Here is a 57,671-nt window from a genome sequence, read left to right as displayed (position 1 = left end):
GCGGCATACTCGGTTATCTCGCACTGCCGGTAGCGCCGCTACCGCAGGTGGATTTTCCGACCATACAGGTGACGACACAGCTTCCAGGCGCCAACCCTGACACGATGGCCTCGCTGGTTACAGCGCCGCTGGAACGACAGCTGGGGCAGATACCCTCACTCGCATCGATGGTTTCATCCAGCGCTTTCGGCATCAGTCAGGTAACGCTGCAATTCGATCTTGACCGGGATATTGACGGGGCGTCGCAGGATGTGCAGGCCGCCATCAATGCTGCCGGTTCGTTGCTGCCGCGGACACTGCCCTACCCTCCGACCTATGCCAAGGTGAATCCGGCCGATACACCCATCATCACGCTTGCACTGCGTTCCACCAGTTATTCCATCCGCAATTTGAGTGATTTCGCCGATACGATGATGGCGCAGCGGCTGAGCGAAGTGACCGGCGTCGGCAATGTCAACATTCAGGGCGGCGTAAGACCGGCCGTGCGTATCCAGGCGGACCTGCCACGGCTTGCCTCCTACGGCATTGCGCTGGAAGACATCCGTACCGCGATCACCAATGCCAGTGTGGCCGGTGCCAAGGGTGCACTGGATGGCACGCACCAATCTTACACGATTTCGGCGAACGACCAGATCGTCGATCCCCAGACCTATAACTCCATCATCGTCACCTACAAGAACGGCTCGCCCGTCCTGTTGAAAGACGTAGCGACAGTGGTTGAAGGGCTGGAAAACGCCCGTGTCGGCGCGTGGTATCAGGGACAACCGGCGGTGGTCATTGATGTGATGCGCCAGCCGGGTGCCAATGTCATTGATACGGTCAGCCGCGTCCTGCAGCAGTTGCCGCGCCTCAAACAGGCACTGCCTGCGGGCGTAACGCTGGATGTGGTGAATGACCGGACGGACACGATCCGCGCCTCCATTCACGATGTGCAATTGACACTGGCGATCAGTATCGCGCTGGTCATTCTTGTCGTCTTCATCTTCCTGCGCACCATGCGTGCCACGATCATTGCCGGTGTGGCCCTGCCGCTGTCGCTCGTTGCGACCTTCGGGGTCATGTGGTTTGCCGGGTTCAGTCTCGATAATCTGTCGCTGATGGCGTTGACCATCGGCACAGGCTTTGTGGTTGATGATGCCATTGTCATGATCGAGAACATTGTCCGCCATATCGAAGATGGCGAAGGGCCACTTGAAGCGGCACTCAAGGGCGCGGGCGAAATCGGTTTTACCATCGTCTCGCTGACTGTCTCGCTGATTGCCGTCTTCATTCCCCTGCTGTTCATGACCGGCATTGTCGGCCGCATGTTCCGTGAGTTCGCTCTGACACTGACAATTGCTGTTGTGGTGTCGGCCATCGTTTCACTGACCCTGACGCCGATGATGTGCGCACGAATCCTGCATGGGCGGGATGAAGGTGAGCGTCGCGGCATACTGCACCGTATCGATCAGGGAATGGACAGGGTGATCGAGGGCTACAGACGCAGCCTGCTCTGGGCGCTCGACCGCAGTGCGCTCATGCTGCTTTTAACCGCCATAACGCTTGCGGCAACGATCGCACTTTACGTTGTCATCCCCAAAGGCTTTCTTCCGTCGCAGGATACGGGTCTGATTACAGCCATTATCGAGACCGAGCCGACCACTTCGTTCGAAGCCATCAAGCGGACACAGGCTGTCGTTACCGACCGGATACAGCATGACAAGGATATTGCGGGCGCCGTCTCGGTTGTCGGCACCAGCACGACAAACCTGACACCCAATACCGGCACGCTTAGTCTGGTCCTGAAGCCGCAGGACCAACGGTCGGATTCGGCAATACAGATCATCGAGCGGCTGCGCGGCGAGACCTCTGATATTCCGGGTGTGCAGGTTACGTTCCAGAGCGTGCAGGATATCCGTATCAGCACCCGCTCCAGCCGTGCACCGTATCAATATACGCTGACCGGTACCGACACTGCGACGGTTGTTGACTGGGCCCAGAAACTGGCCAAACAGCTGCAGCAGGATCCCGTCCTGATCAATGTCGCCTCGGAAATCGAGATGGGCGGCGGGCGGATTTTCGTCAATGTCGATCGCGAAACCGCGTCCCGGCTTGGCGTGTCCATGCAGGCAGTCAGTGACACACTCAACGACGCATTCGGTCAGCGCCAGATTGGCACCATCTACGGACAGGCCAACCAGTATCGCATCATTCTCGAAGCGGCACCGCAATATCAGAGTGACCCAAAATCATTGGACAAACTTTATGTCAGCGGTTCTGGCGGCACGCAGGTTCAGTTGAGTGCTTTCGCCACAGCCTCTTTCACAACCGCGCCACTTGTCATCGGTCACGACGAGCAATTTCCGGCCGTGACTATCAGCTTTGACCTTGCCGCAGGCTCGTCGCTCAGTCACGCCGTGACCGCGATCAAATCGGCGGAAAACGCCATTGCGATGCCTGCCTCGATCCGTGGGCAATATTCCGGTGATGCGGCCGAATTCTCCAGCTCGCTGGCTGGCGAGCCATGGCTGATCCTCGCGGCAATCATCACCATCTACATTGTGCTTGGTGTGCTCTATGAAAGCGCCATTCACCCCATCACCATTCTTTCAACCCTGCCGTCGGCGGGTGTCGGAGCCCTGCTTGCGCTGATGCTGTTCGGCCAGGACCTGTCGATCATCGCGCTGATCGGCATCGTACTGCTGATGGGTATCGTGAAAAAGAACGCGATCATGATGATCGATTTCGCTCTCGAAGCGGAACGAACCGAACGGCTTGACCCGCGTGAGGCAATTGTCAAAGCCTCGATCCTGCGTTTCCGTCCGATCATGATGACAACGCTGGCCGCGTTGTTCGGCGCATTGCCACTGGCGCTGGCACAGGGAACAGGTTCGGAACTGCGCACGCCGCTCGGCATCAGCATTATCGGCGGCCTGGTGCTCAGCCAGCTTCTGACACTTTACACGACGCCGGTTATCTATCTCGGATTTGAGCGGCTGCGCAGCCGGATTGTCGGCCGCCCCACAGGCACGCCCGCGCCGGAAACGGGCGACGAAATATGAACATTTCCGACCCGTTCATCCGCAGACCAGTAGGAACCACGCTGCTGGCTTTGGGATTGCTGATGCTCGGTATCGTCGCCTATGGCTTTCTGCCGGTTGCCAGCCTGCCTTCGGTTGACCTGCCGACAATCCGCGTCTCGGCCAGCCGGCCCGGAGCGGACCCGGCCACCATGGCGGCAAGCGTTGCCGCACCACTCGAACGGCGCTTGGGCTCCATTGCCGGCGTGACGGAACTGACATCTGTCAGTTCTCTGGGCTCAACAAACATCACCGTTCAGTTTGACCTGTCGCGCGATGTTGACGGCGCTGCGCAGGACGTACAGGCGGCACTCAATGCAGCGGCAACGGACCTGCCGTCTGATCTGCCAAGCCTGCCAAACTTCCGCAAGGTCAACCCGGCTGCAGCTCCGGTGCTTATTCTCGCGCTGACCTCCGATACCGTATCTCCGAGTGCTGTTTATGATGCGGCCGACACGGTCATCGTCCAGCGCATTTCTCAAGTCGACGGCGTCGGCGAAGTGACGGCCAGTGGTGCTGACCAGCCCGCCGTCCGTGTCCGTTTGAACCCTGACCGGCTTGCGGCTATGGGCCTGTCGCTCGATAGCGTGCGAACCGCGATCACCAACGCCAATGTAGCCGAACCGGTCGGCTCGATCGACGGCGCCGACTTTGCCTTTTCACTCGGCATCAATGCGCAATTGAAGACGCCGGAAGATTACGGCCGCATCATCATTCACACGGGTGATGGAACAGCGGTGCGCCTTTCCGATGTTGCCACCGTGGAACAGGGCGTGCGCAACAGCCGCTCCGACGCCTGGTATGACGGCAAATCGTCCGTCTTGCTTATGATCACCAAACAGGCGAACGCCAATGTGATCGCAACCGTGGATGCTGTGAAAGCGCTTCTGCCGGAGGTGAAGCGGCTTGTACCGGCCGGTATCGACATCGCTGTACTGTCCGATCGAACGACTACCATCCACGCCAGCGTCAATGACATGCAGTGGACGCTGCTGGCAACGATCTGCCTCGTCATGGCGGTGGTGATGGTTTTCCTGCGGCGCGCCACACCGACCATCGCAGCAGGCGTCACGGTACCGCTGTCGCTGGCGGGCACCTTTGCGGCGATGTGGGCCTGGGGACTTTCCATCGACAATCTCTCCCTGATGGCGCTGGCCGTATCTGTCGGTTTTGTGGTGGACGATGCCATCGTCATGATCGAGAATATCTATGCCAATCTCGAAGAGGGGATGAAGCCAATGCGCGCTGCACTGGAAGGTGCGCGCCAGATCGGTTTCACTGTTGTTTCCATCAGCCTGTCATTGTTGGCAGCATTTATTCCCCTCTTTTTCATGGGCGGTATTGTCGGCCGGTTCTTTCAGACATTCTCGCTGACACTGGCTTTCACCATCGCCGTTTCGACCGTTGTGTCATTGACCGTCACGCCGATGATCTGTGGCCACAGGCTGAAACCGCACGATCCCGAAGCCCGCCCCGGATTGTTCGGGCGTATTGTCGAAGGTTCGCTCGACGCGGTGATCAGCTTTTACGCCAGAACACTGAAAAGCGTGCTCTATCACCGGGTGCTTGCGGTGACCGTTATTCTCGCCTGCGTTGCCATCACAGCGTTTCTTTATGTGAAAATCCCCAAGGGGTTTTTCCCGCAGGACGATACGGGCTTCATTATGGGTGGCACACAGGCATCGACGGATATTTCCTACCCGGCAATGGTCATCCTGCAGCGGCAGGCGGCCGCCATTGCCAAGGCAGACCCGGCCGTTGCTGGTGTCGGGTCCTCCGTCGGAGGCGGATTTTCCAGTGGTGCCAATCGCGGACAGCTGCTGATTTCGCTGAAACCCGAGAAAGAACGTGACCCGACGGCCGTGGTCATCGACCGCATGCGCAAATCGCTCTCCGCCGTCGCGGGACTCACGACTTTCCTTTTCTCACCCGGCGATATCCGTGCCGGAGGACGCTCCACCCAATCGCAATACCAATTCACTCTGTGGGATGCGAACTTCGATGAGCTGGTGGCATGGGCACCGAAGGTGCTCGATCGCCTGAAGCTCGAACCCGGCCTGACCGACGTTGTCGCGGATCGCCAGCCAAGCGGCCTGCAGGCGACGGTATCAATCGACCGCACCGCGGCTGCCCGGCTGGGTGTTGCCATTGGTAGCATCGACAGCGCGCTCAACAATGCCTTCTCGCAGCGTCAGGTCTCGACCATCTATTCGGCGCGCAACCAATATCGCGTCGTGATCGAAGCCGACAATGGATATGCGCTTGACCCTGAGCAGATCACCAATCTGCATGTTGCGGGTGCGGGCGGCGTGCAGGTGCCACTCAGCAGCGTTGCCAGGATCGAACGCACTCTGGCTCCACTTACCGTGAACCATCAGGGCCAGTTTCCCTCGGTAACGATCTCCTACAATCTGGCGCTTGGGACCACGCTGGAGGATGCCAACAGTGCAGTACAGGCGGCGGTCCTTGGCATGCACCTGCCTGATGCGCTGCACGCGGAATTTGCCGGCGACGCGGCCACATTGACCCAATCGTCGGGCAGCCAGCCCCTGCTCATTCTTGCAGCGCTGCTGACCGTCTATATCGTGCTGGGCATTCTCTATGAAAGCCTCGCCCATCCGCTGACCATCATTTCCACCCTGCCATCGGCCGGGCTTGGCGCACTGCTGGCGCTGATGGTCACTGGCACAGAGCTGACCCTGATCGCCTTTGTCGGGATTATCCTGCTGATCGGCATTGTGAAGAAGAACGGTATCATGATGGTGGACTTCGCATTGCAGGGTGAACGCAGGTTCGGCCTGTCACCGGAAGATGCGATCTATCAAGCCTGCCTCAAGCGCTTCCGGCCAATCCTGATGACCACGCTTGCAGCGATCATGGGCGCGATTCCACTGATCATCGCCACGGGTCCCGGTACGGAGTTGCGGCGTCCATTGGGGATCACCATTGTCGGCGGGCTGATCGTTTCGCAGATACTGACGCTTTACACGACGCCGGTCATCTATCTGATGCTGGCGCGGCTGCATCAACGCTGGTCGACAAAGCCGGTGGAACCAGCGCGCACAATTGCCGGGGAAACGACCGTTTAGGCCAGTTCGAAGCGGATTGTCTGGGCACCTTCCCAAAGCGTCAGTTTGCCAAGCTTGGCAAGGTTCTCGATGCCCGACGTGATCGTGATGAAATGATTGCCCGCAAGCTGCCCGACCTTTGAGGCGAAATGCACGCCGCCATAGGCAAGCAGGATTTCCGTTTCACTGATGCCACCGGGATAAAGAATAATCTGACCGGGCGCGGGATAGCTGGTGTGGTTTTCGTAGCCAACGTTGAAATCATAATCGCCGAGCGGCATCCAGACCGCCTCGCCGCTCCAGCGGACATGCACGGCCTTGCTCTCGAACGGCAGCCGTCCGAGAAATGACGCGCACGTTTTCGGCGCCTCTGCGGTTTCGAGCCGGGCCTCGAACGTAAATGGTCCGGCGCTTATCTTCAGCTTCGTCATATCAGCCCCTGCTACCACTTCTGATGTACATGCGGCTTGATGGACTTTTCGTAAAGTGCGGTAATTTTTGCCAGTGTTTCAACCGGCAGGGCAGTAATATCACCGGCGCTGGCATTGCCGTTTGCCTGTGCCTCATTGCGCGCGCCGGGAATAACGACGGAAACCGCCTTCTGTTCCAGAATCCAGCGCAGTGCGAACTGCACCATGGAAACACCCTGAGGCACCAGCGGCTTCAACTCTTCGACAGCGGCAAGCGCTACGTCGAACGGCACACCGGCAAAGGTTTCGCCCACATCGAAGGCCTCGCCATTGCGGTTGAAATTGCGATGATCCTCCTTGGCGAACACGGTCTGCGCATTGAGCTTGCCGGTGAGCAGACCCGAGGCTAGCGGCACGCGTACGATGACGCCGACATTCTTCTTGGCGGCTTCCTGCAGGAAGAGATCATGCGGACGCTGGCGGAAGATATTGTAGATGATCTGGATGGTGGCAACGCCGGGATATTCGATTGCCTTCAACGCTTCCTCGACCTTTTCGACCGACACTCCGTAATGGCGGATCTTGCCCTTAGCCTTCAGGGCGTCGAGCGCTTCAAACACATCAGGACGATAATAAACTTCTGTCGGCGGACAATGCAGTTGCACGAGATCCAGTGTTTCGACTTCGAGGTTCTTCAGGCTGCGGTCAACAAACGCTTCCAGATTCTGTGCATTGTAGCCATCGGCCACATGCGGATTGAGCCTGCGGCCAGCTTTGGTCGCAACTGTCGGGCGCGTACCACCACGTGCTTTCAGCACATCGGCAATGATGCGTTCCGAACGGCCATCGCCATAGACATCAGCGGTGTCGATGAAGGTAACACCTGCATCCAGAGCGGCATTCAACGCCTTCTTGCCATCATCTTCGGAAACGTCACCCCAGGAGCCGCCGATCTGCCACGCACCGAAGCCAATTTCTGAAATCTCGTAGCCAGTGCGTCCCAAAATTCTGGTTTTCATAACAATGTTTCCCTGTCGCGGCGGCCGAACTGGCGGCATAGTGGAATCGGATATTATCTGTTCCTCTATGCGGCCTTGTGACAGAGATCAACGCGTACCGTCTCAGGCTGCACATTTCATAGAATTTTAATAAATTGAAACGCTGAATGAATGACCCGTTCTGTGCGTGTTCAGCTTGAAAAGCATAGCTTCGCGTCAGTTAAACGGGGTATCTGTCATGCTTGTACAGCGTCTTGGCATCATCTTTTGCATTTTCCTGGCCTTTGCCGTGTCCTTCGGCAGCTTTGTAAACTACACCGCAAAGTCGGGACGCTTTGCGCATCTGGCCTATCAGGGCAAGGTCGTGCCCGATATCAACAGGAACTAGGCTGTAAGACTGGAAATTTTACCGTTTGCACTTTTCCGCCTTGTCCAGACGCTGCAGCAAATCGACAAACTGCGAGGACATCTCCTTGTCGGCCGGAGAGGGCTCAGAAGACTGTACAGCTTTGCGAAACTCCTGCCGTGCAAGCTGTGCGCGAACAATTGTTGCCACGGGCGGACGTGATAGTCTTTGTTTTACAGTCATGAACGTCCCATCCATTTCTGGAGCAAGATCGTATTCACCCGCATCTGAGCCGGTGAATATTGAACCTTCAAACGGTATGCTTTCCTGCACCTGCCCTGCCGGCTTTCTCAAAACGTATCGTTGAGACATAACGGGCCGGGGCAACATTCGTTTCAAATTTTACGCTCCCATGGTCAACAAAACCTAAAGAGCCTTAGCAACGCGCCCTGAGACCAGAAAATCTGGGTTCAATCGATATTTTTCTGTTCCGACCGGAACCCGAACGGCGTCCCCGCGTTTTCCTGAAAACCCCAAAAGGATGCGCCATGCTGATCCGTGTCGGATATGAAATTGCTATCAAATGCAACGAACCAACCCCTATGACGACATACCTCAATCTGGAGTCGGACAGGCTGTCCGACATTGTTTGCGAGCGCGGTCCGACGGCATTACCTGCCGCCAAGCTTGAAAACTTCAAAGATCTTTTCGGGAATAATTGTCTGCGGCTGCTGGCCCCGGCCGGCAACCTGTCATTGAAATATGATGCTGTCGTCGAAGATGACGGCTTGCCTGATCCTGTGGATCAAAATGCGCAGGAACACACCGTGGATAAGCTGCCGACCGAGTGTCTGGCATTTCTTTCAGCCAGCCGTTATTGCGAAACCGATGAGCTCAGCAATCTCGCGTGGAGCCTGTTCGGGCATGTCAAACCCGGCTGGAGCCGCGTTCAGGCCATCTGCGATTATGTCAATCAAAGGCTGACCTTTAGCTATGGCTTTGCCCGCTCCACCCGCACTGCGGCGCAGGCGCACGAAGAACGTGTCGGCGTGTGCCGCGACTTTGCACATCTGGCAGTTGCCTTCTGCCGCTGCATGAATATCCCGGCGCGATACGTCAACGGCTACATGGGTGATATCGGCATTCCGGCTGACGCAGCACCAATGGATTTCAACGCCTGGTTCGAGGTCTATCTCGGTGGAAAATGGCATACATTCGACGCCCGTCACAACCAGCGCCGCATCGGCCGTATTGTGGTGGCGCGCGGCAGAGATGCTGCCGATATCCCGCTGATCCATACTTTTGGTCCGCATGAACTGACCAATTTCAAGGTCTGGACATTCGAGGAGACCGATCCATCCTTTTCAAGCCAACGCTTTGAAAAGATTTCACTTATGACCCCATGGTTCAGCCAGAGATGGTCGCGTCTCTCGCGAAACATACAAGCGCGCACGGATTCTGAATCCGCTCTGTAAATGATCGAATCGGCTGCCCCTCAATATTGGCAGCCGGCTCATGTTGCATGGGCGATATTGCCACATTCTCCCCGTTGGCGATGGTATGTGCACTGCGGTAAGCCATTTCAAAATAGGCGAAAATCATTTTGGTTTGCCAAGCCACAATTGACCGGTTAGCCTTTTTGACAGCGGGATTTTCATTCGATTCAGGGAAGGAATATTCCCCCATGCCTTTTACCAAGCCTCCCGAACCCATCTATTCAAATGACGATTGGGACCTCATGCAAGCGGCCTACGACAGGGCGGCGGCGACCCTTCTGGTGAAATCCAGCACGGATGAAGAGGCAAAAATCATTGCTGATACGGTGATGACTGCCTTCAATCGCGGCAATCGCAGTGTCAACTCTCTTGCAGCTCTCGCGGTGATCACGGCTTTGAATTCGCACCCGGCTGTGGCTGGCACAGATACCGAGCCGGGCGCCGAAAAACGCTACGCTTGAATTACCGGAGAAAGCTGTCCCGGAAAAGCCTGTTCAGGTCGTGGATCACACGCGCCGCCTCATGACTTCCCTGCAACCCGGCATTGATACGGTCCGAGCCTGATTGCTGAAAAGCCATATAGCCATCGTGGCGCGGGCGCACCCAAGCCGTCTCCAGTGTCTTGCGTGTTGCCATATAGAAATTTGATGTGGCTGCGTTAACGGCTATATCTTCCCATGCATCCGCATGGCCAGGCTGCCCGCCGGCTTGCGCATAGGAGCTGCGCTGCACATCGCCGCTGGCAATCCAGTAAGCAAAGTCGATGGCGGCTCTGCGGTTTGCGGAAAAGGCCGAAACGGCAATCCCCGTACCGCCAAGCGCAGAGCCAATCGGACCGCTGCTGCCGGCAACCGGTATATCGGCAAAAGCAATAATGTTTGGGCGGAAACCCTTGATGGCATAGTTGACATAACCGTAGATCAAAGGTGCACAGGCCACTTTTGATCCGGCTTCAGCCATTTTCTCAAGCACGGCAATCGGGTCCATATCAAAACAGCCGGGATCAACAAGGTGCGCAATTTCGCACATCATTTCAAAGGCCCGGATGCCATTTTCTCCGTCGATCAAATCGCCCGGTTCTGTTGCGCATGGCGAACCAAGATTGCCGCTCAAAGTGTAGAAAGTCATCAGCGTATGCGGTGGCCGCAACGGCAGAAGCACTCTTCCGTCGCGTGCCAGAGCCAGCATGTCGGCCCATGTCTCAGGCGCCTGTTCGAGCAGGTCAGGACGCCATGCACAGACCTGCGTTGCCGTATCGATGGGAAACGCCCATTGATGCCCCTGCCAGTCATAGCTTGGATAGGATCGGCCGACGCTGCCTTTGCGCAACGACTCCCGCTCAGCTTCCCGCCCGGCAATATCCAGCGGTGCGAGGCAGTTTTCAGCCGTGATCTGCCCGACATGCGGATGATCAATAACGATGAGATCGTAGGCCCGAGCCAATTCTTCAACGGAGAACGATTCAAAGTCCTGCAGCGAGCGTTTGTCCCATTCAATGGTGATGCCCGTCTTGCCGTGCCAGAGTTTCGAGCAGGCCACCATCGGGTCGTAGCCGCGGGGATGGCTCCACGTCATACCTTTCAGCGTGATGTTGCTCACAGACCAAACTCCTTGCGGATGGCAGCGCTGTGTTCGCCAATACGTGGCGCAGCACGGTCGAACCTAGCCCGCTTGCCGTTGACCCGGATGGGCGAGCGTGTCGTCAGAATGGACACATCGTCCTCCCGCTCGACGGTCTGCAGCATGTCGAGAACTTTGAAGCCCTCGCTCGCCATCAACTCTTCCCAGTTCAAAACCTTGGCGCACCAGATATCGGCAGGCTCAAGGATTGCCAGCCAGTCATCCGTGTCTTGCGTCGCAAGTTTATCCGCGATGATCCGCTTGATCTCGTCCCGCGCGGTGAACCAGCTTGCCGGCGTACCGCGGTAGGGTGCGAGTGCATCAAGGCCAAGAAGATCAGCCAATTTGGGCAGCGGCGTCATTGCGAGAGCAAGATAATTATCCTTGGTCGGATAGACGCCATAAGGCGCCGATAGATAGGCATGGGCGCTGCGGAAGTCCGAACGCTTGGGCAGCCGCCGGCCATCATTCAAATGTGTGGTCAGCACCTCGAACTGGAAATCGATGAGTGATTCCAGCAGGCTCGTCTCGATATGGCTGCCGGTACCGCTAATTCCCCGCCGCACCAGCGCCGCCAGAATGCCCTGCACCGTTGCTGCACCTGCCAGCATATCGGCAACCGCAAGGCCGAAGGGAACAGGCCCCTGACTTTCATCGCCGTTCAACCACATCAGACCGGAGCGTGATTGCGCCAGCAAATCCTGGCCGGGACGACCAACCCACGGCCCCTCTTCGCCGTAACCGCTGATACCGGCATAGACGAGGCGCGGGTTGATGACTTTGACTGCCTCATAATCGAGTCCGAGGCGCTTGATGACACCCGGACGAAAATTCTGGATCAGCACATCAGCCTTGCCAAGCAGCGTGCGCAGCGAAGCCAGATCATCAGGGCTTTTCAGATCAATGGCCAGACTTTCCTTGGCGCGATTGATTGCATGAAAAATTGTCGAGTCGCCGCCGATTTCCGTATCGCTGAGATAAAGCCGCCGGGAAAGATCGCCGCCATCCGGGCGCTCGATCTTGATAACACGCGCGCCGAGATCCATCAGGCGCAGCGACGCATAGGGGCCCGACAGAAACTGGCTCATATCAACAACAAGCAGGCCGGCAAGCGGCAGATCGGCATTCTCGGTGGTCATTATTTCTCGGTCTTTCCAATAAAATCGGCGGGGTTCTGGTATTTCACCGTCTGCAGGTGTTCGCAGTAGAGAACGAGCTCGCCCTCATTCTTGAACACCTCGTAGCTCGCACGGATCAGCCCCAATTCCTTGTAGCGCGGGCGCTTATCCAGATTGGTGCGGATGGTGTAGATCGTGTCGTTGAGAAAGACCGGCTTGATGAAACGCAACTTGTCATAGCCATAGGAAAACGCATTGACGCAGTTGGTAGCGACAAGGCCAAGACCGGCGGAAAATACAAAGGCGCCCGCCACCAGCCGCTTGCCGAAAATGCCCTCGCTTTCAGCGAACATCTGATCCTGCACATAGGGATGGATATCCGTCACCAGCATATTGAACATATGGCTGTCGCTTTCGGCGATCGTGCGCCGCAGCGAGCGGATTTTCTGGCCGACCGGCCAGTCCTCATAGAACCAGTTTTCAGAATTCCACACGGGCAGAGCGGCGTGACTGGCAGGCATGTTTTTCGGATGGGTCGATGACACACCGACGGTAGGCGCAACCTCGCTCATCGCTGCACCAGCGCGCCATCTTTATCCCTACGGCAACTGGCTGTTTGCCATGGAGCATGGCGCATAGGTTTCATTGCACTTTCTCCCGCATCTTCTTTTGTGAATAATATTTTCACATATGGGTATGGCTGACAAGCCATAAAACGCAGGAAAATGTACTGCAATGCAAAAAGCCCGGCGGTCTGTTCAACCGCCGGGCCCGTTCAACCAGTATGTGCAACATTGATTGTTCAACGCATAACGACGCCTTTGCCCGACAAACGCTCCCGGTCATGGGGACGGTCGAAATCAATCAACGGACCAGCGGGCACGATGCCTGTCGGATTGACCGAGGCGATGGAATAATAGCCCGCCTTGATCTGATCGATCCTTACCGTCTCGCGGACATTTTCAAACTGATAGAGTTCACGGAGATAGTTGGAGAGGTGGTGATAGTCTTCCAGTCTTCGGATGTTGCACTTGAACACGCCATTATAGGCGGCATCAAACCGCACCAGCGTGACGAACAGACGCCAGTCCGCCTCCGTTATGTATTGCCCAGCGATATAACGGTGATCGGCCAGATGCGCCTCAACCCCGTCAAGCGCCGCAAAGACATCACGCACAGCCGCATCGTAGCTCGCCTGTGTCTTGGCAAAACCGGCGCGATAGACGCCGTTGTTGATATTGTCATATACAAACGTATTCCAGCGATCGATCTCGGTATGCAGCCTTTCGGGGTAGAAGTCGCGGCGATCCCCTGTCAGTTCATCAAAGGCCGAATTCAGGATGCGGATAATATCGGCAGACTCATTGTTGACGATCTGCCCTTCTTGCTTATCCCACAGGACAGGCACGGAGACCTTGCCTGTATAGGTCGGCAGGCTCGCGGTATAAAGCTGGTGCAGATAATGGATCGGCGGCGCCTTGGGACCCGCATCAACCAGATTGGGGAATGTCCAGCCATTCTCGCCCAGCACCGGTTCCGACACGGCAATGCTGACGACATTTTCCAGCCCCTTGAGATTACGGAAGATGAGCGTGCGCGAGGCCCACGGGCAGAGATACGAAACGAAAAGCTGGTAACGTCCAGCCTCCGCCTTAAATGTCGGCGTGCCTTCCTTGTCGAGCACACCATCCGGAGTAATCCAGTTGCGAAACCGCGTTGGCTCGCGATGAAAGGCGCCATCTTTCATTTCACTGGCGGCGACATCGCCCTTGATCCATTGTCCGTTGACGAGTGCTGGCATCGTGCGTTTCCTGAGTTTTTCTTGAGCATCAGGATCGCATTTCATGGATCGTTTTCATACCATCCATGCTTTGACAGACTGTATTTGCACCCGCGACAATCGCTATCCGGTGACAGCACCTTCGCTGGCAGATTTGGCCAGTTTGGCGAATTTTGCCAGCACGCCGCGCGTGTAACGCGGAGCTGGCTGTTGCCATGCCTTGCGCCGTTCTTCGAGTTCCGCATCACTGACTTCGAGCTGCAGCAATTGCTTGTGAGCGTCGATCGTGATCGTGTCTCCCTCTTTCACCAGCGCGATGGTGCCGCCTTCGAAAGCTTCCGGGGTTACATGGCCAACAACCATGCCCCAAGTGCCGCCGGAGAACCGCCCATCAGTGATGAAACCGACGCTTTCACCAAGTCCGCGACCGATGATCGCCGATGTCGGTGCCAGCATTTCTGGCATGCCGGGTCCGCCTTTCGGTCCGAGATAGCGCAATACAAGTACATCGCCCGGCCTGATTTTATCGGAGAGAATAGCGTCCATAGCCGACTGCTCATCGTCGAACACCCGCGCGAGCCCTTGAATGACCGGATTTTTCAGGCCGGTGATCTTGGCGACAGCACCACCGCTTGCCAGATTGCCCTTGAGGATCGCCAGATGGCCTTCCTTGTAGAGTGCCTTGTCGATGGGGCGGATGATGTTCTGATCTGCAGGCGGCGCATCCGGCACATGGGCCAGTTCCTCGGCCAGCGTGCGACCGGTGATGGTCAGGCAGTCGCCATGCAGCAGCCCGGCATTCAACAGGATTTTCAGCACCTGCGGGATACCACCAACCTGATGCAGATCGACCGCCATGTATTGGCCGGACGGGCGAAGATTGCAGATAACAGGAACCTTGCGGCGCACGCGCTCGAAATCATCCAGCGTCCACTCGACTTCAGCCGCATGGGCAATGGCAAGAAAATGCAACACGCCATTGGTCGAGCCGCCCGTCGCCATGATCAGCGAGACGGCATTCTCAATAGATTTGCGGGTGATAATATCGCGGGGTCGAATGTTGTTACGCACAGCTTCCACGAGCACGCGGGCAGACTCTGCAGTGCTGTCGACTTTTTCAGTATCGGGATTGGCCATGGTCGAAGACGACATCAGCGACATACCGAGTGCCTCAAACGAGGAACTCATGGTGTTTGCGGTATACATGCCACCGCAGGATCCGGTGGAGGGACAGGCGTGACGCTCGATACCTTCGAAATCCTCCTTGCTCATCTTGCCCGCCATGAAGGAGCCGACAGCCTCAAAGGATGAGACAATGGAGAGGTCCTTGCCTTTCCACTTGCCCGGTTTGATCGTGCCGCCATAGACGTAGATCGCCGGAACGTTGGTGCGGGCAATCGCCATCATGCCGCCAGGCATGTTCTTGTCACAGCCGCCAAGCACCAGAACACCATCCATCCATTGGCCGTTGACGCAGGTCTCGATGCAATCGGCAATCACTTCGCGGGAGATGAGCGAATATTTCATGCCCTCGGTGCCCATGGCCATGCCATCGGAAATGGTCGGGGTGCCGAAGATCTGCGGATTGCCGCCTGCTGCCCTGACAGCGGCAACCGCCGCATCGGCCAATGGCTGCAAGCCGGCATTACAAGGCGTGATGGTGGAATGGCCATTGGCAATGCCGATCATCGGTTTGTCGAAATCCGCCTTCTCATAACCGAGAGCATAATACATCGCCCGGTTGGGGGAGCGTGCAACACCTTGGGTGATATGTTTCGACCGTTCATTGGCTGCCATGGCTGTTCCTCCACGATGACGTGTTTGATCCGGTTATTGGACCTTATTCTTAGGCTAGAACATTTCCAAACAACTAGGAAACATATAATTCATGCTTGATTAGGTGCTTTTTCATATTACAAATAAAGACATGGACCTGCGTCAGTTGCGCTACTTTATCACTGTTGCCGAGGAACTGCATTTCGGCCGTGCAGCGGAAAGGCTGGGTATGACCCAGCCGCCGTTGAGCCAAACCATTCAGGCGCTGGAAGAAGAAATTGGCGTCCAGCTGTTTGCCCGCACCAAACGCAGCGTTGCCTTGACGCCCGCCGGCGAACAATGGCGCGATCACGTGCAAAAATTGCTGGATGACGCGGCCACCCTGTCCGGTATCGCCCGCCGCCTGGCGCGCGGTGCCATCGGCACCTTGAAACTCGCATTTGTCAGCACCGCCGATTACAGCCTGCTGCCGGATTTGCTGGGCCGCTACAAGAACGACTATCCCGATGTGGAAATCACCCTGCAGGAGGCAACCAGCGATCTGCAGATCGAGACACTCTTAAGCGGTGATATTCATGCGGGGCTGATCATCCCGCCGCCACAGGCGACGCTGCACGCCTCGCTGACATATCTGCCCTTGCTGCGGGAAAAGCTGGTGGCAGCCGTTCCGGACGAATGGATAAGATCCGGCCGTCTTGCTGTTTCCGGCGATACATTCGATATCAAATCCGCTTTGACCGAGCCGCTTATCATATTTCCGCGCCGCAGCGCCCCGGCTTTCCATGACGTGATCACCGGATTTTATCTGCAGAATGGTGCCGTACCCGCCATCGGACAGGAAGCCATCCAGATGCAAACGATTATCAGCCTGATTTCCGCTGGTATGGGCATCGCGCTGGTGCCGGAATCCCTGCAAAAGCTTGGCCGCGCCGGTGTGCGCTATCTGAAATTGGCAGATGCGCCGCCTTGCATCGAAACGGGGCTTGTTTGGCGCCGCGATGATCTATCGCCGACGCTGGAGCATTTCATACAAGTTGCATCAGAATTCAGCGGATTGCCTTGACCAGATCCTCGTCCGGAAAACACGTGGCGGCCATACCCTGTTTGGCCTGCCAATCGCCAATGGAGCGTCGGGTCTTGAAGCCCGGAAAACCATCCGCGCCACCAGCGTCATAGCCCTTCTTCTCCAACGCTTTCTGCAAACCGGCAATGTCTGAGCGGTAGAGACCGCCGACGTCGCCCCAACCAACAGAAAAGCCCTTCGCACCGCTGCCTATGCGATCACCCACATGGCTGATGAACAGCGCGTAGAGATCGCTCATATTGTATTCCTTGATCACATAGAAGTTTTTGGTCACGACAAAAGCTGGGCCGTGCCGCCCCGCCGGCATCAGCAGAAAGCCTTCCCGGTTTGTCTCATCTGCCGGGAACGGCTTGCCGTTGACCCTGGCAATGCCCAACTTGGCCCATGCGGCAAACGGCTTGCCCCGATCAGGGCCTTCCAGCGAACAGCTGACGCTTTGCGGAACAGAAACTTCATAGCCCCAGTCACGGCCGCGCTGCCAGCCAAATTGCGCGAGGTAATGCCCGATCGAACCCAGCGTATCGGGAACAGAATTCCAGATGTCACGCTTGCCGTCGCCATCAAAATCCACTGCATGTTCAAGAAATGAGGTCGGCATGAACTGCGGCTGACCAAGTGCGCCTGCCCATGAGCTTTTCATGGTGCCAACGCCGATATAGCCCTTTTCGACAATCTCGAGCGCTGCAACAAGTTCCTTGCGAAACATTTCCTTGCGCGTTGCCATGAAGGCCTTGGTGCCAAGAACGGTAAAGGCATTGTTGGGAATCTTGACACTGCCATAGCCGCTCTCACGGCCCCAGATCGCCAGGACAATTGGACCCGGCACGCCATATTTCGCTTCGACCGCCTTGAGAATCTTGGCATATTGCCCTGCCCGCGCAGCACCGCCTGACGTCACCGCATTGATCGTTTTGTCGTTGAAATATTTACCGGGAGAACCGAACTCAGACTGCGTCTGCGCCTTCGGCGTCTGCGGTTTTTCACCAGGCATGACGAGATCCGGCAGATCAAAATTCAACGTGACGCCCGCAAAAGCCTGATCGAATGTCGCCTTGGATATACCTTTGGCCTTGGCTTCGGGCCACAGATCATTGGCGAGCCAGGTTTTGAACTGGGCGTCAACTTCCGGTTTCGAAGCGGCAAGGGCAGCATGTGCGGAGAGGAAGATCGAGACCAAAGCCCAGAGGGCCAGTTTCATGGAGCGTCCGGTCAAAGGCTTTCTCCTATAGGGATGTCCGTGCGCGCAGCGCTGCCGTCAGCGTGCCCTCGTCAAGATAATCCAGTTCGCCGCCAACCGGCACACCATGGGCAAGCCGGGTGATGCGAATATCGAAATCTGCAAGCTGGTCGGTGATGTAGTGGGCCGTCGTCTGCCCCTCAACCGTCGCATTGACGGCTAGGATGACTTCCTTGATTTCGCCTTCCGCCACACGGCTGACGAGCGTCGCAATATTAAGATCATCCGGCCCAACGCCATCAAGCGGAGACAGGCGGCCGCCAAGCACATGGTAACGGACATTCATCGATCCTGCCCGCTCCAGAGCCCAAAGGTCGGAGACATCCTCGACGACAATCAGCGTCGCACGTTCGCGCCGTGGATCTGTGCAGATCATGCAAGGGTCGGATGTATCCACATTTCCGCAGGTGGTGCAGATGCGCACCTTGTCCGCTGCTTCCTGCATGGCCGAACCCAGCGGGATAAGCAGTGCTTCCTTCTTCTTGATGAGGTGCAAGGCAGCGCGGCGGGCAGAGCGCGGTCCGAGTCCCGGCACTTTAGCCAGCAACTGGATCAGGCGTTCAATTTCAGGGCCAGCGATTCGTTTCGACATAATGCCGGTTTAGAGCAAATTTGCTTCGCAGGGAATCAGGGACATGCCGGGAACGCAACCTGAGAGGCGATAACTGCAAAAATACACAACCCTGCATTTGTTGCTGCCATTCACCAACCAAGCAATGATCCACCCTCGCCCGATTAGGGTTTGAGAGCAGAAGCAGCAACACCGTGCCAGCCGGTGGATTGGAAAAGATGGGCTTTTCCAACTGCGGCAACAGCCTTGCTCTCGAGCTTGGAGGTGAAACTATGCGGATCTTTCCGTTTAGCATCACGCTTATTTTGAGAAAAACCCGGACGAGCTGGTCATGGACCGTCCGGGTTCAATACCTCAAATAAGAAAAGAAGGCGGGTGATAGCTCGCCTTCCACTCCAAGACCAAATGTAAACTAAACCGGTCTCATTTCCAATAAGCTTATGGTTGTGCTCGTCATGGTCAAAAAGGCAGCTTGAAACCGGGTGGAATGGGCAGACCAGCGGTGAGTGCCTGAGTCTTTTCTGCCATGATTGCTTCGACCTTGGTCTTTGCCTCATTGTGCGCAGCTATGATCAGATCTTCGAGAATCTCGACATCGTCCTCCTTGAACAGCGACGGATCAATCTTCAGCGATGTCAGCGCACCCTTGCCGGAAAGCTTGACCGTTACAAGGCCACCGCCGGACTGACCTTCAGCCTCCAATGCCGCGATCTCTTCCTGCATGGCGGCCATCTTGCCCTGCATTTCCTTGGCCTGTTTCATCATGCCCATAATGTCACGCATGGGATAAACTCCTCTTGGTCAATCGTCGTCTTCTTCAACGGGCGCCAGCGTATCATCACCGGGAATTGCACCGTCCATGGTTTCCGGGTCGCCGGATTGTCCGGCAGGTGTTGCGATCTTCACATTGATGATCTTGGCGCCGGGGAACCGCGACAGGATCGCAGCAACATCCGGATCAGCGCGGGCATCGCTAAGCATGGAATCACGCCTCGACGTTTCGGATTCCTGAATGGTTTGGCCACCCTGCTCGCGCGAAAGCGAAACCATCCAGCGCATGCCGGTCCATTCGGAGAGCTTTTGCGACAATTCAGTCAAAAGTGTCTTTGGCGCATCGTCGGTCAGATTGATTTCAAGCCGTCCCGGCTTGATGCTGACCAGCCGCACGTAGTTCTTGACCATGATCTTGAACTGCATGTTGCGCTGTTTGTCGGCCAGCGCCACAATGTCCGCAACGCTGTTGAGCGGCACCGCAGGCGCCTGCTCTTCGACAATGGCCTGCACAGAAACCGCAGGTTCTGGCTGAGGCGATTGCTCGACCAGCCGCATGGTTGCACCACCGCCGGAGGTCACAGACGCACGGCCTGGCGCTACAGCATCTGCCGGCGCACTGCTGCGGCTCATGGTCGATCCGCCGCCATTGCCGGGGCGAGGCCCGCCATTTTGTGATGATTGAGCTGATGAAAGCGCGCCATTCTCCAACGATTTGAGCGCTTCATCCAGTGTCGGCAAATCCGCGGCGTGAGCGAGCCGGATCAACAGCATTTCTGCGGCCTGCACCGGGCGATTGGAAGCATCAACCTCGGCAATGCCTTTCAGAAGCATCTGCCATGTGCGCGACAGAACGCGGATGGATAGTTTGTCCGCGTAATCCTTGCCGCGCACCCGTTCGTCTTCCGACAATGAAATATCGTCGGCGACATCCGGCGTGAAACGAATGCGCGTCACCAGATGGTTGAAATCGGCCAAATCGGACAAAACCACGCTGGGATCGGCCCCAACATCATATTGCGCCCGAAACTCACGCAGCGCAGACGCTACATCACCGCGCATCAGCATTTCGAAGAGATCGATAATGCGGGCGCGATCGGCAAGGCCGAGCATGGAGCGCACGGTTTCAGCATCAACATTGCCAGCACCGTGGGCAATGGCCTGATCGAAGATCGACAGGGAATCGCGAGCTGAGCCTTCACCGGCACGGGCGATCATTGCCAGCGACGCTGCATCGACGTTGATGCTTTCCTTGTCGGCAATCTTTCGGAGCAGACCAGTCAGCATGTTCGCATCAATACGGCGCAGGTCAAAACGCTGGCAGCGCGACAGAACCGTGATCGGAACTTTGCGGATTTCCGTGGTGGCAAAGATAAATTTGACGTGGGGCGGCGGCTCTTCCAACGTCTTCAACAGGCCGTTGAAGGCCTGGTTGGAGAGCATGTGCACCTCATCGATGATATAGACCTTATAACGCGCCGATACGGGCCGGTAGCGCACCTGTTCGATAATTTCGCGGATATCGTCGATACCCGTATGTGAGGCAGCATCCATCTCGATCACATCGACATGGCGGCCTTCCATGATGGCCTGACAATGCTCACCGGGAATCGACAGGTCGATAGTGGGCTTGTCAATCTCGGCAGTCTTGTAATTGAGCGCACGCGCCAGAATACGGGCTGTGGTGGTCTTGCCGACACCGCGCACGCCGGTCAGCATCCAAGCCTGCGCAATGCGCCCGGTCTCGAACGCATTGGTCAGTGTACGAACCATCGGTTCCTGACCGACCAGATCGTCGAAGTTCTGCGGGCGATATTTGCGGGCGAGCACGCGATAGGCGCTATCTGCCGTTTTGGTGTCCATCCCGGTTGATTCCGCTCCTGCATTGCTCTTCATTGCACTGGACAAGTTTGTACCGCTGCACACCGCAGCGTCAATGCCGGATGACGGCTTTGAAGAGGATAAAGGTGGGAGGCTGGCACGGCGACCCGTGCCTGGCTCGTTGGGGCTGCTTCCTTCCGGACCTGACCCGGTTGGCGAGTGGCTCGTCCACCACCAACCTCCCGAGGCTCATATCGGCAATTTGCACGCAAAAAGCAAGCGTGCGGACAAAAAAACTGCTATTTATTGCAAATCATGACGTTCATACTCGATAGCAAACTTGCTGCAGATACGATTCCCATTGCGAGGCTGGGCCTTTGCGATCTGCGCCTGATGAATGACCGGCGCTGGCCATGGCTCATTTTAATACCGCAACGGGCTGATATCAGCGAGATCCACGACCTCACCCCACTTGACCAGACAATGCTGGTTTTTGAGTCTGGCATTGCCGCCCAAGCCCTGAAAACAGTCGCCAACTGTGAAAAGATCAATACCGGCGCGTTAGGCAACATCGTGCGGCAATTGCACCTGCATATTATTGCCCGCAACACCGGCGATCCTGCTTGGCCCGGGCCCGTCTGGGGCTTTGGCACTCGCGAACCCTATGGCGAAAAAGACGCCCGGGACTTTGCGAACGCGATTCTCAACGCTATCTAGGTCGTAAACTCATAAATCTGACTGAAATGGCGCCTGAAACGGCAAGAAGATGCGAGGAGAGACGTGAAGGGCGGGGCTTTTCCCCCGGCTGAGCGGCTCGACACTGCAGCTTGCAGCCGTTTTGGCGTCCAGAGGATATGGTCCATTTGCCCGGCTACATCGTCGCAAAAGCTCGAGAATGGATAAACATTCCCATCGCCATTGCTCCTTGTATCCGAACAAATGGCCGCATACCATTTCAGTCAGATTTATGAGTATACGACCTAATTAACATCATCACACAGTCCCATCCGGACCGGTCTTCTGGAGCTTTATCCATGTCGTTTCGCCTTTATGATGTTCCGGAAGCGGAAGCCAGTCACTTCGTCGGCTTTGCCGGCAACAAGATCAACCGTCATTCGGAAAAGCGCAGCGACGATGTGGTGACGATTGCGCTCGCCGACGCCAAGACCAATATGCTGCTGATAGCGCAGGGGCAGGTGCTGGTGGCGCAGGGGGAAAGACACGGGCAGCGCATTCTTCAGCCTGGAGGATGCAGCTGCTCTTCTGCCCCAGCCGAACAAGACGATTTATCTTGGCATGCAGGATGACATCCCAATCCTTGCCACCTCCAGCGGCATCGATCCGGTCGACCTGCCAGACACGATTTCAGCGATGGATTATCGTCCGGTTTATACGCAGGGATTGATACCAGCGGACCAGTTGGGTGCCATGGCGCAGGCGGTGTCAATCCTGACATGGCATGAGACGCACCGCTTCTGCGGGCGCTGCGGCACGGAAACCGTCATGCGCGATGGCGGTTATCGGCGCACGTGTCCAAGTTGCGAAGCACAGCTTTTCCCACGAACTGACCCGGTAGCCATCATGATGGTGGTGCGCGGCGACAAATGCCTTCTGGCACGCGGCGCGCATTTTGGCCCCGGCATGTATTCATGCCTCGCCGGCTTTATCGAGCCGGGTGAAACCATTGAAAACGCTGTACGGCGTGAGACACTGGAAGAGACCAATCTGCCCGTAGGCCGGGTTGTCTATCATGCTTCCCAACCGTGGCCGTTCCCCTATTCCCTGATGATTGGCTGCCATGCCGAAGCTCTGTCGGACGATTACACGCTCGACAAGGCTGAACTGGAAGCGGGGCGCTGGTTTACGCGCGACGAGGTGGTTCTGATGCTTGACCGTACCCATCCGGAAGGACTGATGACACCGCCGCCCGGTGCTATCGCCGCCCACCTGATCCGCAGCTGGGTGGAGAGCGGGGATTAGGGCTGCACTACCCCTGTGCGTGGTTCGACAAGCTCACCATGAGGGAAATTGTTGATTGCAAAGCTAATTGCGGTGCAGAAGATTGTTCTCTGCAACCCTCCCTCCCCCTCATGGTGAGCTTGTCGAACCACGCACAGAGGGGTAGTGCAGCGATCGTGTATCTCTAATCTTCCTCGCTCTGTGTGCTGCGGAAGGTCGTATCGGCAGGATAAACGCCGAGAACCCGCACTTCCTTGGAGAAGAATTCCAGTTCCTCCAATGCGCGAGCGACATTTTTGTCATCCGGATGACCTTCTATATCCGCATAAAACTGCGTCGCAGTGAACTTGCCGTCGATCTGATAGCTTTCCAGCTTGGTCATGTTGACGCCATTCGTGGCAAAGCCGCCCATGGCTTTGTAAAGTGCGGCTGGAACGTTGCGGACGCGGAAAACAAACGTCGTCATCATCAGTTGATCAGAGGTTCGCGGGGCCCACTTCTTGGTTTTATTGAGAACAACAAAACGCGTGACATTGTTTTCGGTGTCTTCAACATTCTCTTCCAGAATATCGAGACCATAAAGGCTTGAGGCAAGGCGCGGAGACAGCGCCGCCATCGTTTTGTCTTTAACTTCGGAAACAAGCCGCGCGGCCCCTGCCGTGTCACCGGCTATTACCGGCTTCCAGCCATTCTTGCGGATATATTTGCGGCACTGGCCCAGCGCATGAATATGGCTGTGAACAGTTGTGATCTCACTGCGCTTGGTGCCCGGCAAAACCATCAATTGGAAATGGATCGGCAGAAAATATTCGCCAACGATGTGCAGGCGCGATTCCGGCAGGAGGTGATGAATGTCAGCCACGCGCCCGGCAATCGTGTTCTCGATCGGGATCATGGCAAGATCGGCCGCGCCACTCTCAACCGCATTGAATGCATCTTCAAAAGTCGGGCATGGCAACGGTTCCATTTGCGGAAACATGTCGCGGCACGCCGTATCGGAGTTCGCGCCGGGTTCGCCCTGAAAAGAGATGCGGTTGGTCTTGACCATAGTTCAATTACCCTTTGTGGTAGTAAGAATGTCACGTGCCCGTTCGAGATCGTCGGGCGTATCAACACCCAGCGGCACAGAATCAACGATCTCGACGTCAATGCGCATGCCGGCTTCCAGCGCGCGCAATTGTTCCAGTTTTTCGCGCTGCTCCAGCGGTGACGGGCCAAGCCCGACGAAACGCTCGAGTGCGGCGCGGCGATACGTGTAAAGCCCGATATGATGATAAAGCGGACCATTGCCATAGGGGGCAGTGGCGCGGGTGAAATAAAGCGCGCGCATTTGTCCGGCGCCAATGCTTGACCCGATAACCTTCACCACATTGGGATTGGTCTTTTCATCGTTCCGAACGATTTCTACACAAAGCGTGGCGATATCCGCTGGTCCGTTCTGCAAGGGGCGTAAAGCACGCTTTATAAGCTCCGGATCGATGGTTGGAAGATCACCCTGCACATTGACAATGGCATCGATCTCGCCGTTTGGGTCGAGTGCCAGCAATGCCTCATAGATGCGGTCGGAACCGGATTCATGGTCGCTGCGGGTCATCACGGCTTCAAGCCCGTGTGCCTCTACGGCAGCTTTCACCTCTGCACTGTCTGTGGCAACCACCGCACGCCCCAATCCGGCGGCCAGCGCCCTTTCGGCCACGTGGACAATCATCGGCTTGCCGGCAATATCGGCCAGCGGCTTGCCGGGAAGGCGTGTTGAGGCCATCCGGGCCGGAATCAGGGTCAATGTTTTCATCGTCATAACAGCCTACGGTGTCAAAAAGTCTCAGGCAGAATAGCCCTTATATGTGTTGCAACTCTTCAGCAAAAGACCTAGTTTCCGCGCGATCACGAGGGGACTCTCGTCAAATAATGCAGCGGTTTGCATTGACCAGATAATGAGAACCTCCGCAAGAGGAGCAATGAGCGACAATGGATTCGAGCGCATTCAACAAATACGCCATGGCGTTTCTGGCAACGGTTTTCGTTGTCATGACGGCAGGCATCCTTTCGGATTTCATATTTGACTCGCATGCGCCCGAAAAACCCGGCTTTATCATCCAGGCTGCCGAAGCTGGTGGTGAAGGTGAAGCAGGTGCGCCGGCAGCTGCCGCTGCTGTGCCGATTGCAACGCTGCTGGCTTCTGCTGACGCGACACGCGGTGAAGCGATTTTCAAGCGCTGTCAGGCTTGCCACACGGGTGAAAAGGGCGGCGCCAACAAGGTTGGTCCAAACCTTTGGGACATTGTTGACCGTCCAATGGCGACACATGAAGGCTTCAGCTATTCCGGCGCCATCAAGGACTTCTCCAAGGGCGGCAAGGAACTGTGGACATTTGACCATCTCAATCACTTCCTGACCTCGCCAAAGGCCTACATCAAGGGCACTGCCATGGGCTTTGCCGGCGACAAGAAGGACAATGAGCGCGCTGACCTGATTGCTTATCTGCGTACACTTTCCGATAGTCCAAAGCCGTTGCCTGCAGCCGATGCGGCGCCAGCCGGTGGTGACAAGCCAGCCGATCCGGCCAAACCGGCTGAAGGTGCAGCACCTGCACCGACCAAGTAAACCCAACATCCGTTCCAGAAAAAGCCGGGCCCAGTGCCCGGCTTTTTTGTATCGACATCAAGACTGCGTGTTTTTTTGCCGAAGGCCTGTTCTCTGCCGCATTTTCTCTTAGACTAAAGGCCAGAGAACTATGGAGACCTGATTTGCAATTCCGATCCTTCGTTGCCAGCCTCGCTTTCCTTGCCGTCACGACGATGGCTCCCCTGTCAAATGCGAGGGCTGCAGAACCCGAATGGCGGACTGCCGTGAGTGTCTTGGGAGAGCCGAAATATCCAGCGGATTTCAAACATTTTGATTATGTGAATCCAGACGCCCCTAAGGGCGGCACGCTTAATCAAACAGCCGATGGATCATTTGACAGCCTTAATCCATTTGTTATTCAGGGTAACGCAGCGGCGGGATTGCCTCCATCCGACAATCCGATCGGCGGAGGGCTGCTTTACGATACACTTCTCAGCCAGGCACCAGACCAGCCAGCGACGAATTATGGCCTGATTGCTGAAGCGCTGGCCTATCCCGATGATTTTTCGTGGGTCAAGTTTCGCCTGAACCCCGCAGCCAAATGGCATGATGGCCAGCCAATTACGGTTGAGGATGTCATATGGTCCTTCAACACGCTCAAAACCCAGACACCTCTATACAATAAGTATTATCACGATGTGACAAAGGTCGAAGCAACCGGTGACCGCGAGGTTACATTCACCTTCGCAAGTGGCGGTAACCGCGAATTGCCAAGCATCATGGGTGATTTCCCGATATTGCCGAAACATTGGTGGGAAGGAACCGATGCCAATGGCAAGAAGCGTGATATCTCGAAGCCAACAACAGAGATTCCATTGGGCTCGTCCGCCTACAGGATAGAAAGCTTTGATATTGGCAAAACAATCGTCTGGACGCGCGTGCCCGATTACTGGGGCAAAGACCTTCCGATCAACGTCGGACGTCAGAATTTCGAACATGTCCGATATGAATATTTCCGCGACTCCACCGCCGAATGGGAAGCTTTTAAAAAGGGTGGCATCCAAGACTTCCGGCCAGAACCCAGCATCGGCAAATGGATGCGTGGCTATGATTTTCCGGCTTTTACCCGTGGGGATGTGGTCAAAGCCATGTTCCCACGTCACTCCTATGGTCTAATGCAGGGCTTTTTGCTGAACACACGGCGCGACAAATTCAAAGATCCGAAAGTTCGTGAGGCTTTGAACTTCGTCTATGATTTTGAAACGATGAGCAAGAATATGTTCTTCGGCCAGTACAAGCGCGTCTACAGCTATTTCACCGGATCGGAGCTGGCAGCAACCGGGTTGCCAAGTAGCAAAGAGCTGGAAATTCTCGAGACGGTGCGCGGCGAAGTTCCGCCTGAAGTTTTCACGAAGGAATTCAAACTTCCAGTGTTCGACTCCCCTCAAGCGCTGAGGGATAACCTGCGAACTGCGATACAATTGATGAAAGAGGCTGGTTACGAACAGACGGGCGGCAAACTGGTAGACAGCAAGACAGGCAATCCCTTTGCCATCGAGTTTCTCGCCGGAGATACTACTGATGAACGGTTCATCGGACCATTCATGGAAAATTTGCGAAAGATTGGAATCGATGCCCGCATACGGGTTGTGGATAGTACCCAATTTTCCTCGCGGCTAACTGATTTCGATTTTGATATCACGACACCGCGTTCTGTGATGGTTCAGAGCCTTTCACCAGGCAATGAACAGCGCGATTTTTGGGGATCGGCAGCGGCTGACAGCAAGGGCAGTCGCAATTATATGGGCATCAAGAATCCTGCAATCGACAAGCTGATCGACAAGGTTATCTTCGCCAAAGATCGCGATGAACTCGTTGCGGCCACACGGGCGCTCGACCGGGTTCTCCTGTGGAATTATTACGTGGTGCCACAATGGTACGACGACCGGATCAAAATCGCCTACTGGAACAAGTTTGGGATGCCTGAGAAGCAACCGGATTATATTGGTATTGATCCATTCTCATGGTGGATCGACACCGCCAAAGAACAAGCGCTGAAGGCCAAGGCACAATGATGGGCGGCCATCTCAATCGCCGGGATCTGCTGAAATATTCGGGAAGCGCGGCGCTGGCCGCGCTTGCACCGCGTCTGGCACTGGCGGATGTGAAAACCGGGGTGCCGCTGCATGGCTTGTCGGCCTTTGGCGAACTTAAATATCCCAAAGACTTCACCCACTTTGACTATACCAATCCCGATGCGCCGAAGGGCGGCACGTTCTGCTTCTCGCCGCCGACATGGTATTTCAACCAATCAACGCAGACGTTCAATACTTTGAACGGTTTCAGCGGGCGTGGCGATGCACCGCCGCGTATGGAGCTGTGCTTCGATTCCTTGATGACATCCGCGCAGGACGAACCGGACGCGATTTATGGCCTGGTCGCCGAAAGTGTCACGGTCTCTGATGACAAGCGCACTTTCACTTTCAAACTTCGCCCCGAAGCACGTTTTCACGACGGTTCGCCGTTAACGGCCCATGACGCTGCTTTCAGCTATGAAACATTGAAGGCCAAGGGCCATCCCGATCTTTCTTTGATCTTGACGGAATTGCAGGAGATCGTTGCCGAAGACGATCATACGCTGCGCCTTACCTTTTCCGGCAAACATTCGGATCGCGCGATTCTCGACATCGCCGCGGCCATTCCGATCCTCTCCAAAGCCTGGTACGCAACCCGCGATTTCGACGCCTCCACGCTCGAAGCCCCGCTTGGGTCTGGCGCATACCGTGTCGGCATCGTTCGCGTCGGACAGACGATAGAACTCGAGCGTGTCACCGATTATTGGGCGAAGGATTTACCCGTTATGCGGGGTTCCAACAATTTCGACCGCATTCGCATCGAATTCTTCCGCGACCGGCAGCCGGATTTCGAGGCCTTCAAGAAGGGCGATATTTACTGGCGGTCCGAATCCGTCGCCAAGACGTGGGCGACGGAATACAATTTCCCCGCCATTGCGCAAAAACGGGTGGTCAAGCGTGAGTTCTCAAGCGAAAAACGCCCTACCATGCAGGGCTGGGCGTTCAACGAGCGGCGCGCGCAATTTCGCGATCAACGCGTCCGGGAAGCTGTCGCATTATGCTTCGATTTTGAATGGACGCAGAAGAACCTTTTCTATGGTGTCTACGAGCGCTCGCAATCTCTGTTTGAAAAGTCCGAATTTCGAGCGGAAGGCAAACCGTCAGCAGAAGAGCTGGCGATTATGGAGCCACTGCGCGACAAGCTGCCGCCAGAGATTTTCGGTGACGTGGTCATGCAGCCGACATCGGACGGTTCCGGGCGCGACAGGAACAATCTGCGCCGCGCCATCGAACTGATCACTGCCGCAGGCTATACAAGGACGAATGGCAAGTTTGTCGATACGAACGGTCAGACACTTAATCTTGAGCTGTTGATCCAGGCTGAAGTCTTTACGCGATCGTCAACCCCTTTCATCAACAATCTCAATGCCATCGGCATCAACGCCACCTTGCGGCTTGTCGATCCGGCGCAATACCAGATCCGCTTGCAGGATTTTGATTTCGACATGACGGGTTTCGGCATCTCCCTTAGTCCAACATCGACTCAGGAGAGTTTGGACACGCTGTTCGGCTCAAAATCCGCGGCTGTATCCGGCTCGCGCAATTTTGCCGGGATCGCCGATCCGACGGTCGATGCATTGATCCAGAAGATCAGTGGCGCAACGACGCGCGCCGAATTGGTCACGATTATGCGTGTTCTGGATCGGCTCTTGCGTATAAGACGCGACTGGATTCCAAATTGGTACAGTGCGAATCACCTGATCGCCTATTGGGATATGTTCGGCTTCAAGGAGCCGAAGCCCGATTATGGTTTTCCGGTAGAGACGCTGTGGTGGTTTGACGAAGCGAAGGCAAGGGCAATTGGCAAGATTTGAATACGCAGTGACCTCCAGAGGAACCCCCTGATGGGAGCTTATATTCTCCGGCGTTTGCTTCTGATGATACCGACCCTGTTCGGGGTCCTGCTTGTCTGTTTCGTGATTGTCCAATTCGTTCCCGGCGGCCCGGTCCAGCGCATCATCGGTCAGTTGACCGGTCAGGGCGGCAACGCTCTCGACCGTATCGGCGGCGGTGGCGCGGATTTCGGCCAAAGCAACGATACTCTCGGCACAGGTGCCGGCAATTCGAAATATCGCGGTGCGCAGGGGCTGGACCCGGCCTTCATTGCCAGCCTTGAAAAGCAGTTTGGCTTGGACAAACCGCCGTTGGAGCGCTTTCGTATTCTCGTCTGGAACTATGTGCGTTTTGACTTCGGCAACAGCTATTTCCGCGATATCAGCGTGATCCAGCTCATCAAGGAGAAGCTGCCGGTTTCCATATCGCTCGGCCTATGGATGACGCTTCTTTCCTATATGATTTCGATACCCCTAGGGATACGCAAGGCGATCAAGGATGGATCGACATTCGACGTCTGGACCAGCGCCATCATCATTGTTGGCTATGCCATTCCCGGCTTTCTCTTCGGTATTATGCTGATCGTTTTCTTTGCCGGCGGCTCGTTCTTCGACTGGTTCCCGTTGCGCGGTTTGACCTCGAACAATTTTGCCGACCTCTCCTTTTTCGGCAAGATCGTCGATTATGCATGGCACATCGCCCTGCCGCTGACTGCCATGCTGCTGTCGGCCTTTGCCACCACAACGCTTTTGACCAAGAACTCGTTTCTCGATGAGATTCGCAAGCAATATGTGACGACAGCCCGCGCCAAGGGCCTGAGCGAACGCAAAATCCTTTATGGCCATGTGTTCCGCAACGCGATGCTGATTGTCATATCGGGGTTCCCCAGCGCCTTCATCTCGATCTTCTTCACCGGCCAGCTGTTGATTGAAGCCATCTTCTCGCTCGATGGTCTTGGGCTGCTCGGCTACGAATCGATCATCAACCGCGATTATCCCGTGGTTATCGCCACGGTTTATATCTTCGCGCTTGTCGGTGTGGTGATCAGCCTGCTCTCCGATCTTCTCTATACGTGGATCGATCCACGCATTGATTTTGAGCGGAGGGACGTGTGATGAGCGACATGGCACTCGACACACAAGCCTCTGCCGCCAAGGTGCGCCGCCCGCGCCTGTCGCCGCTCAACGCGCGGCGCTGGCAGAACTTCAAGGCCAACCGGCGCGGCTGGTGGGCTCTATGGCTATTTCTGTTCCTGTTTATCGGATCACTGTTTGGGGAATTCATCGCCAACGACAAGCCGATCGTCATTTCCTACAAGGGCGAAATCCTGTTTCCGGTTCTGGTCGACTATCCCGAGGAGAAGTTCAACGGTTTCTATGCGGTGACAGATTATCGCGATCCGGTGATTCAGGACGAGATCAACAGCAATGGCTGGGCGGTCTGGCCGCCGGTGCGCTATTCCTACCGCACGGTGAACAACGAACTGCCGGATACCGCACCATCCAAACCGTTCTGGCTCTACACGCCGGAACAGCGTTGCGCCCGCTATCCGCAGGGCGTCAATGATGCCAATTGCACATTCGGCAATATGAATATTCTGGGCACGGACGATCAGGCACGCGATGTCTTTGCCCGCGCGCTTTACGGGTTCCGCATCTCCGTTCTGTTCGGTCTGATCCTCACGGCGGCTTCGGCGGTGATCGGCGTGACAGCCGGTGCATTGCAAGGCTATTTCGGTGGCTGGCTGGATCTGCTGGCCCAGCGTTTCATCGAAATCTGGTCCTCTGTACCGACACTCTATCTGCTTCTAATCATGGCATCGATCCTGCCGCCTGGCTTCTGGATCCTGCTGTGCATTATGCTGCTGTTTTCCTGGGTGCATTTCGTCGGCATTGTCCGCGCGGAGTTCCTGCGCGCCCGCAACTTTGAATATGTGAATGCGGCACGGGCGCTTGGTGTGCGCGACCGGACCATAATGTTCCGGCATCTTCTGCCCAACGCGATGGTGACGACACTGACCTTTCTGCCTTTTATTCTCAACGGATCGATCACCACACTCACCTCGCTCGATTTCCTTGGCTTTGGCCTGCCGCCTGGCTCACCGTCGCTGGGTGAATTGCTGGCGCAGGGCAAGAACAATCTGCAGGCGCCTTGGCTGGGTCTGACCGGCTTTGTCGTGATCTCGCTGATGCTGTCGCTGCTGATTTTTGTCGGCGAAGCCACGCGCGACGCTTTCGATCCACGCAAGGCTTTCAAATGAGCGCGGCCCCTCTCCTTTCCGTCCGCGACCTGTCGGTTGCATTCACCCAGAATGGCCGGGAGTCGATTGCTGTCGATCATGTGTCGTTCGACATTGCTCAAGGTGAAACCGTGGCGCTGGTGGGCGAATCCGGCTCGGGCAAATCGGTATCGGCGCTGTCTATCCTGAAACTGCTGCCCTATCCGCCTGCTTCGCATCCATCGGGCCAAATCCTGTTTAACGGTCAGGATCTTCTTGATAGCAATGAGAATGATCTGCGCCGCGTTCGCGGCAATGACATCACCATGATTTTTCAGGAGCCGATGACATCGCTCAATCCGCTGCATTCCATCGAGAAGCAGATTGTCGAGGTACTAAAGCTGCATCAGGGCATGCGCGATGCGGCAGCAAAGGAACGCACGCTCGCGCTTCTGCATGAAGTGGGGATTCGTGAACCGGAAAAGCGGCTGGATGCCTATCCGCACCAGCTTTCCGGCGGGCAGCGCCAGCGTGTCATGATCGCCATGGCGCTTGCCAACAAGCCGAAACTGCTGATTGCGGACGAGCCGACGACCGCCCTCGACGTGACGGTGCAGGCGCAAATCCTGCAATTGCTGGCCGACCTTAAAAAAGCGCAGGGCATGTCGATGCTGTTCATCACGCATGATCTCGGCATCGTGCGCAAGATCGCCGACCGCGTCTGTGTTATGACCGGCGGCAAGATCGTCGAGACCGGCCCGACCAGGCAAATTTTCGACAATCCGCAGCACGAATATACGCGTCATCTGCTGGCTGCCGAACCCAAGGGCAATCCGCCTTCCGCCGATCTGTCGGCAGCGCCTGTCATGCGCGGCGAACAGGTGAAAGTGTGGTTCCCGATCAAGCAGGGTTTTCTGCGCCGCACAGTCGATCATGTGAAGGCCGTGGATGGCATCGATGTCACCATTCGCGCCGGGCAGACACTCGGCGTGGTTGGCGAATCCGGTTCCGGTAAGACCACGCTGGGACTTGCCCTGTCACGGATGATCTCGTCGCAAGGTGTCATTCGCTTTGGCGAAAAGGATATCAACCAGTTCTCGTTCAAGCAGATGCGCCCGTTGCGGCGCGAGTTGCAGATCGTGTTTCAGGATCCCTTTGGATCGCTGTCGCCGCGCATGTCGATTGCCGATATTGTGGCCGAAGGCCTTGCGGTGCACGAGCCGAAACTGTCAGCCGACGAGCGCGATGCGCGGGTCGTCGCGGCGCTCAAAGAAGTCAATCTCGATCCTGAGAATCGCTTCCGCTATCCGCATGAATTTTCCGGCGGTCAGCGTCAGCGCATCGCCATAGCGCGCGCTATGGTGCTTAATCCGCGCTTTGTCATGCTGGATGAACCAACCTCGGCGCTTGATATGAGTGTACAGGCGCAGGTGGTCGATCTGTTGCGCGGATTGCAGCAGAAGCACAATCTGGCCTATCTTTTCATCAGCCATGACCTCAAAGTGGTCAAGGCACTGGCCAATGATGTGCTGGTGATGCGTAATGGCAAAGCAGTGGAATATGGTCCATCGGAGGAAATTTTTGCCAATCCGAAGAGCGACTACACAAAAGCACTGATGGCGGCAGCCTTCAGGATAGAAACGGCCGAAAAGGGAGCAGTAAGCGAATGACCGGGACAAGCGATACGATTTTTCTGGCTGTCACAGGCTGGGATCCGGACGTCTGGCTATCGGAGTTTGCCAAGAATGCACCGGGCCGCAAACTCGTGTTGAACACTGATACGGACAAAGAAAAAGTTCGTTACGCACTGGTGTGGAAACAGCGGCCGGGTTCGCTCGCCGATTTGCCAAATCTTGAAGTCATTTTTTCGCTGGGCGCCGGTGTGGATCATGTTTTCCACGACGATCAGATTCCCGATGTGCCTATTGTTCGTATTGTTTCGCCTGACCTGACCATGCGCATGACCGAATATGTGGTCTGGCAGGTGCTTGATCATCATCGTCTTGGTCTGCGCTACCGCCAGCAGCAGGCCGGCAAAGTCTGGCATGAGGACCGCCGCCAGCCCGCAGCCCACGAAGTCACCGTCGGCATTCTCGGCATGGGTGTGCTTGGACGCGATGCGGCGTTGAAACTGCGCGCGCTGGGCTTCAAGGTCAGCGGCTGGAGCCGCCGTTTGCAGGTGCTGGACGGTATCACCAGCCATCATGGCAAAGACGGGCTCAAGGATTTCCTGAAGGACGCGGACATTATGGTCTCGCTGTTGCCGTTGACACCCGAGACAAAAGGCATTCTTTCCATGAGCCTGTTTGCCCAGATGAAGACCGATGGTCCGCTCGGCGCACCGGTGCTGATCAATGCAGGCCGTGGCGGCCTGCAGAATGAGGCAGATATCCTGGCGGCACTCGAACGCGGCATGCTGTCGGCCGTGACGCTTGATGTGTTTAACAAGGAACCTTTGCCCAAGGACAGTGCGCTATGGAATCATCCGCAGGTGGTCATCACACCGCATGCGGCAGCAAGCTCCAGCCCTTCGGCACTCGTTCCTGAAATCATCGCCCAGATCGAATCCTATGAACGCGGCGAGCCATTGAAAAATATCGTCGACCGGGAAGCGCAATATTGATTCCCGGTTAGATGGCGCCGCTCCTGTGCGTGGTTCGACAAGCTCACCATGAGGGAGAGGGATGGGTTGCAGGGAGAAGGTCTGCAATGTTCCGACGAGCCTTGCAGCACCAATCTCCCTCATGGTGAGCTTGTCGAACCACGCACGGTGATCATGCCGCACTTGACCGGCAAGGCCAAACAACTATCTTAACTCTCGCAAGTGTTCTCAGGGCGGGGCGCAATTCCCCACCGGCGGTAATCACTGGGTGTCGAAAGATGTCAGGTACGAGCCCGCGAGCGCTTTCCGGTTCGCTGGAAAGGTCAGCAGATTTCGGTGCAATTCCGAAGCCGACGGTATAGTCCGGATGAAAGAGAACAACTGAAAGCAAGGGATGCCTTACGGCAGTCCCGAACCGTTTTTGGTTGTGCCCTGATTCACGTCAACTCTTGAGGAGACCGACATGGATCAGTTCCAGAATAACAATACCCCGCAAGCCACTCAAACCCTGCATTCCCCTCCCCGCATTGCCTATATTCAGGCGCGCTGGCATTCGGAAATTGTCGATCAATGCCGTATTGGCTTTGAAGGTGAGCTCAAAACGCAAGGCGTCAATGTTGGGCGTTTCGACGTCTATGACGTGCCGGGTTCATTCGACATTCCGCTGCTTGCCAAAAAGCTGGCCGAAGCCGGGCGCTACGACGCCATTGTCGCGGCTGGCCTTGTCGTCGATGGCGGGATTTACCGGCATGATTTTGTTGCCGGAACAGTGGTCAACGCACTTCTGACCGCTCAGATGGAAACGGGTGTTCCGATGCTGTCGGCCGTGCTGACACCGCATCATTTTCAGGAAACCGCGCAGCACATCGACTTCTTCACCAAGCATTTTCTGATCAAGGGTCAGGAAGCAGCCCGCGCCTGTCTGCAGATCATCCGCACATTCCAGCGGGTGGCTGACTTGTCAGCGGCGTAGGCGTCACGGGAAAAGATGAGATTTGCCCCCTCTGCCCGACAGGGCGGAGGGGGTAAGATTTACAGCCGCCGTACGGCTGTCGGCTTGCCATAGAGATAGGCGATGCGCTCGATCGCATCGTGCAGCGGTTCCAGCGTGACACTCATCGTGTGACCGCTGGCATGCAACAGCATGGAGGAATTGGCCATCATTGCCGCATGCCCTTTCCAGAAAACGAAATCACCGCGCTTCAGATTGCTATAGGTGTCATCCGGTTCGACCGCGTCGCCGATGGAACTGGCCTGCATATCGGAATCACGTAGCGCGGACTGGCCGGTCATCAGCAGCGCCAGTTGCACAAGGCCAGAACAGTCGATGCCAAAACCAGAGACACCGCCCCAGAGATAGGGCGTGTGCATCATGGTTTCCGCGACCGCCACATGATCGTCCGTCACCTCGTCAATCGGCACAAGATGTTTGGCGATGACTGCCTCACCACTTGGCAAGATGCCATAGAGCGTGCCGCGCCGCTCCTCGCCGCCCTTGATGGTAACCAGCGAGCCCATGGACAGGGCTTTAGTATGCGGGAATTTCAGGTCAGAACCCGGATAGACAAAGGTGCGCGGCGCAATAACGATATGGGTCGGCTCGTCGCGGCGCTGATCGATTGCCGTATCGACGACATAGCCGACATAGCCATCACGTTCGTTCTGAACCCAGCACCAGCCATTGGTGTCTTCGAATACCAGAATATCATCGCCGAAGAGGAACTGAGTAGTCACACCCGCATCGCCGCGCGGCGCACCGCGCACGTCAACCACGGGTTCAGAAATGCGCATGGGCTTGCCTTCGACAAAGCGATCCGCCTCAATCTGTCCGCGCAAGCTTTCATCCGCCAGATCGGAGCGGAACGCATTCAGCCGTTTATCCAATGTCACAGGGGCAATCCTCTTGCTTTGGCGATGACGAGGTCGCCGAGCTTTTCAACATAGAGCGCACCTTTTACCGTTCTCTTGACGAGAACATTGCGCTTGTCCTTTTCATCGCGGTGCCGGTCGACCAGACCATAGGCACCCATTGTGTCGAGTGCGCGGGTGATCACCGGCTTGGTCACTTTCAGCTTGGCAGCCATACCACGGATCGTGTGCGGCGGCGGCTCCAGATATACCGTCAGCAGCACGGCCAATTGCCGCATCGTCAGGTCATGCGCGTCATCGCGCACTTCCGAGATGGCAATTTCCTTCCACAAAGTGAGCGCCTGAAACGGCTTCAATTCAATCTGCATAGACGGCTTCCGAGTCATTTCGGTTCCGTATCATTTTATCCTGTACCGGTCCAAGCACAAGTGCTTCATTTTATTGGGCAAGATGGGTTAAAATGAGATGCCACAAAGGGAGATGGGAATGGAAACGGGCCAGATCATTATCCTCAATGGTGCGCCACGCTCGGGTAAATCCTGCATCGCTGCGGCCATTCAGGAAAGCTTCGAAGGTCCGTGGATGAACCTCGGTGTCGATACATATGTGCGGCACGCAACTCCGCTGCGCTATCAGCCCGGCATAGGTTTGCGGCCCGGCGGAGAGCGTCCGGACCTTGAACCACTCATCCCGGTTTTCTATGCGGCTTTGTACGACTGCATCGCAGCCCATAGCCGTCTTGGTCTGAATGTTGTTGCCGATATCGGCCACCACGACAGCTATTCAAAACCGCTGAATATTCTTGGCGATTGCGCTAAACGGCTGAACGGACTGCCTGTCCTCTTTGTCGGTGTCCGATGTCCGCTCGATATTATCATGCAGCGCCGCAATACGGGTCAGGCAGGGCGGGAGGGCGCTTACGCAGTGGGGTCAGCAGATGAGCCCATTCCGGCCCCTGTGCTGCGCTGGCAGGAAGCGGTGCACATTCCCGGCCTCTATGATCTGGAGGTCGATACCTCGACTTCAAGTTCTGCGGCATGCGCCGCCACGATCAAAGAAACGCTGCAGCGAAGCCTGCACCATCCGACAGCTTTTGAGCGCCTCGCGGCCAAAACCTGACCGCGTTTCGTTCTGGCGATTACTCGGCGGGGAACCGGGCTTTCAACAGATGATACAGCGCGCGGATCGCCTGTGCCTCGCCGCCAATTGGCGCATGCGCCTTTTCCACCGGGTTCCAGCCGTAGATATCAAAATGGCCCCAAACTTTGGCCTTTTCGACAAAGCGCTTGAGAAACAGGGCCGCTGTGACTGATCCGGCAAAACCATCTGATGTGACATTGTTGATATCGGCAACGCGCGATGAAAGTCTGGCTTCATAGGGCGCCCACAGAGGCATGCGCCACACTGGATCGGAAACAGCTTCCGACGATTTGGCAACCTCCGCCGCAAATGTATCGTCATTGGAATAGAATGGCGGCACATCCGGGCCGAGCGCAACGCGGGCAGCGCCGGTCAGGGTTGCCATATCGATGAGGATTTCCGGCTCTTCCTCGTCGGCCAACGCCAGCGCGTCCGCCAGAACCAGACGGCCCTCTGCATCCGTATTGCCAATTTCAACCGTAATGCCCTTGCGGCTGGTCAGAATGTCACTCGGGCGGAATGCATTGGCGGAAATCGAATTCTCAACCGCAGGAATGAGCACGCGCAGCCGTACCGGCAATTTTGCATCCATGATAATGCTGGCCAGCGCCAGTACATTGGCGGCGCCACCCATATCCTTCTTCATCAGCAGCATGCTGCTGGCCGGCTTGATATCGAGACCGCCGGTATCAAAGCAGACCCCCTTGCCGACAAGCGTTACCTTCGGCGCATCCTTCTTGCCCCATTCAAGATCGATCAGCCGCGGCTCTTCACTTCCGGCGCGGCCGACCGCATGGATCACCGGGAAATTCTTCTTGAGCAGCGCATCGCCCTTGATGACGCTGACCGATGCTTTGTGCTCATCGCCCACCTTGCGCACGGCGGCTTCCAATGCATCCGGGCCCATATCATTGGTTGGGGTGTTGATGAGATCGCGCGCCAGCGTCACCGCCTTGACCTGCCGCTTCACATCGGCCTTGTGCGCACCTTCCGGCAGCGCCAGCGACACGGCAACATCGTCCTTTTTCACATAGCGCATGAACTTGTAGCCGCCGAGCAGAAACCCCAGAGCTGCCAGATCAGGATCGCTTACAGCACCTGCCAGATGCCAGGCGCCCCCGGGCAAAGCTTGCGCCAGTTTGCCCGAGGCAAGGCGGTTGTCATCCTTGCCTGTGCCAAGCAATGCGCCGGCAATCTCACCCTTTTCGCCGGGGAGAATCAACACACGTCCCACCTGCCCGTCAAAGCCATTAACGCTTGCCCAAGCCAGCATAGCTGCGTCCAGTCCGAGTTTTTCCAGCCCGCCCTTTGGTACGAACCAGACCGGCTTGCTGTCGGGGGGATTTCTGTTTCGTGATTTCAGCGGGCATTGCGGGTTTCTCCTTAGGCAATTTTCTGCATTTACGACCGCAAATATGGCGGCATTAACGGTCCGTTAGGGTTAACAGAATATTTCTTTCGCATGGAATTGGTTAACGCACAGGCGGTTTGTGCTGCGGGATCTGACGGGGCAAATTATGACAAGCGCAGGGATTATTCAACGCAATCGCCGGTTCATTTTTGCCGCTGCGATGATTGTTCTTACTGCCTCCGTTTCGGGTTGCGCAACAACTGATAAAACAACGACTGGATCAATCTCGCCTGCCGCCACTTCGACAAGCCCAGCGCCATCGGGCGGTTATGACCAGATGAATGCCCAGCAGCTTGCACAAACTTCGGCAAGTCTTGGTGCGCGTTACCAGAGCAATCCGAAAGACAAGGTCACGGCCATGAACTTTGCTGCCGTTTTGCGCATGACAGGGCGCAATGATCAGGCGCTGGCGGTGATGCGCAGTCTTGCCATCGCCTATCCCAAGGATCGCGATGTTCTGGCTGCCTACGGCAAGGCTCTCGCTAGCAGCGGTGAATTTGAGGCGGCGCTTGATGCTGTCCGCCGTGCCCAGACACCGGAATACCCGGACTGGAAACTGCTATCGGCTGAAGGGGCTATCCTTGACCAGCTTGGCAAAACCGGCGAGGCACGGGATATTTATAAACAAGCCATGGATATCAACCCGAACGAGGCATCGCTGATTTCCAACCTCGGTATGTCCTATGTGCTTTCCGGCGAGTTGAATACGGCCGAAACCTACATGCGCAAGGCTGTCACCGCGCAAGGTGCAGACAGCCGCGTCCGGCAGAATCTGGCGCTTGTTGTCGGGTTGCAGGGCCGCTTCGCTGAGGCTGAAACCATTGCCAAACAGGAACTCTCGCCGCAACAGGCCGAGGCCAATGTCAAATATCTGCGCTCCATGCTGGCACAGCAAAATTCCTGGAACATGCTGAAAGACAAGAACAAGCCAAAGGCTTAAAGGGGCGGACCCCGATCTTTAAGAACAAAAGCCGCCCGAAAGAGGCGGCTTTTTTGTTGCAGTGGTTGTTTTTATTTCACTGTGCCGAATATTCCGCCCTGAGCGGATACCTGAATAGCAGCTGGCCCCAGAATGACGGCGAATAGCACCGGCAACAGAAACAGGATCATTGGCACGGTGAGTTTCGGCGGCAATGCCGCAGCTTTTTTCTCAGCTGCATTCAAGCGCATTTCACGGCTTTCATCTGACAGGGTGCGCAATGCCGCGCCAATCGACGTGCCATAGCGCTCGGACTGGGTCAGCGCCTGGACCACTGATTTTACCGTTTCAAGTCCGGTACGTGTCGCAAGGTTTTCGTAGGCCTGCCGCCGCTCTGGCAGAAACGACAATTCCGCGTTGGTGAGAACAAACTCTTCCGCCAGCGCGGTTGATTGCAAGCCGATTTCCTCCGAAACCTTCTTGAAAGCCGCTTCGATCGACATACCGGATTCCACGCAGATCAGCATCAAATCGAGCGAATCCGGCCACGCCAACTGGATGGATTGCTTGCGCTTGCTACCGACATTGCTGACATACAGATTGGGCGCATAAAAGCCGATATAGCCGCCGACGAGACAAATGAGGATGCGCACCATGGTGGATTGCTGCGCCAGCCCATCGAGACCAAATATCCAAAAAGCTGTCAGACTCAATGTGATGAAGGGCAGACCAAAGCGCGCGGCAAGAAACAGGTTCAAAGCATTCTGTCCGCGAAATCCGGCAGTACGCAGGGAAGCCAGCGTCTTGTCATCAGCAAGTGCCCTCTGCAGGTCCAGTTTTTCGACAAACTGCCGGACACCCTGCCTTTGTGCCATGCGCAACGTACCTTGCGACGCGGCTTTGTGACGGCTCATGCTCTCGGTGGCAATCCTGGTGCGGTCCTTGGCCCGCAATTGGTCGCGCTCGATCGCTACTGATTTCATCCGGGTTTTCAAAACGGAGGATCGCAGCTTCGGCAGAAATATGGTGACGACTGTTGCAAAAGCCGAGATTGCAACAAGCACGGCTTTCACGGTGTCCGGGTTATCTTGAACAGACTTAAGAAGGGATGAGAACACCGCGCGGCTCCGTCTAGAACTTGAAGTTGACCATTTTACGCATCACCGCGATGCCAATCGACATCCAGATCCCGGCACAGATCATGATCAGCTTTCCCGTATCGGTGGTAAAAAGGATCATGATGTAACCGGGGCTCGAGAGATATACGAGGGTTGCCACAACAAAGGGCAGCGCTCCGATGATATAGGCAGATGCCTTGGCTTCCATGGAAAGCGCCTGGACTTTCGCCTTCATCTTTTTGCGGTCTCGCAGCACACGGGAAAGGTTCCCGAGCGCTTCCGACAGATTGCCGCCCGCCTGTGCCTGAATCTGGATGACAATGCCAAAGAAACTGGCTTCGGGACAAGGCATGAACTCCGACATGCGCATGGATGCTTCGGGAATGCTCACGCCGACCTGCTGCATATCGACAATACGGCGAAACTCGGTTTTGACCGGTTCGCGCGCATCCTGCGCGATCAGGCGAATACCATCATTCAGCGGCAGACCAGAACGAATGGACCGGACAATGACGTCGATAGCATTGGGAAATTCATGCAGAAAAGCAGCAACCCGCCGGCGGCGCTTGAAATAAACAAAGGCGCGCGGCAGGCCAAGAGCACCAATCAAGAAAAAGCCTGGCGCAAGATACATTGGCGCACCAAAGAACGTTCGAACGAAGACCAGCAGCAAACCGACCAAGCCGGAATAGATATAAAACCGCTTAACAGTAAGCTTCATACCCGCCTGCTGCAGCAGCATCTTGAGGGGTGGTGATTTGATATTCTTGTCGCGCAGTTTTTGCCGCTTATCGATGTCGTTCAACGTATCCTGAACAGACTTTCGGCGTTTGACGGCTTCTGCCTGCTTGTCGCGCGCAACCAATTTGCTCGTGCTATCGGTTGCCGCAAGCTTTACGGTTTTCAGGCGGTCATCGGTCTTCTTCTGCTGTTCGATATTGTCAAAGACAAAGAAGTAAGCGAGCGCCCCAACGGAAATCGTCGCCAACAAAACAAAAGTGAGCTGGGAAAGATCAAGTCCGAACACGAGGGAACTCCCGCATCATACGCGTCATGATTGAATTTCCATCGCGTCAATGGCTTGGGCGAGGCGCTGCTCCTCGTTGTAATACCGGGCACGATCCCAGAATTTGGGACGGCTGATGCCTGTCGATACATGCCTGCCCGTCAGGCGGCCATTCGCGTCTTCACCATCGATGTCATAAACCATGAGGTCCTGCGTGATAATCACGTCGCCTTCCATGCCGACCACTTCAGTCACATGGGTTATGCGGCGAGAGCCGTCACGCAACCGGGCCGCCTGGATAATAATATCGACAGAGCCGACGATGATCTCACGTACGGTTCGCTGGGGGAGTGAAAAACCACCCATGGCGATCATCGACTCCATACGGTTGAGGCATTCGCGCGGGCTATTGGCGTGAAGTGTGCCCATGGACCCATCGTGACCCGTATTCATGGCCGACAGAAGATCAAACACTTCTGGCCCGCGCACTTCGCCGACGATAATGCGTTCCGGGCGCATACGCAGGCAATTCTTGACGAGATCACGCATCGTGATCTCACCTTCGCCTTCAAGGTTGGCCGGGCGGGTTTCGAGCCGCACGACGTGCGGCTGCTGCAGCTGAAGTTCCGCCGAGTCTTCGCAGGTAATAATCCGCTCGTCGCGATCGATGTAGTTCGTCAGGCAATTCAGCAATGTCGTCTTGCCGGAGCCGGTGCCGCCTGAAATGACAATGTTGCAACGAACACGACCAATAATCTGCAACAACTCGGCACCGGGTGGCGAGATCGCGCCAAACCGCACCAGTTGATCGAGAGTGAGCTTATCTTTCTTGAACTTGCGGATGGTGAGTACCGGTCCATCCAGCGCAAGCGGCGGCGCAATAACGTTGACACGCGAACCGTCAGGCAGACGCGCATCGCAGATGGGGCTGGATTCATCAACCCGCCTACCGACCTGACTGACGATCCGCTGGCAGATGTTGAGTAGTTGCTGATTGTCGCGGAAGCGGACACTGGATTCCTGCACCTTGCCCAGGACTTCGATGTAAGTCTTGCGCGCGCCATTGACCATAATATCGGCAATATCGTCGCGCGCCAGCAGGGGTTCCAGCGGTCCATAACCCAAAACATCGTTGCAAATATCATCAAGCAGCTCCTCCTGCTCGGCGATAGACATGGCAAAATTCTTGATGGCGATAATATCATTGACGATATCGCGAATTTCCTCACGCGCGACATCCGGATCGAGTTTCGAAAGCTGCGAAAGGTCGATTGTATCAATCAGCGCAGAGAAAACCTGCGACTTGGTATCGTAGTAGCTTTCGTTTTTCTCGCGCACCGGAGCTGCCGCTTTTGGCGCCTGTTCGATGATGGCAGAGCGTTTAACGTCTGGGATATCCTTCGAAAATCGTGCAGGTTCCAAGATCGCGGTGGCTTGCACAGGCAATGCCGTTTCGAGCGCCATAGCCCGAAACTCCTGAACCGGACGAATTTCTCCGGTATTTCCGCGTTTGCCGAACATGCCTGGTTATTCCTTCACGATCATTTCTTACGCTTCAGCTTGGACAGTACAGAGGCCAGTCCGGGCTTCTTCTTCGTCTTCAATTCAAGACGCCCGGTCAGAATGTGGGCAATTTCGTTGATGTTCTGGACGATGGCATTGCCTGAATCGGTCTCGGCAAGCATTCGGCCATTGTTGGCTGCGTTGCCAAACAAAGCGGGCTCGAATGGAATGACACCCAGCGGCGCGATGCCGAGGGGGCTGCAGAAGTCAGCGGGTGCAATCTCCGGCCGCTTGGGAATTCCCACCTGATTGAGGACAAGCCTCGGCGGTCGGTCATTCGGACGCAAATGCTTCAGCGTATCCAGCAAGTTTTTGGTGTTGCGCAGATTGGCGAGCTCGGGCGATGCCACGATGACGATCTCGTCAGCTCTGGCGAGCGTCGTGCGGGTCCAGCCATTCCAGCTGTGCGGTATATCCAGAATAACATGGGGCACGGACCTCTGCGCCACATCAATCAGATGAGCAAAGGAATCATCGCGGAAATCGAACACGCGATCCAGTGTCGATGGCGCAGCGAGCAGCGACAGGTTCTCAGCACATTGTGCAAGGAGCCGGTCAAGATAGACATCGTCTATACGCTCTGGTGAAAACACCGCTTCCGCTATCCCCTGCGGTGGATCCTGATCGAAATTGATATTCGCGGTGCCGTAGGGCAGATCCATGTCGGCAATGACAACTTCGCTCTTGAACAGCGAGGAAATCGACCAGGCAATGTTATGCGCTATCGTCGAAGAACCCACACCACCCTTTGCACCAATGAAGGCGATGGAACTACCCAGCGGTTTGGCATCGGGATCAACGAATAGGCCACCGATCACCCCGATGATATCAGCGAGATCGACCGGAGCGACCATATATTCGGAAATGCCGTTGCGCAGCAGTTCCCGGTAAAGCCAGACATCGTTGTAATGTCCTATGATGACGACTTTGGTGCTTGGGTCACAAACATCCGACAGCGCCGCAAGCTGATTGAGCATATCGCGCGGAGCGGCGGATGATTCAAGCAGGATAAGATTGGGCGTTGGCACCGTCCGGAACAACGCGACAGCACTGTCTATACCGCCTGCGTGAAGCTGCGTGTGCGTCTTCGCCATGCGGCGGTCTTCACTCGTTCGCGATATCTGCTTGGCGATTGCATCACTTTCGAAGAACGCCTGTATCGATATGCGGGGAATGGGCCGGTAAGCATGCAAGCCCGCCCCGGCAGGCCGCTCGCCGCCGTCCTCGAACTGATTTTCTGTTTCAAAGGCCAACTGGCTCATAACGTGTTCCGATGATCAAAGGAGGACGGCTCATTATCTGCTTGGTACCGGGGCTGCTTAATAATTGACTTCCGTTCGTACACCGAGCACTGGCGGCACCGCAGTGCGATAGGTATCGATGATCTTGCCCCGACGCTCGGCATCAATTGTTGTCGTTGCCCGCGGTCCGAGCAGATCCGCAGGATTGGCGATCTGAGCGGCAAGATTGTTTTGGCTGGCACAGCCAAAATTGGCGTAGTGTTTATTGTCCGCAGTATCGAGAATATCTTTCGGCCATTGACCGCATGGCCCGGTCGATGCAGTCATCGCGGAATAGGACAAACGGATTGGAGCGGACTCATCCGGGTTAGCCCGGTAACGTTCACTGGAAATGTTGAACGGTTTTACCCCGCCCTTGCGCAATGTTGTCGTGATATCGTTACGCAATCGGCTGGCAGCCTGTTCGTTGGGCGTGCCCGACGGCAACAGAATGTGAATCACGCCGGAGCCGTTGGAGCGATAATTCGCCAGCGCATTTTCGACAATGCTGCGCTGGGTGATCGACAGGCGGCTGTCCGCATGGCCAACGGGAATATCGGCAACCTGTTCCTTCTCCGAGATAGTGATTGGATGGTTGGTCCGGTAATCGTCGGGAATGCTGCCGACGCTCTCGTTTCGCGATGCGCAGCCGGCAAGAAGCGCCACAACCAACAGAGCGAGGACCGGCTTCACGCAAATAGATGCAGTAACGTCTGACATGACAGGATCCTTGCTCATTTGTAGATGTATCCAACAACGCCTTCGTAGCGTCCGGCGGGTGCGCTGGCTGCTTTCGTTCCATAGACACGGTTGACCTTGCCGAGGAACATTGAGGCCGCGTCGGTTTCCGGATTGAGATTGTCATCCGGCCGAGCCAACGCATTGCGAGCGACAGGGCGCACGAGGTAAGGCGTAATGATCACGACGAGCTCGCTTTCGTTGCGCACAAAATCACGGCTACGGAACAAGGTCCCCAAGATCGGTATTTTCGACAGACCGGGGAAACCGGACATCGTCTGACGGACATCATCACGCATAAGGCCGGCGATCATCATCGAACCGCCGGATGGCAGTTCAACCGTCGTATCGGCAAGACGTTTGCGGATGGAAATGATGTTGGTTGACGGACCAGTCGAAGCGCCCACTGCAACGGAGCCTTCCATTGTCGGCTCTGAAACCGAGGTTCTGACTTTCAGACTGATGCGGCCGGGGGAAAGCACAACCGGAACAAACTCCAGACCGATACCATATTCCACGGTGCTATGTTCACGCGTTACTTTGCCCTTGTCGTCCTCGTCCTGTCCGGTGATGATGTTGTACTCACCACCCACACGGAAAGTTGCCTTTTCGCCGGAAATTGCCGTAAGCGTTGGCTCGGCCAAGGTTTTCATAACGCCGGCCAATTCCATTGCGTTCAAATAGGCTGCGATACTCGTGCTGCCGATCTTGCCGCCAACACTTGCTCCTCCGGCGCTCAACGGCGCACCCAGGCCGCTGATATTCTGTGTCATACCGGAAAAACTGATGCCACTACCGGTGCCAGATGCCACCAGATTGACCCCCAGCTGTTTCATAACGGTGCGGCTGACTTCGGCAACGGTTACTTTCAACGTAACCTGATCTTCACCGGCAATCTGAATGAGATTGACGATCTTACTTTTCTGGCGCGCTTCATCCTGATCGCCGATAATGACGCTGGTGCTGCCATTGCCACCGCCTACGCCGTTCTGCTGATATTGTCCCGTTGTGGCTTCACCGCCGGTAACCAGCAATGTCGCCAGATCGCTGGCGCGTTTGGCATCGAGCGGGGTTTGCACGGTTCCGGTGAGGATGACGTTATCATTCAGAAGTTCGACCTTGATGTCGGAATCTGGAATATACTTCTTGAGACTGCCCTCAAGACCGGCCACGTCGCGCTCGATCACCAGATCGAAACTGGCGAGCTGCTCGCCATTCGGCCCGAAGACAAACACATTGGTCTGCCCGACCTGCTTGCCGAAAAGATAAATACGGCGCGCCGTACGCGTAACGGCGTCGGCGACAGTCGGGTTGGCCACGAGGATGTCATAGGCATCGGCCGGAAGATCAACAACCAGCGATTTGTTCAAGGCGAGATTGATGCGCTTCGAAATCCCCTGCCCCTGGTTCAACTTGACAACATTGCTTTCAGCCACAGCAACCGTACCTGTTGTCAGCAAAGCAAAGCTGCAGCCAGCCGCGACGATTGCAGCTGTCCAGATGCGGGATAATTGACGATTGCGCCTGCCCGGCATGATTGACCCGAACCCCATTATTTACGCCCCAATATTTCGGTGACCGTTCCGGACTTGATCAGTTTGACGTTTCCGGCCCGTCCGGGAGAATTGACCAGATATTCAGCACCTGGCCCCGTTGGCTCCTGTGCATCCTGCAGGGAGCGCAATACAAGTGTCATGCGGCTGGCCATCTGCTGGGCGACTGACAGTATTTCCGCCTGTTGCGGCGTCAGTTCGAGTGTTGCCGTGGAACCAACCTTGGTCTTTTGCCCGGTTTCGTCTTCTTGAATGGTCTGGTCGATGGCAAGGACGCGCACATTGCTCAAGATGGTTTCTGTCGCGTACTGCTTCTGATCACCGTCGACCTGACGGATCATGATGACGTCAACATAATCGTTGGGGAGTATGAAGCCGCCCGCTGATGTGTCTGCAGCAATCTGCGTTGCAACAGCGCGCATTCCGGCGGGCAATTGCGCCGACATAAAACTCTGGCCCTTGCCGATCAATTTTGCTTCGCGGATGGGCTCCCCGGGAAAGAGTTGCAGACGAACAGTGGAGCCGCGCAGTTCTTCTTCCGCATTCGGGCGTTCGGATCGCTTGATATATCCGTCGGCCAAAGCAGAAACCGGCCAAGCCTGCCAACGCATCTGGCTGGTCATCTCGGCACCAACGCCAAGGCCTTCAGTTGCAACCAGAACATTCTGAAGTTCAATCTGCGGCGGGGCGATCTTTTCAACGACGACAGGCGCGTCCGGCTTCATGTTCGTGGCAATATAGCCAGCAGCACCCGCAGCCGCGACCGCCACGATGAGAATAACAACGCGTGCCTTTTGCATCGATCACCCCGATAGACTTTTGTCTATGATTACCCAGGGTTGCACCTTGGCGCGGCAATCGTGTAATTATGGTTAACACTTTACTTAAAAGGACAAAAAACGACGCTGGGCGCCGATTCATTTGAACTATTGTTGCCGCACAAGGCACTCGCGAGTGATTATTTGGAAAGCCGGCGATTAAAGGCCGTCAAATATGCGCCAGACGGTCCACGACCCAGATAGCCAGGGGTGATGACGGAAACATGATGAGACCCGCTGCGCCAAGCGCAATTCCATAGGGCACACCTTCATTTTTCTGGGCCAGCCGATGCATGAAATCAAGTCTTCCGGCATAGGCCATGGCCATATGTGAATTGCGGTAACGGAGGATGGCGAGGGTCAGTGCGCCCCCAAGCAGTGACAATGTCAGGATATAGACGAGAAGATCGACGTTCCAGCCAATCCAGACCGCCGTTGCGGTCATGAGTTTGGCATCCCCGCCCCCCATGGTTCCTGTCGCAAAGAGTATGAATGTGACCGCCAGCACTGCTGCGCCCCCGGCAAAATGCAAACCGTAGACATCCCAAGGCATCCCAGTCAGCGGTGCAAGCACGGCAAAAGAGATGAGCAGGATGAAAGAGACGCGATTCTGGATCGTCATCGATAACAGGTCTGATATGGCTGCAAATGCCATGGCAAACGGAAAGACGATCAATATGGCAGCTTCAATCATTACCCTGTTCCATTGAATGACTCATCCAGCCCGTCATGCGGCCAACGCATTTACTTCGTTGCGTTCGTAACCTTGGTCGCAACACCGTTAAACGCACCACCCACGGCATTCCCGAGCGTTCCTGCGCCCGCCACGATACCAATGGAGATAATTCCGGCGATCAACGCATACTCAATCGCTGTCGCGCCTGACCGGTTCTTGGGAAATCCGGCGAAGACATTGCGATCGGTTTCCGCAAGGTGCTTTGTATCGAACATCATGATCTCCCTGCGTGTGTTCTTGTCTTTCGTTCCGGCATTGACGGACAACCGCCTTTAGCCTGACTGAAGACAAGCCTATCCGCAGCGCATTGCATTCCTCTTAAAAAAGACCGTTACGAAAGGATGAAATCAAAGACTAAAATTGCCCGCAGGTGCCCTGTCATATATTCCCGGGCAGTTTGGCGCTTTGAAGAAATTTATACTTAACGATCCGTTCACAGACTTAAGTCTTCTTTCACAAATAGCAGTCATGGTTGGCCCATCGTTTTCCAAAGGGCGCCACCATGTTTCACACCCAGAATCGCACCAATCATCTCTACGGGATACTGTTCGTGCTTGGGTTGGCAGCAACCGCCATCGGAATGAAGCAGGCCCATGCCGATACTGGCATTCACGTGGTTATGAACCAAGCCACTGTTCTGAAACTGGCGCGGCCCGCTGACACGGTGGTTGTGGGCGATCCGGAGATTGCAGATGCCGTTGTCAAGGATGCACGGACTGTCGTGCTGACCGGCAAGGGCTTCGGCATGACCAATATCGTCATCATGGATGCCGACGGCAGCGCCATTGTCGACGATCAGGTTCTGGTCAGCCGCAGCGTTGCTAATACGGTGCGTGTCTACCGGCGTGCTATGGTCCAGACGCTTTCCTGTTCGCCATTCTGCGAGATATCGCAGAAAACCGATGCCGAGAAAAAATCCGACACGCAAATTGGCGGCAATTGATCCGGTTCAGCTTAAACACGGTTGAAAAAGAATGAATCTGTTTGTCGCAATTTGTCCATGGCTTCACACGGGATTCTAACATCTGAATGATAGTGCTCTGTCCGGACCTTCAGAAAAGTGCGGAAAGAGACAATTCATGTCCGGGGACACACATACAAACAGTCTAGGCGAAAATGCTGCCATGCCAGCGTCCGTCCGCCCCCGTGCCGGCAGAACATCCATCTTCGGGCGATTTTGCAAAAACAACCGTGGCTCCGTAGCCATAGAATTTGCCCTGATTGCCCTGCCCTTCTTTCTTTTGATTTTTGCCATTATTGAAGTGAGCTTGAGCTTCACTGCGCAGCAAGCCATGTCAAATGCCGTGGATGATCTCGCGCGGCAGCTGCGGACCGGGCAGAAAAAAGTCGTTGACGTAGATAACGCGGTCAAACTGAAGAAATTGCTTTGCGGGCAATTGTTCATGGCGGCGGCTCCTTGCCCCGATCTTGAAGTCGATCTGCAGACCTATGCGACCTTCAAGGCAGTCCCCAAAACTTTTCCCGTCAATGCTAACAATGACGTTGATGTTGCCCAGTTGCAGGTCAAGCCAGGCGCCGCAGGCACCATCAACCAGATGCGTATCTTTTACCGCTGGCCTATTCTGACTGATCCCATGAAATCCCGAATTGCAACGATCAAAGATCAAGGCAAGACATTGCTGTTCTCCACAGTAACCTGGCGCAATGAGCCATATCTGTGATGCCGGCCTGTCCAAAATCCGCTTCGACGAAAGCATCCGCCATGTACCCATTTGGAACATTGATGACAGCAACGCATAGGGCAGGCACATATCTTGCCAATTTTTTGGCTGACCGTCGCGGTGTGGCGGCCATGGAGTTTGCCCTGATCGCACCCGTCATGATCATGCTTCTGCTCGGCAGCGTCGAGATTACAACCGGACTTGATGTCAATAAGAAGCTTGGCCGAGCGACGATTATCGTCAACGATCTGGTCACGCAGCAGCAAGCAATCGTCAAGAACGATCTGGATGATATCATGGCGATCGGCGCAACAACATTATTGCCCTATCAGCGTGACTTGCCGCAGATCACAGTCACTGCCATCAATATTCCGCTGACCGGCAGTCCGACTGTCGCCTGGTCACGCCGCATGGTAAATCAGACGGTCAGCACGCCCTATACAAAGGGGAGCAATATTACCGTTGACGCCAATCTGAACAATCCCGGCACATCCATTGTCCGCGTCGAGACGCAGATTGCCTACATTCCGCTCATTGCCTGGACCATCAAAAACACCGTCAACACATCTGTTGGCACCAGTGGCCCCGGCCTTGCAATGAGCAAGACCTATTACGGCCGCGTGCGCCAGGGACCATCCGTTGCCTGCAGCGACTGCTGAACCGTCCCACTTCCTGCGCTTGGGAACATCCTGTTTGTCATCAGCCGAAGTTTGACCTATCTGTGGGGCACAGGTTTGATGGAGTGATGCATGTCCCGCGCTTTTCTTTTTGTGCTCGATTCTTTTGGCATTGGCGGCGCGCCGGATGCAGCGGCCTTCGGCGATGAAGGCTCGACGACGCTCGGTCACATTATGGAAGCCTGCGCTGCCGGGCGCGGCGACAAGCAGGGATTGCGCTCCGGTCCGCTCGTTCTTCCCAATTTGACGTCGCTAGGCCTCTTCCATGCGGCCAACATTGCTTCCAGTTTGCAAATTCCCGCAGAAACGGCCGCTCCGGTCGGGTTATGGGGGGCGGCAGAAGAGGTCTCCAACGGCAAAGATACGCCATCGGGTCATTGGGAAATTGCCGGAGTGCCGGTTACCTTCAATTGGGGTTATTTCCCGCAGACCATTCCCACCTTTCCCGACAGCCTCGTCGCCGAAGCCATAACCCGCGCCAACCTGCCCGGTATTCTCGGTAACAAGCACGCCTCGGGCACCGAAATTATCGAGGAATATGGCGAGGAACATATCCGCTCGGGCAAGCCAATTTTCTATACATCCACAGATTCTGTCATCCAGATCGCAGCCCATGAGCAGCATTTTGGGCTGGACCGGCTGTACAAGCTTTGTGAAATCCTGCGCGAACTGGTCGATCCCCTGAATATCGGGCGCGTGATTGCGCGGCCATTTGTTGGTGAAGACAAGGCAAGCTTTGAGCGGACGGGCAATCGCCGCGACTATTCCGTGCCCCCACCGGAACCGACATTGCTCGACCGTCTCACTGATGCCGGGCGCATTGTCATTGCCATCGGCAAGATCGGCGATATCTATGCGCACAAGGGCGTATCGCAGGTGCGCAAGGCCAATGGCAACATGGCGCTGTTCGATGAAACGCTGATTGCCATGGATGACGCGCAGGATGGTGATCTGGTTTTCACCAATTTTGTCGATTTCGACATGCTCTATGGCCACCGCCGCGACGTGCCGGGCTATGCGGCAGCGCTCGAAGCGTTCGACAAGCGGCTACCTGAAGCTTTGGCCAAGTTGCGTGAAGGTGACCTTATGATCCTCACCGCCGATCATGGTTGCGATCCGACCTTCAGGGGTACAGACCACACACGCGAACGCGTTCCGGTGCTTTGCTTCGGACCCGGTCTGCCGCATGGCACTCTGGGAATACGTCCCACCTTCGCCGATATTGGCGAAACCATCGCTGCGCATCTTGGGATTGCCGCCGGTGCGCACGGTAAGAGTTTCCTGCGAGGCACCGCATCCCATGCCTGAACTACCCGAAGTTGAAACAGTCCGCCGTGGATTGCAGCCTTTTATGGAGGGCGCAACCATTGCGCGTGTCGAACAGAGGCGCCCGGACCTGCGGTTTCCCTTTCCCCAGGACTTTGCGGAAAGACTGACGGGCCGCAGGATCGACTCACTCGAGCGGCGGGCAAAATATCTGATCATCCATTTGGATAACGGACTCGGTCTCATCAGCCATCTCGGCATGTCGGGTTCTTACCGGATTGAGCAGGATGCAGACGACATGGTTCCCGGCGCATTCCACCATGACCGTTCGAAAGCCGCCACGCACGACCACGTGGTCATCCATCTTGAATCTGCGGCACAGGTCAAAACCCGCATCATCTATAATGATCCGCGCCGTTTTGGTTTCATGCTGTTTGCTGAACCCGGTGGGCTTAATACCCACAAACTGATCAAGGATCTTGGTATCGAGCCAACCGGCAACCGGCTTGATGGCACTCTGCTCGCCAAGCTGTTTGACAACAAGAATGCACCGCTTAAAGCCGCCCTGCTGGATCAAAGGTTGATTGCGGGGCTTGGCAATATTTATGTCTGCGAGGCTCTGTGGCGCGCTGAGCTCTCACCTCTACGTGTGGCAGGCACCATTGCCGGTAAAAAGGGTGAGCCCATGGCAGAACGGCTGGCGACCGCCATTCGCTCGGTCATAGCAGATGCGATAGCAGCGGGTGGCTCCAGTCTCAAAGACTACAGGCAAGCCGACGGCGAGCTTGGCTATTTCCAGCACTCATTTTCTGTCTACGACCGCGAAGGCGACCCTTGCCCCCGGCCCACTTGCGATGGCACGGTGACACGCATCGTTCAAAGCGGACGCTCGACGTTTTTTTGCCCGATCTGCCAGCACTAGGAGGACTATTCAGATGGCCTATGAAAATATCATCGTGGAGACACGCGAGAAGGTTGGCTTCATTCAGCTTAACCGGCCACAGGCCCTGAACGCCCTGAACTCCGCCTTGCTCGCCGAACTCAGCACCGCACTGGAAGACTTCGAGAAAGATAATCGAATCGGTGCCGTCGTCATTACCGGTTCGGAAAAAGCCTTTGCGGCCGGGGCCGACATCAAGGAAATGCAGACATTGCAGTTTGCCGATGCTTACCTCGGCGATTATTTCAGCGAGTGGGAGCGGGTGACCCGGCTGCGCAAGCCATTGATTGCGGCGGTCGCCGGTTATGCGCTTGGCGGCGGCTGTGAGCTGGCCATGATGTGCGATTTCATCATTGCGGCAGATACCGCCAAATTCGGCCAGCCGGAAATCACGCTGGGTGTCATGCCCGGCATGGGCGGGTCGCAGCGGCTGACGCGCTTTATCGGCAAGTCCAAGGCTATGGATCTGTGCCTGACCGGGCGCATGATGGATGCGGCTGAAGCTGAGCGCAGCGGCCTTGTTTCACGGGTTGTCCCGGCGGGTGAGCTGATCGAAGAGGCGCTGAAGGCGGCCGGGAAAATCGCGTCTTTCTCCCTGCCTGTTGCCATGATGACCAAGGAAACCGTCAACCGGGCCTATGAAACCACGCTAGCGGAAGGCTTGCGGTTCGAACGGCGCGTCTTCCATTCCATGTTTGCGCTGGAAGACCAGAAAGAAGGAATGGCGGCCTTTGCCGAAAAACGCACTCCGAATTTCAAAAACCGGTAGGGTAGAAATATCCACCGGCAAGGCAACGATTCCAAGTTGACGCAACGGGAAACGTGATCTATAAGCCCGACAACGTTTGGTGGCCCCTCGGCCACCCTATTATTTTGTGACGGCCGCTTTGAAGCTGCCGAGTAGCTGACAGAAAAGAGAGGCATCATGGCCAACACTCCTTCGGCCAAGAAAGCGGCGCGCAAGATCGAAGCCCGCACCGAAGTTAATAAATCCCGCCGTTCACGCGTGCGCACCTTCCTTCGCAAGTTCGAAGATGCGGTGACAAGCGGTGATCAGGCAGCCGCTTCCGTAGCCTTCAAGGCTGTTGAACCGGAAATGATGCGCGCAGCAACCAAGGGTGTCGTTCACAAGAACACAGCATCCCGCAAGGTTTCGCGTCTTGCAGCACGCCTCAAGGGCATGACTGCTTAATCATACCAATTTAGTCTATTTTAAACCCGGCTGGTCCTTAGCCGGGTTTTTTATTTGCCAAAATTTTGAGCACAAATTCGTTTCCAGTGAAAAAGATTGTGGCATATCAAAACCCTGACATATGCCGGTCACAAATAGTTTCGGACAAAAAGCGACAACCATCATTTCTTGTTTAATTTCAATGATTTACAGAAGGTAGTCATTGCGCAGCAAACCCAGTGCCGAGAATCTGCCACCCCAGCTACTGTCAAGCGATAATTTAATATTTTTTTTGATCGCGTGACTCCGCAGTGCAGCAAAATCGGCATTCCAAAAAAGGCTTTGAATCCGAAGGCTTTTTCCCGACCGTACCGGGGATCGTTAAAAAAAACATAAAAGCGTTAACCTTTAATTCACTAAAAAAGCGGCGTGCCTGCCCTTGCCCTCACCGCAAAGGTTTTTGTAAGGTCCAGACATCGAAGGGGTGGGCAAAAACCCATTTAACAGGCTTATAAAATTAGTGGGTTCGGACGCAGATTATTTGTTTGCGTAGCGGGTAGATTTTGTCGGTATTCAGGTTATGCAAACCTGGATCGTTTCAGAAAAGAAGCAAGTTGGCAGCGCTGGCATCAGCCGGGCGTGAGTCTTTTTGCGCCAAAGTTGAGAAGGATATGGACGTGACGGTTTTTAAAATTTCAGCGGAAGATTGTTCAGATCTGTACAGCACGTTACTGTCCCTAATAATCCACTAGCTCCCAGAGATTGAAAGCCGCTCATAGGGGTGATCGGCTCTACAACTCTGCACACCGGTCTTCGACCGGTCCACATGAAAACACGGACATCAATAAAGTCCGAACAGATAAATATCAGGATGAGGCAATGACAATGACCAGCGGAATAATGGAAAACGGCACGAATGCAGCCATGGTCCCGCTCCATATGGACGAAGGGAAGAGTATGGTATCGGCCATCAGCCAGAGCGAAATGATTTTCGAGAGAGTCCAGATCAAACTCAAGGCCAAACTCGGAAATGAAGTTTACTCAAGCTGGTTCGGCCGTCTCAAGCTGGACGAAACATCCAAGAGCATTGTTCGCTTGTCCGTGCCAACCGCATTCCTGCGTTCCTGGATCAACAATCACTACTCCGACATGATCAACGCGCTGTGGCGTGAAGAGGACGAGCAGGTTCTGAAGGTTGAGATTGTCTTCCGCAGCGCCAGCCGCGCCTGCCGCCCTTCTCTGGAAGCAGAAACCACATTGCGCACCGATCCGCGCGCCATTACCCGTGACAAGCCGGTTTTCCCGGTTGGCAACACATCCCAGGACAAAAAGGCGCCGGCACATTTTACAGACCGTGCGACTGACCGCCCAGGACAGAACTCTGTTTTCGGATCGCCGCTGGATCCGCGCTATACGTTCGATACGTTTGTTGACGGCTCGCCCAACCGCGTCGCCCTTGCTGCAGCGCGTACCATCGCCGATGCCGGTGCCAGTGCCGTACGCTTCAACCCGCTGTTCATCCACGCCTCGGTTGGCCTTGGTAAGACACATCTTCTGCAGGCAATTGCCGCAGATGCGTTGAAGCGTTCCGAGCGCACCCGTGTGGTTTACCTGACCGCTGAATATTTCATGTGGCGTTTCGCAACGGCTATTCGCGATAACAATGCGCTCTCTTTCAAGGAGCAGTTGCGCGATATCGACCTACTGATCATCGATGACATGCAGTTCCTGCAGGGCAAGTCGATCCAGCATGAATTCTGCCATCTGATCAATACGTTGCTCGACAGCGCCAAGCAGGTTGTTGTGGCTGCGGACCGTCCGCCTTCAGAACTGGAATCACTGGATGCACGCGTGCGTTCGCGCCTTCAGGGCGGTGTCGCACTGGAAATGGTCTCGCCCGACTATGTGATGCGCCTCGAAATTCTCAAGCGCCGCCTCGTTGCTGCCCAGCAGGAAGACCAGTCGCTCGATATTTCACCTGAGATTCTCGACCATGTCGCTCAGTCTGTCACCGGCAGCGGCCGGGAGCTGGAAGGCGCGTTCAACCAGTTGCTGTTCCGCCAGACATTCGAGCCGAACCTTTCCGTGGATCGTGTTGACGAACTGCTCAGCCATCTGATGCGCGGCGGCGAAGCCAAGCGTATCCGCATCGAAGAAATCCAGCGCATTGTTTCGCGGCACTACAACGTTTCCAAGCAGGACCTTTTGTCGAACCGGCGCACACGCACCATCGTCAAGCCTCGTCAAATCGCTATGTATCTCGCCAAGATGCTGACACCACGTTCTCTGCCGGAAATCGGCCGGCGCTTTGGCGGCCGCGATCACACGACGGTTCTGCATGCTGTGCGCAAGATCGAGGATGTTGCCGGCAAGGACCAGAAACTGTCACAGGAAATTGAGCTTCTGAAGCGTCTGATCAACGATCAGGCCCAATAAGGGCATCACGCCACTTATCAACAGAAAGCCTGTGGTATGGTACGTTGATACCAGCCGCAGGCTTGCTTTTTACGGTGACTTTCTGCCAATTTGCTTGACCTTGGGGGAACTTCACCCTCTCGCCAGAAAAAGCGCCGCAAGCCTCTGTTGGCTTTGGGTCGATAAAGACAGTGAGACCGGTTTATCATGCGTGTAACTCTTGAACGTTCCAATCTTCTGAAGTCGCTCAACCACGTCCATCGTGTGGTGGAACGGCGCAACACCATTCCGATCCTTTCGAACGTTCTGCTGCAAGCGGATGGCGCAAGCCTTGCTCTCAAAGCCACCGATCTTGATCTCGAAGTGACGGAAGCCACAGCCGCGCAGATCGAACAGGCTGGCGCGACAACTGTACCGGCCCATCTGCTCTATGATATCGTTCGCAAACTGCCAGACGGCGCTGAAGTGATGCTGGCAACCAATGCCGACGGCAATTCCATGACCGTTACATCAGGCCGCTCGAATTTCCGCCTGCAGTGCCTGCCGCAATCGGATTTTCCGGAGCTGACTGCGGGTTCGTTCACCCACACATTCCGCATTTCCTCAAGTGCGCTGAAGAGCCTGATCGAGCGCACGCAGTTCGCCATTTCCACCGAAGAGACCCGCTATTATCTCAATGGCATCTATTTCCACGCGATCGAGAGCGAAGGTTCGCTGAAGCTGCGTGCTGTTGCCACCGACGGTCATCGTCTGGCGCGTGCCGAGCTGGAAGCGCCGTCGGGCGCCGAGGGCATGCCCGGCATCATTATTCCGCGCAAGACTGTCGCCGAATTGCAGAAACTGGTCGATGATCCAGATGTCGCAGTTACAATCGAGCTATCGGACACGAAAATCCGCTTTAC

The 57,671-nt window shown here is 55.8% G+C and carries 52 protein-coding genes, 1 other RNA gene, 2 pseudogenes and 1 riboswitch (2 of these 56 only partly in view); of the genes and pseudogenes, 27 read left to right on the top strand and 28 right to left on the bottom strand.

Annotated elements, in window-relative coordinates; all coding sequences use genetic code 11:
* Both HB779_RS07790 and HB779_RS07785 read left to right on the top strand, forming a co-directional pair.
* Positions 1–3,041 carry the 3' portion of an efflux RND transporter permease subunit gene (locus HB779_RS07790; protein ID WP_188345163.1) on the top strand. It extends 70 nt beyond the left edge of the window, so 3,041 of the gene's 3,111 nt are visible here — the last part of the coding sequence; the start codon falls outside the window, past its left edge; it ends in the stop codon at positions 3,039–3,041.
* Positions 3,038–6,148, top strand: a complete 3,111-nt coding sequence (locus tag HB779_RS07785; RefSeq protein ID WP_188345162.1) for an efflux RND transporter permease subunit — start codon at positions 3,038–3,040, stop codon at positions 6,146–6,148. Before HB779_RS07790 ends, HB779_RS07785 begins: the two co-directional genes overlap by 4 nt.
* Here HB779_RS07785 and HB779_RS07780 read toward each other — a convergent pair.
* Together HB779_RS07780 and HB779_RS07775 are read right to left on the bottom strand one after the other, a co-directional pair.
* Positions 6,145–6,558 (bottom strand): DUF3830 family protein, encoded by a 414-nt coding sequence (locus HB779_RS07780; protein WP_188345161.1) that lies wholly within the window; start codon positions 6,556–6,558, stop codon positions 6,145–6,147. The genes HB779_RS07785 and HB779_RS07780 overlap by 4 nt on opposite strands.
* Positions 6,559–6,569: 11 nt before the next feature.
* Positions 6,570–7,556: an aldo/keto reductase gene (locus HB779_RS07775; RefSeq protein ID WP_188345160.1), complete on the bottom strand. Its 987-nt coding sequence runs from the start codon at positions 7,554–7,556 to the stop codon at positions 6,570–6,572.
* A 217-nt stretch (positions 7,557–7,773) separates the two neighbouring features.
* On the opposite strand from HB779_RS07775, the gene HB779_RS07770 reads away from it, so the two are divergent.
* On the top strand, positions 7,774–7,923 hold the full coding sequence (locus HB779_RS07770; protein WP_188345159.1) for a hypothetical protein: 150 nt from the start codon (positions 7,774–7,776) through the stop codon (positions 7,921–7,923).
* An 18-nt stretch (positions 7,924–7,941) separates the two neighbouring features.
* On the opposite strand, the gene HB779_RS07765 is transcribed toward HB779_RS07770, so the two are convergent.
* Positions 7,942–8,280 (bottom strand): hypothetical protein, encoded by a 339-nt coding sequence (locus HB779_RS07765; RefSeq protein ID WP_188345158.1) that lies wholly within the window; start codon positions 8,278–8,280, stop codon positions 7,942–7,944.
* 149 nt (positions 8,281–8,429) lie between these two features.
* Between HB779_RS07765 and HB779_RS07760 the strand changes: the two genes are divergently transcribed.
* Both HB779_RS07760 and HB779_RS07755 read left to right on the top strand, forming a co-directional pair.
* Entirely contained in the window at positions 8,430–9,356 is a 927-nt protein-coding gene (locus HB779_RS07760) for a transglutaminase family protein (protein WP_188345157.1), read from the top strand.
* A 209-nt stretch (positions 9,357–9,565) separates the two neighbouring features.
* Complete coding sequence (locus HB779_RS07755) at positions 9,566–9,838, top strand: hypothetical protein (RefSeq protein ID WP_188345156.1); 273 nt, start codon at positions 9,566–9,568, stop codon at positions 9,836–9,838.
* A gap of 1 nt (position 9,839) precedes the next feature.
* On the opposite strand, the gene HB779_RS07750 is transcribed toward HB779_RS07755, so the two are convergent.
* The 5 genes from HB779_RS07750 to ilvD all read right to left on the bottom strand — a co-directional run bounded on the left by HB779_RS07750 (position 9,840) and on the right by ilvD (position 15,692).
* A complete protein-coding gene (locus HB779_RS07750) occupies positions 9,840–10,952 on the bottom strand; it encodes an ABC transporter substrate-binding protein (RefSeq protein ID WP_188345831.1) in 1,113 nt (370 codons plus the stop codon).
* A gap of 20 nt (positions 10,953–10,972) precedes the next feature.
* The gene (locus HB779_RS07745; protein WP_188345155.1) at positions 10,973–12,136 is read right to left on the bottom strand and encodes a CaiB/BaiF CoA-transferase family protein; all 1,164 of its coding nucleotides are present in this window, start codon (positions 12,134–12,136) and stop codon (positions 10,973–10,975) included.
* Positions 12,136–12,687 (bottom strand): MaoC family dehydratase, encoded by a 552-nt coding sequence (locus HB779_RS07740; RefSeq protein ID WP_188345154.1) that lies wholly within the window; start codon positions 12,685–12,687, stop codon positions 12,136–12,138. The genes HB779_RS07745 and HB779_RS07740 overlap by 1 nt, the downstream gene beginning before the upstream one ends.
* A gap of 230 nt (positions 12,688–12,917) precedes the next feature.
* Complete coding sequence (locus HB779_RS07735; RefSeq protein ID WP_188345153.1) at positions 12,918–13,916, bottom strand: glutathione S-transferase family protein; 999 nt, start codon at positions 13,914–13,916, stop codon at positions 12,918–12,920.
* 102 nt (positions 13,917–14,018) lie between these two features.
* Positions 14,019–15,692 (bottom strand): dihydroxy-acid dehydratase, encoded by a 1,674-nt coding sequence (ilvD, locus tag HB779_RS07730; protein WP_188345152.1) that lies wholly within the window; start codon positions 15,690–15,692, stop codon positions 14,019–14,021.
* Between the two features lie 130 nt (positions 15,693–15,822).
* On the opposite strand from ilvD, the gene HB779_RS07725 reads away from it, so the two are divergent.
* Positions 15,823–16,734, top strand: a complete 912-nt coding sequence (locus HB779_RS07725) for a LysR family transcriptional regulator (RefSeq protein WP_188345151.1) — start codon at positions 15,823–15,825, stop codon at positions 16,732–16,734.
* On the opposite strand, the gene HB779_RS07720 is transcribed toward HB779_RS07725, so the two are convergent.
* The 5 genes from HB779_RS07720 to ffs all read right to left on the bottom strand — a co-directional run bounded on the left by HB779_RS07720 (position 16,718) and on the right by ffs (position 21,398).
* Positions 16,718–17,953, bottom strand: coding sequence for a lytic murein transglycosylase (locus HB779_RS07720; RefSeq protein WP_188345830.1), 1,236 nt, complete (start codon positions 17,951–17,953; stop codon positions 16,718–16,720). The two genes, HB779_RS07725 and HB779_RS07720, sit on opposite strands and share 17 nt — an antisense overlap.
* Before the next feature lie 25 nt (positions 17,954–17,978).
* A complete protein-coding gene (gene recR / locus HB779_RS07715) occupies positions 17,979–18,584 on the bottom strand; it encodes a recombination mediator RecR (RefSeq protein ID WP_188345150.1) in 606 nt (201 codons plus the stop codon).
* Between the two features lie 438 nt (positions 18,585–19,022).
* The gene (locus HB779_RS07710) at positions 19,023–19,346 is read right to left on the bottom strand and encodes a YbaB/EbfC family nucleoid-associated protein (RefSeq protein WP_188345149.1); all 324 of its coding nucleotides are present in this window, start codon (positions 19,344–19,346) and stop codon (positions 19,023–19,025) included.
* 18 nt (positions 19,347–19,364) lie between these two features.
* Positions 19,365–21,230, bottom strand: a complete 1,866-nt coding sequence (locus HB779_RS07705) for a DNA polymerase III subunit gamma/tau (protein WP_188345829.1) — start codon at positions 21,228–21,230, stop codon at positions 19,365–19,367.
* A gap of 71 nt (positions 21,231–21,301) precedes the next feature.
* Positions 21,302–21,398: signal recognition particle sRNA small type (gene ffs / locus HB779_RS07700), an RNA gene on the bottom strand.
* A gap of 69 nt (positions 21,399–21,467) precedes the next feature.
* Between ffs and HB779_RS07695 the strand changes: the two genes are divergently transcribed.
* Together HB779_RS07695 and nudC are read left to right on the top strand one after the other, a co-directional pair.
* Positions 21,468–21,872: an HIT domain-containing protein gene (locus HB779_RS07695; protein WP_188345828.1), complete on the top strand. Its 405-nt coding sequence runs from the start codon at positions 21,468–21,470 to the stop codon at positions 21,870–21,872.
* Between the two features lie 317 nt (positions 21,873–22,189).
* Positions 22,190–23,135 (top strand): annotated as a pseudogene (gene nudC / locus HB779_RS07690) (NAD(+) diphosphatase).
* Between the two features lie 163 nt (positions 23,136–23,298).
* Here the strand turns inward: nudC and HB779_RS07685 are convergent.
* Both HB779_RS07685 and HB779_RS07680 read right to left on the bottom strand, forming a co-directional pair.
* A complete protein-coding gene (locus HB779_RS07685) occupies positions 23,299–24,162 on the bottom strand; it encodes a prephenate dehydratase (protein ID WP_188345148.1) in 864 nt (287 codons plus the stop codon).
* 3 nt (positions 24,163–24,165) lie between these two features.
* Positions 24,166–24,912 (bottom strand): 3-deoxy-manno-octulosonate cytidylyltransferase, encoded by a 747-nt coding sequence (locus HB779_RS07680; RefSeq protein ID WP_371823895.1) that lies wholly within the window; start codon positions 24,910–24,912, stop codon positions 24,166–24,168.
* 170 nt (positions 24,913–25,082) lie between these two features.
* Between HB779_RS07680 and HB779_RS07675 the strand changes: the two genes are divergently transcribed.
* The 8 genes from HB779_RS07675 to HB779_RS07640 all read left to right on the top strand — a co-directional run bounded on the left by HB779_RS07675 (position 25,083) and on the right by HB779_RS07640 (position 35,440).
* Positions 25,083–25,718 (top strand): cytochrome c family protein, encoded by a 636-nt coding sequence (locus HB779_RS07675; RefSeq protein ID WP_188345146.1) that lies wholly within the window; start codon positions 25,083–25,085, stop codon positions 25,716–25,718.
* A 194-nt stretch (positions 25,719–25,912) separates the two neighbouring features.
* Positions 25,913–27,754 carry an extracellular solute-binding protein gene (locus HB779_RS07670; RefSeq protein ID WP_188345827.1) on the top strand — a complete coding sequence of 614 codons (1,842 nt, stop codon included), beginning with the start codon at positions 25,913–25,915 and terminating at the stop codon, positions 27,752–27,754.
* Positions 27,754–29,628, top strand: a complete 1,875-nt coding sequence (locus HB779_RS07665; RefSeq protein WP_188345826.1) for an extracellular solute-binding protein — start codon at positions 27,754–27,756, stop codon at positions 29,626–29,628. Before HB779_RS07670 ends, HB779_RS07665 begins: the two co-directional genes overlap by 1 nt.
* Before the next feature lie 30 nt (positions 29,629–29,658).
* Entirely contained in the window at positions 29,659–30,762 is a 1,104-nt protein-coding gene (locus HB779_RS07660) for a microcin C ABC transporter permease YejB (RefSeq protein WP_188345145.1), read from the top strand.
* Positions 30,762–31,907: an ABC transporter permease gene (locus HB779_RS07655; RefSeq protein ID WP_188345144.1), complete on the top strand. Its 1,146-nt coding sequence runs from the start codon at positions 30,762–30,764 to the stop codon at positions 31,905–31,907. The genes HB779_RS07660 and HB779_RS07655 overlap by 1 nt, the downstream gene beginning before the upstream one ends.
* Positions 31,904–33,535, top strand: a complete 1,632-nt coding sequence (locus HB779_RS07650; protein WP_188345143.1) for an ABC transporter ATP-binding protein — start codon at positions 31,904–31,906, stop codon at positions 33,533–33,535. Before HB779_RS07655 ends, HB779_RS07650 begins: the two co-directional genes overlap by 4 nt.
* Positions 33,532–34,488 (top strand): glyoxylate/hydroxypyruvate reductase A, encoded by a 957-nt coding sequence (locus tag HB779_RS07645; protein WP_188345142.1) that lies wholly within the window; start codon positions 33,532–33,534, stop codon positions 34,486–34,488. Before HB779_RS07650 ends, HB779_RS07645 begins: the two co-directional genes overlap by 4 nt.
* A 199-nt stretch (positions 34,489–34,687) precedes the next feature.
* A riboswitch (FMN riboswitch) is annotated at positions 34,688–34,850 on the top strand.
* 80 nt (positions 34,851–34,930) lie between these two features.
* A complete protein-coding gene (locus HB779_RS07640) occupies positions 34,931–35,440 on the top strand; it encodes a 6,7-dimethyl-8-ribityllumazine synthase (RefSeq protein WP_188345141.1) in 510 nt (169 codons plus the stop codon).
* Positions 35,441–35,499: 59 nt separating this feature from the next.
* On the opposite strand, the gene HB779_RS07635 is transcribed toward HB779_RS07640, so the two are convergent.
* Positions 35,500–36,366, bottom strand: coding sequence for an NlpC/P60 family protein (locus HB779_RS07635; protein WP_188345825.1), 867 nt, complete (start codon positions 36,364–36,366; stop codon positions 35,500–35,502).
* A complete protein-coding gene (locus HB779_RS07630; RefSeq protein ID WP_188345140.1) occupies positions 36,354–36,704 on the bottom strand; it encodes a MarR family transcriptional regulator in 351 nt (116 codons plus the stop codon). Before HB779_RS07630 ends, HB779_RS07635 begins: the two co-directional genes overlap by 13 nt.
* A gap of 112 nt (positions 36,705–36,816) precedes the next feature.
* Here HB779_RS07630 and HB779_RS07625 point away from each other — a divergent pair, with 112 nt between their 5' ends.
* The gene (locus HB779_RS07625) at positions 36,817–37,455 is read left to right on the top strand and encodes a chloramphenicol phosphotransferase CPT family protein (RefSeq protein WP_371823894.1); all 639 of its coding nucleotides are present in this window, start codon (positions 36,817–36,819) and stop codon (positions 37,453–37,455) included.
* 19 nt (positions 37,456–37,474) lie between these two features.
* Here HB779_RS07625 and HB779_RS07620 read toward each other — a convergent pair.
* Positions 37,475–38,846: pseudogene (locus HB779_RS07620) on the bottom strand (M17 family metallopeptidase).
* Between the two features lie 147 nt (positions 38,847–38,993).
* On the opposite strand from HB779_RS07620, the gene HB779_RS07615 reads away from it, so the two are divergent.
* Complete coding sequence (locus tag HB779_RS07615; protein WP_188345137.1) at positions 38,994–39,827, top strand: tetratricopeptide repeat protein; 834 nt, start codon at positions 38,994–38,996, stop codon at positions 39,825–39,827.
* 71 nt (positions 39,828–39,898) lie between these two features.
* Here HB779_RS07615 and HB779_RS07610 read toward each other — a convergent pair whose 3' ends face one another.
* The 9 genes from HB779_RS07610 to HB779_RS07570 all read right to left on the bottom strand — a co-directional run bounded on the left by HB779_RS07610 (position 39,899) and on the right by HB779_RS07570 (position 48,833).
* On the bottom strand, positions 39,899–40,924 hold the full coding sequence (locus HB779_RS07610) for a type II secretion system F family protein (protein WP_188345136.1): 1,026 nt from the start codon (positions 40,922–40,924) through the stop codon (positions 39,899–39,901).
* A 13-nt stretch (positions 40,925–40,937) separates the two neighbouring features.
* Entirely contained in the window at positions 40,938–41,951 is a 1,014-nt protein-coding gene (locus HB779_RS07605; protein WP_188345135.1) for a type II secretion system F family protein, read from the bottom strand.
* A gap of 24 nt (positions 41,952–41,975) precedes the next feature.
* Complete coding sequence (locus tag HB779_RS07600; protein ID WP_188345134.1) at positions 41,976–43,451, bottom strand: CpaF family protein; 1,476 nt, start codon at positions 43,449–43,451, stop codon at positions 41,976–41,978.
* Positions 43,452–43,471: 20 nt separating this feature from the next.
* A complete protein-coding gene (locus HB779_RS07595) occupies positions 43,472–44,755 on the bottom strand; it encodes a CpaE family protein (RefSeq protein ID WP_188345133.1) in 1,284 nt (427 codons plus the stop codon).
* A gap of 57 nt (positions 44,756–44,812) precedes the next feature.
* Positions 44,813–45,511: a CpaD family pilus assembly lipoprotein gene (locus tag HB779_RS07590; protein WP_244642480.1), complete on the bottom strand. Its 699-nt coding sequence runs from the start codon at positions 45,509–45,511 to the stop codon at positions 44,813–44,815.
* The gene (locus HB779_RS07585) at positions 45,508–47,046 is read right to left on the bottom strand and encodes a type II and III secretion system protein family protein (RefSeq protein WP_188345823.1); all 1,539 of its coding nucleotides are present in this window, start codon (positions 47,044–47,046) and stop codon (positions 45,508–45,510) included. The genes HB779_RS07590 and HB779_RS07585 overlap by 4 nt, the downstream gene beginning before the upstream one ends.
* Positions 47,047–47,063: 17 nt before the next feature.
* Positions 47,064–47,864: a Flp pilus assembly protein CpaB gene (gene cpaB, locus HB779_RS07580; protein ID WP_188345132.1), complete on the bottom strand. Its 801-nt coding sequence runs from the start codon at positions 47,862–47,864 to the stop codon at positions 47,064–47,066.
* Between the two features lie 187 nt (positions 47,865–48,051).
* Positions 48,052–48,576 carry a prepilin peptidase gene (locus tag HB779_RS07575; protein WP_188345131.1) on the bottom strand — a complete coding sequence of 175 codons (525 nt, stop codon included), beginning with the start codon at positions 48,574–48,576 and terminating at the stop codon, positions 48,052–48,054.
* 50 nt (positions 48,577–48,626) lie between these two features.
* Positions 48,627–48,833, bottom strand: coding sequence for a Flp family type IVb pilin (locus tag HB779_RS07570; protein WP_188345130.1), 207 nt, complete (start codon positions 48,831–48,833; stop codon positions 48,627–48,629).
* A gap of 287 nt (positions 48,834–49,120) precedes the next feature.
* Between HB779_RS07570 and HB779_RS07565 the strand changes: the two genes are divergently transcribed.
* Positions 49,121–49,561, top strand: coding sequence for a pilus assembly protein N-terminal domain-containing protein (locus HB779_RS07565; protein WP_188345129.1), 441 nt, complete (start codon positions 49,121–49,123; stop codon positions 49,559–49,561).
* A 163-nt stretch (positions 49,562–49,724) separates the two neighbouring features.
* Here HB779_RS07565 and HB779_RS25380 read toward each other — a convergent pair whose 3' ends face one another.
* Complete coding sequence (locus HB779_RS25380) at positions 49,725–49,907, bottom strand: hypothetical protein (protein WP_244642478.1); 183 nt, start codon at positions 49,905–49,907, stop codon at positions 49,725–49,727.
* Here HB779_RS25380 and HB779_RS25375 point away from each other — a divergent pair.
* The 8 genes from HB779_RS25375 to dnaN form a co-directional block, all read left to right on the top strand.
* Positions 49,860–50,300 (top strand): TadE/TadG family type IV pilus assembly protein, encoded by a 441-nt coding sequence (locus tag HB779_RS25375; RefSeq protein ID WP_371823917.1) that lies wholly within the window; start codon positions 49,860–49,862, stop codon positions 50,298–50,300. The two genes, HB779_RS25380 and HB779_RS25375, sit on opposite strands and share 48 nt — an antisense overlap.
* 62 nt (positions 50,301–50,362) lie before the next feature.
* Positions 50,363–50,959, top strand: a complete 597-nt coding sequence (locus HB779_RS07555; RefSeq protein WP_188345127.1) for a TadE/TadG family type IV pilus assembly protein — start codon at positions 50,363–50,365, stop codon at positions 50,957–50,959.
* 90 nt (positions 50,960–51,049) lie between these two features.
* Positions 51,050–52,285, top strand: coding sequence for a phosphopentomutase (locus tag HB779_RS07550; RefSeq protein WP_188345126.1), 1,236 nt, complete (start codon positions 51,050–51,052; stop codon positions 52,283–52,285).
* Entirely contained in the window at positions 52,278–53,165 is an 888-nt protein-coding gene (gene mutM / locus HB779_RS07545) for a bifunctional DNA-formamidopyrimidine glycosylase/DNA-(apurinic or apyrimidinic site) lyase (protein ID WP_188345125.1), read from the top strand. The genes HB779_RS07550 and mutM overlap by 8 nt, the downstream gene beginning before the upstream one ends.
* 13 nt (positions 53,166–53,178) lie before the next feature.
* On the top strand, positions 53,179–53,952 hold the full coding sequence (locus tag HB779_RS07540) for an enoyl-CoA hydratase (RefSeq protein ID WP_188345124.1): 774 nt from the start codon (positions 53,179–53,181) through the stop codon (positions 53,950–53,952).
* Between the two features lie 156 nt (positions 53,953–54,108).
* Positions 54,109–54,375 carry a 30S ribosomal protein S20 gene (rpsT, locus tag HB779_RS07535; protein ID WP_188345123.1) on the top strand — a complete coding sequence of 89 codons (267 nt, stop codon included), beginning with the start codon at positions 54,109–54,111 and terminating at the stop codon, positions 54,373–54,375.
* A gap of 858 nt (positions 54,376–55,233) precedes the next feature.
* Positions 55,234–56,790, top strand: coding sequence for a chromosomal replication initiator protein DnaA (gene dnaA / locus HB779_RS07530; protein ID WP_371823893.1), 1,557 nt, complete (start codon positions 55,234–55,236; stop codon positions 56,788–56,790).
* Between the two features lie 186 nt (positions 56,791–56,976).
* A protein-coding gene (gene dnaN / locus HB779_RS07525) for a DNA polymerase III subunit beta (protein ID WP_188345122.1) crosses the window boundary here: on the top strand, positions 56,977–57,671 show its 5' portion. Its footprint extends 424 nt past the window's final position; only the first 695 of its 1,119 coding nucleotides appear in the window; its start codon is at positions 56,977–56,979; its stop codon lies off the right edge, out of view.

Source organism: Phyllobacterium sp. 628, assembly GCF_014189505.1.
Classification (GTDB): domain Bacteria; phylum Pseudomonadota; class Alphaproteobacteria; order Rhizobiales; family Rhizobiaceae; genus Phyllobacterium.
This window is presented reverse-complemented; position numbering and strand designations above follow the sequence as displayed.

Excerpts from the sequence above, each read along its gene's own strand:
- HB779_RS07785 (WP_188345162.1), top strand. The coding sequence starts at position 3,038 with ATGAACATTTCCGACCCGTTCATCCGCAGACCAGTAGGAACCACGCTG.
- HB779_RS07780 (WP_188345161.1), bottom strand. The coding sequence starts at position 6,558 with ATGACGAAGCTGAAGATAAGCGCCGGACCATTTACGTTCGAGGCCCGG.
- HB779_RS07775 (WP_188345160.1), bottom strand. The coding sequence starts at position 7,556 with ATGAAAACCAGAATTTTGGGACGCACTGGCTACGAGATTTCAGAAATT.
- HB779_RS07770 (WP_188345159.1), top strand. The coding sequence starts at position 7,774 with ATGCTTGTACAGCGTCTTGGCATCATCTTTTGCATTTTCCTGGCCTTT.
- HB779_RS07760 (WP_188345157.1), top strand. The coding sequence starts at position 8,430 with ATGCTGATCCGTGTCGGATATGAAATTGCTATCAAATGCAACGAACCA.
- HB779_RS07755 (WP_188345156.1), top strand. The coding sequence starts at position 9,566 with ATGCCTTTTACCAAGCCTCCCGAACCCATCTATTCAAATGACGATTGG.
- HB779_RS07750 (WP_188345831.1), bottom strand. The coding sequence starts at position 10,952 with ATGACGTGGAGCCATCCCCGCGGCTACGACCCGATGGTGGCCTGCTCG.
- HB779_RS07745 (WP_188345155.1), bottom strand. The coding sequence starts at position 12,136 with ATGACCACCGAGAATGCCGATCTGCCGCTTGCCGGCCTGCTTGTTGTT.
- HB779_RS07740 (WP_188345154.1), bottom strand. The coding sequence starts at position 12,687 with ATGAGCGAGGTTGCGCCTACCGTCGGTGTGTCATCGACCCATCCGAAA.
- HB779_RS07735 (WP_188345153.1), bottom strand. The coding sequence starts at position 13,916 with ATGCCAGCACTCGTCAACGGACAATGGATCAAGGGCGATGTCGCCGCC.
- ilvD (WP_188345152.1), bottom strand. The coding sequence starts at position 15,692 with ATGGCAGCCAATGAACGGTCGAAACATATCACCCAAGGTGTTGCACGC.
- HB779_RS07725 (WP_188345151.1), top strand. The coding sequence starts at position 15,823 with ATGGACCTGCGTCAGTTGCGCTACTTTATCACTGTTGCCGAGGAACTG.
- HB779_RS07720 (WP_188345830.1), bottom strand. The coding sequence starts at position 17,953 with ATGAAACTGGCCCTCTGGGCTTTGGTCTCGATCTTCCTCTCCGCACAT.
- recR (WP_188345150.1), bottom strand. The coding sequence starts at position 18,584 with ATGTCGAAACGAATCGCTGGCCCTGAAATTGAACGCCTGATCCAGTTG.
- HB779_RS07710 (WP_188345149.1), bottom strand. The coding sequence starts at position 19,346 with ATGCGTGACATTATGGGCATGATGAAACAGGCCAAGGAAATGCAGGGC.
- HB779_RS07705 (WP_188345829.1), bottom strand. The coding sequence starts at position 21,230 with ATGAAGAGCAATGCAGGAGCGGAATCAACCGGGATGGACACCAAAACG.
- HB779_RS07685 (WP_188345148.1), bottom strand. The coding sequence starts at position 24,162 with ATGGTCAAGACCAACCGCATCTCTTTTCAGGGCGAACCCGGCGCGAAC.
- HB779_RS07680 (WP_371823895.1), bottom strand. The coding sequence starts at position 24,912 with ATGACGATGAAAACATTGACCCTGATTCCGGCCCGGATGGCCTCAACA.
- HB779_RS07675 (WP_188345146.1), top strand. The coding sequence starts at position 25,083 with ATGGATTCGAGCGCATTCAACAAATACGCCATGGCGTTTCTGGCAACG.
- HB779_RS07670 (WP_188345827.1), top strand. The coding sequence starts at position 25,913 with ATGGCTCCCCTGTCAAATGCGAGGGCTGCAGAACCCGAATGGCGGACT.
- HB779_RS07665 (WP_188345826.1), top strand. The coding sequence starts at position 27,754 with ATGGGCGGCCATCTCAATCGCCGGGATCTGCTGAAATATTCGGGAAGC.
- HB779_RS07660 (WP_188345145.1), top strand. The coding sequence starts at position 29,659 with ATGGGAGCTTATATTCTCCGGCGTTTGCTTCTGATGATACCGACCCTG.
- HB779_RS07655 (WP_188345144.1), top strand. The coding sequence starts at position 30,762 with ATGAGCGACATGGCACTCGACACACAAGCCTCTGCCGCCAAGGTGCGC.
- HB779_RS07650 (WP_188345143.1), top strand. The coding sequence starts at position 31,904 with ATGAGCGCGGCCCCTCTCCTTTCCGTCCGCGACCTGTCGGTTGCATTC.
- HB779_RS07645 (WP_188345142.1), top strand. The coding sequence starts at position 33,532 with ATGACCGGGACAAGCGATACGATTTTTCTGGCTGTCACAGGCTGGGAT.
- HB779_RS07640 (WP_188345141.1), top strand. The coding sequence starts at position 34,931 with ATGGATCAGTTCCAGAATAACAATACCCCGCAAGCCACTCAAACCCTG.
- HB779_RS07630 (WP_188345140.1), bottom strand. The coding sequence starts at position 36,704 with ATGCAGATTGAATTGAAGCCGTTTCAGGCGCTCACTTTGTGGAAGGAA.
- HB779_RS07625 (WP_371823894.1), top strand. The coding sequence starts at position 36,817 with ATGGGAATGGAAACGGGCCAGATCATTATCCTCAATGGTGCGCCACGC.
- HB779_RS07615 (WP_188345137.1), top strand. The coding sequence starts at position 38,994 with ATGACAAGCGCAGGGATTATTCAACGCAATCGCCGGTTCATTTTTGCC.
- HB779_RS07600 (WP_188345134.1), bottom strand. The coding sequence starts at position 43,451 with ATGTTCGGCAAACGCGGAAATACCGGAGAAATTCGTCCGGTTCAGGAG.
- HB779_RS07595 (WP_188345133.1), bottom strand. The coding sequence starts at position 44,755 with ATGAGCCAGTTGGCCTTTGAAACAGAAAATCAGTTCGAGGACGGCGGC.
- HB779_RS07590 (WP_244642480.1), bottom strand. The coding sequence starts at position 45,511 with ATGAGCAAGGATCCTGTCATGTCAGACGTTACTGCATCTATTTGCGTG.
- HB779_RS07585 (WP_188345823.1), bottom strand. The coding sequence starts at position 47,046 with ATGCCGGGCAGGCGCAATCGTCAATTATCCCGCATCTGGACAGCTGCA.
- cpaB (WP_188345132.1), bottom strand. The coding sequence starts at position 47,864 with ATGCAAAAGGCACGCGTTGTTATTCTCATCGTGGCGGTCGCGGCTGCG.
- HB779_RS07575 (WP_188345131.1), bottom strand. The coding sequence starts at position 48,576 with ATGATTGAAGCTGCCATATTGATCGTCTTTCCGTTTGCCATGGCATTT.
- HB779_RS07570 (WP_188345130.1), bottom strand. The coding sequence starts at position 48,833 with ATGTTCGATACAAAGCACCTTGCGGAAACCGATCGCAATGTCTTCGCC.
- HB779_RS07565 (WP_188345129.1), top strand. The coding sequence starts at position 49,121 with ATGTTTCACACCCAGAATCGCACCAATCATCTCTACGGGATACTGTTC.
- HB779_RS07555 (WP_188345127.1), top strand. The coding sequence starts at position 50,363 with ATGACAGCAACGCATAGGGCAGGCACATATCTTGCCAATTTTTTGGCT.
- HB779_RS07550 (WP_188345126.1), top strand. The coding sequence starts at position 51,050 with ATGTCCCGCGCTTTTCTTTTTGTGCTCGATTCTTTTGGCATTGGCGGC.
- mutM (WP_188345125.1), top strand. The coding sequence starts at position 52,278 with ATGCCTGAACTACCCGAAGTTGAAACAGTCCGCCGTGGATTGCAGCCT.
- HB779_RS07540 (WP_188345124.1), top strand. The coding sequence starts at position 53,179 with ATGGCCTATGAAAATATCATCGTGGAGACACGCGAGAAGGTTGGCTTC.
- rpsT (WP_188345123.1), top strand. The coding sequence starts at position 54,109 with ATGGCCAACACTCCTTCGGCCAAGAAAGCGGCGCGCAAGATCGAAGCC.
- dnaA (WP_371823893.1), top strand. The coding sequence starts at position 55,234 with ATGACAATGACCAGCGGAATAATGGAAAACGGCACGAATGCAGCCATG.